The sequence below is a fragment of the Agromyces sp. P2_B3 genome, assembly GCF_056404815.1.
Genome location: NZ_JBFUDH010000005.1, coordinates 1 through 54401 on the forward strand (window position 1 = coordinate 1; position 54401 = coordinate 54401).

58 protein-coding genes and 1 pseudogene (1 of these 59 running past the window's edge) are annotated in these 54401 nt (G+C 71.9%); 18 read left to right on the plus strand and 41 right to left on the minus strand.

What is annotated here, in order from left to right:
* Window positions 1-931: pseudogene (locus AC1DZA_RS09620) on the plus strand (hypothetical protein); the annotation flags it as partial.
* 18 nt (window positions 932-949) lie between these two features.
* Here AC1DZA_RS09620 and AC1DZA_RS09625 read toward each other — a convergent pair.
* Both AC1DZA_RS09625 and AC1DZA_RS09630 read right to left on the minus strand, forming a co-directional pair.
* On the minus strand, window positions 950-1630 hold the full coding sequence (locus AC1DZA_RS09625; RefSeq protein ID WP_476761290.1) for a response regulator: 681 nt from the start codon (window positions 1628-1630) through the stop codon (window positions 950-952).
* Entirely contained in the window at window positions 1623-3725 is a 2103-nt protein-coding gene (locus tag AC1DZA_RS09630; RefSeq protein ID WP_476772577.1) for a sensor histidine kinase, read from the minus strand. Before AC1DZA_RS09630 ends, AC1DZA_RS09625 begins: the two co-directional genes overlap by 8 nt.
* A gap of 197 nt (window positions 3726-3922) precedes the next feature.
* Here AC1DZA_RS09630 and AC1DZA_RS09635 point away from each other — a divergent pair, with 197 nt between their 5' ends.
* Together AC1DZA_RS09635 and AC1DZA_RS09640 are read left to right on the plus strand one after the other, a co-directional pair.
* On the plus strand, window positions 3923-4414 hold the full coding sequence (locus AC1DZA_RS09635; protein ID WP_476772578.1) for a hypothetical protein: 492 nt from the start codon (window positions 3923-3925) through the stop codon (window positions 4412-4414).
* Window positions 4398-5936 (plus strand): multicopper oxidase family protein, encoded by a 1539-nt coding sequence (locus AC1DZA_RS09640; protein WP_476772579.1) that lies wholly within the window; start codon window positions 4398-4400, stop codon window positions 5934-5936. The genes AC1DZA_RS09635 and AC1DZA_RS09640 overlap by 17 nt, the downstream gene beginning before the upstream one ends.
* A 5-nt stretch (window positions 5937-5941) precedes the next feature.
* Here AC1DZA_RS09640 and AC1DZA_RS09645 read toward each other — a convergent pair whose 3' ends face one another.
* Genes AC1DZA_RS09645 through AC1DZA_RS09655 form a run of 3 tightly spaced genes read right to left on the minus strand, consistent with a single transcriptional unit; the run spans window position 5942 to window position 7513 of the window.
* On the minus strand, window positions 5942-6355 hold the full coding sequence (locus AC1DZA_RS09645) for a nuclear transport factor 2 family protein (RefSeq protein ID WP_476772580.1): 414 nt from the start codon (window positions 6353-6355) through the stop codon (window positions 5942-5944).
* 2 nt (window positions 6356-6357) lie between these two features.
* Window positions 6358-6822 (minus strand): nitroreductase/quinone reductase family protein, encoded by a 465-nt coding sequence (locus AC1DZA_RS09650; protein ID WP_476772581.1) that lies wholly within the window; start codon window positions 6820-6822, stop codon window positions 6358-6360.
* A 40-nt stretch (window positions 6823-6862) separates the two neighbouring features.
* Window positions 6863-7513: a GyrI-like domain-containing protein gene (locus AC1DZA_RS09655; RefSeq protein WP_476772582.1), complete on the minus strand. Its 651-nt coding sequence runs from the start codon at window positions 7511-7513 to the stop codon at window positions 6863-6865.
* Window positions 7514-7627: 114 nt separating this feature from the next.
* On the opposite strand from AC1DZA_RS09655, the gene AC1DZA_RS09660 reads away from it, so the two are divergent.
* The 5 genes from AC1DZA_RS09660 (at window position 7628) to AC1DZA_RS09680 (ending at window position 11685) form a co-directional block, all read left to right on the plus strand.
* Window positions 7628-8995, plus strand: coding sequence for an FAD-binding oxidoreductase (locus AC1DZA_RS09660; RefSeq protein ID WP_476772583.1), 1368 nt, complete (start codon window positions 7628-7630; stop codon window positions 8993-8995).
* Window positions 8992-9552 (plus strand): SRPBCC domain-containing protein, encoded by a 561-nt coding sequence (locus tag AC1DZA_RS09665; protein WP_476772584.1) that lies wholly within the window; start codon window positions 8992-8994, stop codon window positions 9550-9552. Before AC1DZA_RS09660 ends, AC1DZA_RS09665 begins: the two co-directional genes overlap by 4 nt.
* Before the next feature lie 43 nt (window positions 9553-9595).
* The gene (locus AC1DZA_RS09670; RefSeq protein ID WP_476761299.1) at window positions 9596-10474 is read left to right on the plus strand and encodes an RNA polymerase sigma-70 factor; all 879 of its coding nucleotides are present in this window, start codon (window positions 9596-9598) and stop codon (window positions 10472-10474) included.
* Complete coding sequence (locus AC1DZA_RS09675; RefSeq protein WP_476772585.1) at window positions 10464-10814, plus strand: sigma-70 family RNA polymerase sigma factor family protein; 351 nt, start codon at window positions 10464-10466, stop codon at window positions 10812-10814. The genes AC1DZA_RS09670 and AC1DZA_RS09675 overlap by 11 nt, the downstream gene beginning before the upstream one ends.
* A gap of 112 nt (window positions 10815-10926) precedes the next feature.
* Window positions 10927-11685, plus strand: a complete 759-nt coding sequence (locus tag AC1DZA_RS09680) for an SDR family oxidoreductase (protein ID WP_476772586.1) — start codon at window positions 10927-10929, stop codon at window positions 11683-11685.
* A gap of 34 nt (window positions 11686-11719) precedes the next feature.
* Here the strand turns inward: AC1DZA_RS09680 and AC1DZA_RS09685 are convergent, their stop codons facing one another.
* The 5 genes from AC1DZA_RS09685 to AC1DZA_RS09705 all read right to left on the minus strand — a co-directional run bounded on the left by AC1DZA_RS09685 (window position 11720) and on the right by AC1DZA_RS09705 (window position 15548).
* Window positions 11720-13087, minus strand: coding sequence for a glucose-6-phosphate dehydrogenase (locus tag AC1DZA_RS09685; protein WP_476772587.1), 1368 nt, complete (start codon window positions 13085-13087; stop codon window positions 11720-11722).
* Window positions 13088-13192: 105 nt separating this feature from the next.
* Window positions 13193-14068 (minus strand): RNA polymerase sigma-70 factor, encoded by an 876-nt coding sequence (locus tag AC1DZA_RS09690; protein WP_476772588.1) that lies wholly within the window; start codon window positions 14066-14068, stop codon window positions 13193-13195.
* Entirely contained in the window at window positions 14065-14658 is a 594-nt protein-coding gene (locus tag AC1DZA_RS09695; protein WP_476772589.1) for a carboxymuconolactone decarboxylase family protein, read from the minus strand. The genes AC1DZA_RS09690 and AC1DZA_RS09695 overlap by 4 nt, the downstream gene beginning before the upstream one ends.
* 98 nt (window positions 14659-14756) lie before the next feature.
* Window positions 14757-15104: a nitroreductase family deazaflavin-dependent oxidoreductase gene (locus AC1DZA_RS09700; protein ID WP_476772590.1), complete on the minus strand. Its 348-nt coding sequence runs from the start codon at window positions 15102-15104 to the stop codon at window positions 14757-14759.
* Between the two features lie 81 nt (window positions 15105-15185).
* Window positions 15186-15548: a nuclear transport factor 2 family protein gene (locus AC1DZA_RS09705; RefSeq protein ID WP_309974145.1), complete on the minus strand. Its 363-nt coding sequence runs from the start codon at window positions 15546-15548 to the stop codon at window positions 15186-15188.
* 138 nt (window positions 15549-15686) lie between these two features.
* Here AC1DZA_RS09705 and AC1DZA_RS09710 point away from each other — a divergent pair, with 138 nt between their 5' ends.
* Window positions 15687-16715: an NADPH:quinone reductase gene (locus AC1DZA_RS09710; protein WP_476772591.1), complete on the plus strand. Its 1029-nt coding sequence runs from the start codon at window positions 15687-15689 to the stop codon at window positions 16713-16715.
* Window positions 16716-16752: 37 nt separating this feature from the next.
* Complete coding sequence (locus tag AC1DZA_RS09715; RefSeq protein ID WP_476761306.1) at window positions 16753-17124, plus strand: hypothetical protein; 372 nt, start codon at window positions 16753-16755, stop codon at window positions 17122-17124.
* A gap of 51 nt (window positions 17125-17175) precedes the next feature.
* Here the strand turns inward: AC1DZA_RS09715 and AC1DZA_RS09720 are convergent, their stop codons facing one another.
* From AC1DZA_RS09720 to AC1DZA_RS09750, 7 genes are all read right to left on the minus strand, one after another.
* Window positions 17176-17652: a cupin domain-containing protein gene (locus AC1DZA_RS09720; RefSeq protein ID WP_476772592.1), complete on the minus strand. Its 477-nt coding sequence runs from the start codon at window positions 17650-17652 to the stop codon at window positions 17176-17178.
* A gap of 143 nt (window positions 17653-17795) precedes the next feature.
* Window positions 17796-18257: an SRPBCC family protein gene (locus tag AC1DZA_RS09725; RefSeq protein WP_476763692.1), complete on the minus strand. Its 462-nt coding sequence runs from the start codon at window positions 18255-18257 to the stop codon at window positions 17796-17798.
* Complete coding sequence (locus AC1DZA_RS09730; RefSeq protein ID WP_476763693.1) at window positions 18254-18613, minus strand: ArsR/SmtB family transcription factor; 360 nt, start codon at window positions 18611-18613, stop codon at window positions 18254-18256. Before AC1DZA_RS09730 ends, AC1DZA_RS09725 begins: the two co-directional genes overlap by 4 nt.
* Window positions 18614-18697: 84 nt before the next feature.
* Window positions 18698-19426 (minus strand): MBL fold metallo-hydrolase, encoded by a 729-nt coding sequence (locus tag AC1DZA_RS09735; RefSeq protein WP_476763694.1) that lies wholly within the window; start codon window positions 19424-19426, stop codon window positions 18698-18700.
* Between the two features lie 11 nt (window positions 19427-19437).
* Window positions 19438-20538, minus strand: a complete 1101-nt coding sequence (locus tag AC1DZA_RS09740; RefSeq protein WP_476772593.1) for a hypothetical protein — start codon at window positions 20536-20538, stop codon at window positions 19438-19440.
* A 109-nt stretch (window positions 20539-20647) separates the two neighbouring features.
* Window positions 20648-21118 carry an NUDIX hydrolase gene (locus tag AC1DZA_RS09745; protein WP_476772594.1) on the minus strand — a complete coding sequence of 157 codons (471 nt, stop codon included), beginning with the start codon at window positions 21116-21118 and terminating at the stop codon, window positions 20648-20650.
* 10 nt (window positions 21119-21128) lie between these two features.
* Entirely contained in the window at window positions 21129-21764 is a 636-nt protein-coding gene (locus tag AC1DZA_RS09750; RefSeq protein WP_476772595.1) for a LysE family translocator, read from the minus strand.
* 106 nt (window positions 21765-21870) lie between these two features.
* On the opposite strand from AC1DZA_RS09750, the gene AC1DZA_RS09755 reads away from it, so the two are divergent.
* The gene (locus tag AC1DZA_RS09755; protein ID WP_476761669.1) at window positions 21871-22323 is read left to right on the plus strand and encodes an Lrp/AsnC family transcriptional regulator; all 453 of its coding nucleotides are present in this window, start codon (window positions 21871-21873) and stop codon (window positions 22321-22323) included.
* Window positions 22324-22351: 28 nt separating this feature from the next.
* On the opposite strand, the gene AC1DZA_RS09760 is transcribed toward AC1DZA_RS09755, so the two are convergent.
* The 6 genes from AC1DZA_RS09760 to AC1DZA_RS09785 form a co-directional block, all read right to left on the minus strand.
* Window positions 22352-22729 (minus strand): DUF805 domain-containing protein, encoded by a 378-nt coding sequence (locus AC1DZA_RS09760; RefSeq protein ID WP_476772596.1) that lies wholly within the window; start codon window positions 22727-22729, stop codon window positions 22352-22354.
* A 36-nt stretch (window positions 22730-22765) separates the two neighbouring features.
* Complete coding sequence (locus AC1DZA_RS09765; protein WP_476772597.1) at window positions 22766-24781, minus strand: beta-galactosidase; 2016 nt, start codon at window positions 24779-24781, stop codon at window positions 22766-22768.
* Between the two features lie 61 nt (window positions 24782-24842).
* A complete protein-coding gene (locus AC1DZA_RS09770) occupies window positions 24843-25769 on the minus strand; it encodes a carbohydrate ABC transporter permease (RefSeq protein WP_476761666.1) in 927 nt (308 codons plus the stop codon).
* On the minus strand, window positions 25766-26722 hold the full coding sequence (locus AC1DZA_RS09775; protein WP_476772598.1) for a carbohydrate ABC transporter permease: 957 nt from the start codon (window positions 26720-26722) through the stop codon (window positions 25766-25768). The genes AC1DZA_RS09770 and AC1DZA_RS09775 overlap by 4 nt, the downstream gene beginning before the upstream one ends.
* 99 nt (window positions 26723-26821) lie before the next feature.
* A complete protein-coding gene (locus AC1DZA_RS09780) occupies window positions 26822-28171 on the minus strand; it encodes an ABC transporter substrate-binding protein (RefSeq protein WP_476772599.1) in 1350 nt (449 codons plus the stop codon).
* A gap of 46 nt (window positions 28172-28217) precedes the next feature.
* Window positions 28218-30323, minus strand: a complete 2106-nt coding sequence (locus AC1DZA_RS09785; RefSeq protein WP_476772600.1) for a beta-galactosidase — start codon at window positions 30321-30323, stop codon at window positions 28218-28220.
* Between the two features lie 168 nt (window positions 30324-30491).
* Here AC1DZA_RS09785 and AC1DZA_RS09790 point away from each other — a divergent pair, with 168 nt between their 5' ends.
* Window positions 30492-31508, plus strand: a complete 1017-nt coding sequence (locus AC1DZA_RS09790) for a LacI family DNA-binding transcriptional regulator (protein ID WP_476772601.1) — start codon at window positions 30492-30494, stop codon at window positions 31506-31508.
* Window positions 31509-31564: 56 nt separating this feature from the next.
* Here AC1DZA_RS09790 and AC1DZA_RS09795 read toward each other — a convergent pair whose 3' ends face one another.
* The 6 genes from AC1DZA_RS09795 to AC1DZA_RS09820 form a co-directional block, all read right to left on the minus strand.
* On the minus strand, window positions 31565-32656 hold the full coding sequence (locus AC1DZA_RS09795) for an alpha/beta hydrolase (RefSeq protein ID WP_476772602.1): 1092 nt from the start codon (window positions 32654-32656) through the stop codon (window positions 31565-31567).
* A 65-nt stretch (window positions 32657-32721) separates the two neighbouring features.
* Window positions 32722-33516, minus strand: coding sequence for an SDR family NAD(P)-dependent oxidoreductase (locus AC1DZA_RS09800; RefSeq protein ID WP_476772729.1), 795 nt, complete (start codon window positions 33514-33516; stop codon window positions 32722-32724).
* Entirely contained in the window at window positions 33516-33950 is a 435-nt protein-coding gene (locus tag AC1DZA_RS09805; RefSeq protein ID WP_476772603.1) for an SRPBCC family protein, read from the minus strand. The genes AC1DZA_RS09800 and AC1DZA_RS09805 overlap by 1 nt, the downstream gene beginning before the upstream one ends.
* Window positions 33947-34339 carry an ArsR/SmtB family transcription factor gene (locus AC1DZA_RS09810; protein WP_476772604.1) on the minus strand — a complete coding sequence of 131 codons (393 nt, stop codon included), beginning with the start codon at window positions 34337-34339 and terminating at the stop codon, window positions 33947-33949. The genes AC1DZA_RS09805 and AC1DZA_RS09810 overlap by 4 nt, the downstream gene beginning before the upstream one ends.
* 156 nt (window positions 34340-34495) lie before the next feature.
* Window positions 34496-38995, minus strand: a complete 4500-nt coding sequence (locus AC1DZA_RS09815) for a S8 family serine peptidase (protein WP_476772605.1) — start codon at window positions 38993-38995, stop codon at window positions 34496-34498.
* Between the two features lie 161 nt (window positions 38996-39156).
* Window positions 39157-40167 (minus strand): helix-turn-helix transcriptional regulator, encoded by a 1011-nt coding sequence (locus tag AC1DZA_RS09820; protein ID WP_476772606.1) that lies wholly within the window; start codon window positions 40165-40167, stop codon window positions 39157-39159.
* A gap of 62 nt (window positions 40168-40229) precedes the next feature.
* Between AC1DZA_RS09820 and AC1DZA_RS09825 the strand changes: the two genes are divergently transcribed.
* Entirely contained in the window at window positions 40230-40805 is a 576-nt protein-coding gene (locus AC1DZA_RS09825; RefSeq protein WP_476772607.1) for a GNAT family N-acetyltransferase, read from the plus strand.
* A gap of 51 nt (window positions 40806-40856) precedes the next feature.
* Here AC1DZA_RS09825 and AC1DZA_RS09830 read toward each other — a convergent pair whose 3' ends face one another.
* The 4 genes from AC1DZA_RS09830 to AC1DZA_RS09845 all read right to left on the minus strand — a co-directional run bounded on the left by AC1DZA_RS09830 (window position 40857) and on the right by AC1DZA_RS09845 (window position 43657).
* Window positions 40857-41324 carry a DUF3237 domain-containing protein gene (locus AC1DZA_RS09830; RefSeq protein WP_476772608.1) on the minus strand — a complete coding sequence of 156 codons (468 nt, stop codon included), beginning with the start codon at window positions 41322-41324 and terminating at the stop codon, window positions 40857-40859.
* On the minus strand, window positions 41321-41806 hold the full coding sequence (locus AC1DZA_RS09835) for a MarR family winged helix-turn-helix transcriptional regulator (RefSeq protein WP_476772609.1): 486 nt from the start codon (window positions 41804-41806) through the stop codon (window positions 41321-41323). Before AC1DZA_RS09835 ends, AC1DZA_RS09830 begins: the two co-directional genes overlap by 4 nt.
* On the minus strand, window positions 41803-43065 hold the full coding sequence (locus AC1DZA_RS09840; protein ID WP_476772610.1) for a flavin-dependent oxidoreductase: 1263 nt from the start codon (window positions 43063-43065) through the stop codon (window positions 41803-41805). Before AC1DZA_RS09840 ends, AC1DZA_RS09835 begins: the two co-directional genes overlap by 4 nt.
* 85 nt (window positions 43066-43150) lie before the next feature.
* Complete coding sequence (locus AC1DZA_RS09845; protein ID WP_476763160.1) at window positions 43151-43657, minus strand: N-acetyltransferase family protein; 507 nt, start codon at window positions 43655-43657, stop codon at window positions 43151-43153.
* 214 nt (window positions 43658-43871) lie between these two features.
* On the opposite strand from AC1DZA_RS09845, the gene AC1DZA_RS09850 reads away from it, so the two are divergent.
* Complete coding sequence (locus tag AC1DZA_RS09850; protein WP_476772611.1) at window positions 43872-45194, plus strand: MFS transporter; 1323 nt, start codon at window positions 43872-43874, stop codon at window positions 45192-45194.
* 103 nt (window positions 45195-45297) lie between these two features.
* Here AC1DZA_RS09850 and AC1DZA_RS09855 read toward each other — a convergent pair whose 3' ends face one another.
* Window positions 45298-45786: a GNAT family N-acetyltransferase gene (locus tag AC1DZA_RS09855; RefSeq protein ID WP_476772612.1), complete on the minus strand. Its 489-nt coding sequence runs from the start codon at window positions 45784-45786 to the stop codon at window positions 45298-45300.
* A gap of 106 nt (window positions 45787-45892) precedes the next feature.
* Here AC1DZA_RS09855 and AC1DZA_RS09860 point away from each other — a divergent pair, with 106 nt between their 5' ends.
* Window positions 45893-46843 carry a prenyltransferase/squalene oxidase repeat-containing protein gene (locus AC1DZA_RS09860; protein WP_476772613.1) on the plus strand — a complete coding sequence of 317 codons (951 nt, stop codon included), beginning with the start codon at window positions 45893-45895 and terminating at the stop codon, window positions 46841-46843.
* Between the two features lie 206 nt (window positions 46844-47049).
* Here the strand turns inward: AC1DZA_RS09860 and AC1DZA_RS09865 are convergent, their stop codons facing one another.
* On the minus strand, window positions 47050-48048 hold the full coding sequence (locus AC1DZA_RS09865) for an oxygenase MpaB family protein (RefSeq protein WP_476772614.1): 999 nt from the start codon (window positions 48046-48048) through the stop codon (window positions 47050-47052).
* 78 nt (window positions 48049-48126) lie between these two features.
* Here AC1DZA_RS09865 and AC1DZA_RS09870 point away from each other — a divergent pair, with 78 nt between their 5' ends.
* Complete coding sequence (locus AC1DZA_RS09870; protein ID WP_476772615.1) at window positions 48127-49014, plus strand: hypothetical protein; 888 nt, start codon at window positions 48127-48129, stop codon at window positions 49012-49014.
* An 8-nt stretch (window positions 49015-49022) separates the two neighbouring features.
* Window positions 49023-49418, plus strand: coding sequence for a CHY zinc finger protein (locus AC1DZA_RS09875; RefSeq protein ID WP_476772616.1), 396 nt, complete (start codon window positions 49023-49025; stop codon window positions 49416-49418).
* 34 nt (window positions 49419-49452) lie between these two features.
* Here the strand turns inward: AC1DZA_RS09875 and AC1DZA_RS09880 are convergent, their stop codons facing one another.
* The 4 genes from AC1DZA_RS09880 to AC1DZA_RS09895 form a co-directional block, all read right to left on the minus strand.
* The gene (locus AC1DZA_RS09880; protein ID WP_476772617.1) at window positions 49453-49938 is read right to left on the minus strand and encodes a lysostaphin resistance A-like protein; all 486 of its coding nucleotides are present in this window, start codon (window positions 49936-49938) and stop codon (window positions 49453-49455) included.
* Between the two features lie 8 nt (window positions 49939-49946).
* A complete protein-coding gene (locus AC1DZA_RS09885; RefSeq protein WP_476772618.1) occupies window positions 49947-50495 on the minus strand; it encodes a hypothetical protein in 549 nt (182 codons plus the stop codon).
* 124 nt (window positions 50496-50619) lie between these two features.
* Window positions 50620-51126, minus strand: coding sequence for a MarR family winged helix-turn-helix transcriptional regulator (locus tag AC1DZA_RS09890; protein ID WP_476761286.1), 507 nt, complete (start codon window positions 51124-51126; stop codon window positions 50620-50622).
* A 37-nt stretch (window positions 51127-51163) separates the two neighbouring features.
* Window positions 51164-51733 (minus strand): NADPH-dependent FMN reductase, encoded by a 570-nt coding sequence (locus AC1DZA_RS09895; protein ID WP_476761285.1) that lies wholly within the window; start codon window positions 51731-51733, stop codon window positions 51164-51166.
* 159 nt (window positions 51734-51892) lie between these two features.
* On the opposite strand from AC1DZA_RS09895, the gene AC1DZA_RS09900 reads away from it, so the two are divergent.
* A complete protein-coding gene (locus tag AC1DZA_RS09900) occupies window positions 51893-53305 on the plus strand; it encodes a carboxylesterase family protein (RefSeq protein ID WP_476772619.1) in 1413 nt (470 codons plus the stop codon).
* Between the two features lie 46 nt (window positions 53306-53351).
* Here AC1DZA_RS09900 and AC1DZA_RS09905 read toward each other — a convergent pair whose 3' ends face one another.
* Both AC1DZA_RS09905 and AC1DZA_RS09910 read right to left on the minus strand, forming a co-directional pair.
* Window positions 53352-54269: an aldo/keto reductase gene (locus AC1DZA_RS09905; protein WP_476772620.1), complete on the minus strand. Its 918-nt coding sequence runs from the start codon at window positions 54267-54269 to the stop codon at window positions 53352-53354.
* A gap of 43 nt (window positions 54270-54312) precedes the next feature.
* A protein-coding gene (locus AC1DZA_RS09910) for an RNA polymerase sigma factor (protein ID WP_476772730.1) crosses the window boundary here: on the minus strand, window positions 54313-54401 show its final stretch. 1153 nt of this gene lie beyond the right edge of the window; the window shows 89 of its 1242 coding nt (coding positions 1154-1242); its start codon lies off the right edge, out of view; the stop codon is at window positions 54313-54315.

Sequence of the window (54401 nt, forward strand, 5' to 3'; positions counted from 1 at the left end):
GGGCGCGGCCGCCGCCGCGGGCGCAGGCGCGGCCGCGGGCGCCCGGCCGGCGGATGCCGCGACCTCCGTCGAGTCCACGACGGAACGGCTCGACGACGCATCCGAGCCGGACCCACCCACGGTGGCCGCGCCGACCGAGCGGCTGGGCGAGGCATCCGGCGCGGCGCCCGACGCGGTCGAGGCGACCGGACCGCCCACCGCCACGACCGAGCGTCTGCAGCCGACCCCTCCTCCCCCGGCACTGGCGTGGCTCCTGCAGCCGTCGGCCCCATCGGAGGCGGTCGACGCCGACCCGGTGGCGCCGTCGCCCGACGCTCCGCCCGCGCACGCCGGACGCCCACCGCGCCGCCGCGGCCTCGTGGTCTCGACCGTCGTGGTGCTCGGCCTGCTCGTCGCCGGCGGCGCGGTCGTGCTCGGCGCCCTGTTCTCGAACGCCGGCGGCGTGGGGGCGGCGCCCGAAGCGGGCGAGTCGCCCACGGCCGCGCCCGCGACCTCCTCCGCTTCGACGCCGTCAGCCGAGCCCGAGCCGCAACCCGCGCCCGCGCCGAGCCCCAGCGCGTCCGCCGAGCCGACGCCGACGCCGACGCCGCAGCCCCAGCCCGCGACCCCCGAGGAGCGGGTCGTCGACACCCTGACCGGCTACTACGCCCTCGTGCCCGGCGACCTCGACACCGCCTGGACGATGATGACGGCCGACTACCAGGAGAACCACGTCGGCGGCAGGGGCGCCTACGAGGACTTCTGGAACGACGTCGCCGCCCTGCAGATCACCGACGTGACGGCCACCGCCCCCGACCAGGGCCAGGCGACGCTCACCTACACGTTCACCGACGGCTCCATGGTGCAGGAGGTGACGGCGTATCGGCTCGTGGACGAGGGCGGCGTGCTGAAGATCGCCGCGACCGAGGTGCTCAGCAGCGTCGCGCTGTGAGCCGTCCGCGCCGGCGAGTCAGGCGCTCGTGCTCTGCAGGAACGCGAGCACCGCCGCGACCCGCCGGTGCACGCCCGACTCGGGCAGCCGCAGCTTGGTGAAGATGGCGTTCACGTGCTTCTCGACCGTCGACGACGACAGGAACAGCGCCTGTTCGATGCCCGCGTTGGTCTTGCCCGCGGCCATCTCGCGCAGCACCTCGAGCTCGCGCGGCGACAGCGCCGCCAAGGGGCTCGCCGCACCGGCGGCGCTGCGCCGCCGCACGAGCGTGTCGACGATCTGGGGGTCGATCACCGAGCCGCCGGCGCATACCTCGCGGAGCGCGTGCACGAGGTCCTCGAGGTCGCCGATGCGATCCTTCAACAGGTAGCCGAGGCCGGCCGAGCCGTCGTCGAAGAGCGCCAGCGCATAGCTCTCGTCGGCATGCTGCGACAGCACGACCACGCCGGTCGTCGCCGATGCGGCGCGGATCGCGTGCGCGGCCTCGATGCCCTCCATGTGGTGGCCCGGCGGCATCCGGATGTCGGTGAGCACCGCGTCGGGCGCAAGCCGCCGCACGGCGTCGAGCAGCTCGATGCCGTTGCCGACCGACGCGACCACGTCGATCTCGCCGGAGTCCTCGAGCAGGCGCCGGAGGCCCTCGCGCACGAGGTAGTTGTCCTCGGCGATCACGACGCGCAGCACGCCCGGGTCATCCACCGCGTCCGCCTCCCGGACCGGCTGCCTCGGCCCCCGCCGATGTCGCGACGGGCAGGTCCACCGAGACGGTCGTGCCCGACGGCTCGGCCGCCGACACGCGCACGGTCCCCCGCAGGGCCGCCACCCGGTCGCGGATGTTCGCGAGCCCGCCGCCCGACGCCGACGCCGGCGACACCGCGCCCATGCCGCAGCCGTCGTCGCTGATCGAGATGCGCAGATGGCCGTTCGAACGCGCCAGCCCGACCGACGCGTGCGTCGCGTTGGCGTGCTTGGCAGTGTTCGCGAGGGCCTCCCGCACCACGTAGTACGCGGTGGTCTCCACGTCGTCGGGATACCGCTCGGCGCGCACCGCGGCATCCGCCTCGACCGAGAGCGGGATGGGATAGCGGGCCACGCCCGACTCGACCGCAGCGACCAGCCCGTTGTCGCTCAGCACCGGCGGGTGGATGCCCTGCGCCAGCTCCCGCAGGTCGGTGAGCGTCTCCCGGGCCTGGTCCTGCAGCTCGGCGAGCTCCGCAGGGGCGAGCTCGCCGCGCTCCAGACGATTGCGGGCGAGCCGGAGGCCGGCGATCTGCGCGACCACGTTCTGCTGGATGCCGTCGTGCAGGTCGCGCTCCAGGCGCCGGCGCTCGTCGTCCTGCGCGGCCACGAGCCGCTCCCGTGAGGCGGTGAGCTCGTCGAGCTGCTCGGCGAGCTGGGCGGTGAGACGCACGTTGGCGACGGATGCCGCGGCCTGGCCCGCGACGGTGCGCAGCAGCACCCGCTCGGCGTCGCTGTACTCACCGTGATGCCGGGGTCCCACCTCGATGCGCCCGAGCACCTCGTCGAGGCGCAGGAGGTCGGCGGCGAGCGTCGGCTCGGCGGTGTCGGCGGCCGAGGTCGCACCCGGCACGTCACCCGCCGCCCCGACCGGCGACGCGGCGAGCGCCCCATCGGTCGACACCAACCGGATCCGCACCCACGACGCATCGAGTCCGTCGTACACCGCGTGCGCGAGACGGGTGAGCAGGTCGCGCGGCTCGCCAGCGCCCTCGAGTCGCGAACCGAGCTCGCTGAGCATGTTGAACTGGCGCTCGCGATCGCCGAAGAGCGTGCGGTGCAGGCGCCGCTGCGCCCACCCGCGAACCGGCAGCAGCACCATCGCGACGAGCACGGTGATGAGCACCGCAGGCAGCACGTCGAGCTGCGGCGTGAGCAGCACCGCGGGCGTCGCGACGGCGATGCCGTAGAGGATCGTGATGAGCAGGTCCGACGAACGCCCGACGACGCGACCGCGATCCCCGGGGGCGATGTCGAAGGCGCCGTAGCGGAGGATGCCGTGGATCGCCGAGATGGGCAGGGCGAACAGCGAGACGAGCACGAGCACCTGCACGACCCAGCTGGCCGGGAAGAACGTCCAGGCCCAGAACATCACCATGGCGACGCCGATCGTCAACGCCGTCACTCGGGTGCGCGCCCGCACCGGCGGCGAGCCGAACAGGGCACGCGTCGCGAGCACCGCGAGGCTGACGGCGACCGCAGGCCACGGCTGCACGAAGAGGTACTCCACCGCGGGCGCCGCCCATTCCAGCCACGGGACGACGTACGGGTTCGCGACGGTGTCGCCGCTGACGCCGAGGTACGGCGACGTCACGACGTGCGGGGTCGTGATCAGGGTCAGCGGCCCGACGAGCATCGGCGTCCAGAGCGCGACGACCGCGATCCGCTGCCAGCGCAGCTCGGCGACCCCGTCGGGGAACGTCGCGAACACCACGAGGAACGCCGACGTGGCCGTCGCGTCAGCGGTCAGCCCGATCACGTTGAAGAGCGGGAACCACGGCTGCGCGAGCACGTCGAGGTTCGCCTGCACGAACGTCTCGTACGCCGACCCGACGAGCATCGCCGTCGAGCCGAGGGCGATCAGCAGCGCCATGCGCGACGCCGAGACGGTGAGCAGCCACATGCCGAACACGAACAGTGGCAGCGCGCCGAGCAGCGGCCAGGCGAGCTGATGGTCGAACTCGGGATGGATGAACCCCTGCACCACGACGACGTACACCACTGACGCGACCCCGATCGGGCCGAGCGTTGCGAGGCACACCCACCTGCGGTCCACACCCCCATGGTCCTCCTTCGGCGCGGCCGCCGGGAGAGGGGCATCCGCACCAGCCCTTGGGGGCTGGCCTCCATGGCGTCTGCGGTCCCCCGCCACGCGGCGTCCGGTCTGCTGCGTTCCGGCTCGGCGACGGCTCGGCGAGGGTCGGGGGCGAGCGGATGCCACGACGGCGAGCCGCACGAACAGGGAGTCCCATCATGCGCAAGGTCTACTCGTCACTGGCCTGGATCATCGCGGGCGGCGTGGTCGTGCAAGCCGCCGCCATCGCGTTCGCGTTCGGCGGCCTGCTCAACCGGGTGTCGAACGGCGACGTCGTCGACAAGGCCCTCCTCGAGAGCCGCACGGCCGGGGGCGCCGGCGAGCTCGGCTTCTGGATCCACGGGATCGTCGGCGGGGTGGTGCTGCCGCTGCTCGCAGTCGCGCTCGTCGTCGTCTCGCTCTTCGTGCGGGTGCGCGGCGCGAAGCTCTGGGCCGCGATCACCCTCGGGCTGGTGGTGCTGCAGGTGGTGCTGGGCTTCTCCCTCGTCGGCATGCCGTACCTCGGGCTCATCCATGGCGCGAACGCGCTCGCGGTCGTGTTCGCCGCGGTCATGGGCGCGTTGCGGGTGGGTCGGGCGCCGCGGGCCGCGGCTCGATCGGGTTCGACGGCCGACGCCGAGGCGGCGACCTCCGATGCCCTCTCGGCGTGAGGTCGTGCGGTGCGCCGTCGTCGGGGTCGCGGTCGTGACCGCGCTCGGCGCCGGCGCGCTGGCGTGGAGTTCCACGCTGCTCGGCGAGTACTCGGTCATGGACATGGGCGGCGACGCGAGCGGGCACGCGCCGGCCCACGCGCACGCCGGCCACGGCGGAGACGCTGCGGGCGGTGCGGGCGGCTCCGCCGCGGCATCCGGAACCGGCGGCCGCACCGGCGAGGTCAGCGTGACCTCGTTGACGGCCGACCCCGACCGGCCCGCCGACGTGCGTGTCGAGCTGGTCGCCCGGCAGCAGACGATCGAGATCCCCGGGGGTCACGCCGTCGACGGCTACACGGTGAACGGCACGTCGCCGGGCCCCGAGATCCGCGCACGCCAGGGCGACCTCGTCGAGGTGACCTTCGTGAACGAGTCGGTCGCGGATGGCGCGACGCTGCACTGGCACGGCATCGACGTGCCCAATGCGGCCGACGGCGTCGCCGGCATCACGCAGGACGCGGTGCCGGTGGGTGGCCGCTACGTGTACCGGTTCGAGGCGACGGAGGCCGGCACGTACTGGTACCACTCGCACCAGGTGTCGCACGTGCAGGTCGAGCGCGGGCTGCTCGGTGCGATCGTCATCGAGCCGTCGGATGCCGCGGGGCCGCTCGCAACCGACGGCGACGTCACCGCACTGCTGCACGTGTACGGCGGCCAGTACACGCTGAACGGACGCGTCGAGGATGAACGCGTCGCCGCCGCCCCGGGCTCCACGGTTCGCGTACGCGTGATCAACAGCGACCAGGGCACCGCCTCGGTCTGGTCGGCGGCCCCGTTCCGGGTCGTCGCCACCGACGGGCACGACGTGCACGAACCGACGGACATCGAGGGGCAGCGTCTGCTCGTGCCGGCCGGCGGGCGGGCGGATGTCGCGGTGCAGGCGCCTGCGGCCGGTGAGGCCGTGCGCCTGCACGTCGGCGGCGCCCGCAGCGTCGTGATCGGCGATCTCGAGGCACCCGCCCCCGCTCCCGTTCACCAACCGGCTGCGACGCTCGACCTGCTCGCGTACGGCGCGCCCGCCGCGCTCGACTTCGACCCGACCACGCCGGACCAGGTCTTCGACTACGTGATCGCCCGCCGCTTCGGCCTCATCGACGGACGCCCCGGCAATTTCTGGACCATCAACGGGCGCATGTTCCCCGACGTGCCGATGTTCCACGTGCGCGAGGGCGACGTGGTCGTCATGCACCTCCGCAACGACTCGGGCGACGTGCACCCGATGCACCTGCACGGGCACCACGTCGTCGTGCTCTCCCGCGACGGGGTCGCGGCATCCGGAAGCCCGTGGATCGTCGACTCGCTCGACCTGCACCCGGGCGAGCGCTACGACGTCGCGTTCCTCGCCGACAACCCGGGCATCTGGAGCGACCACTGCCACACCCTGCCGCACGCGGTCGACGGGCTCATCGCCCATGTCATGTACGAGGGCGTGACGACGCCGTTCACGATCAACGGCGAGGCGGGCAACCGGCCCGAGTGAGCGCGTCAGGCGTCGCCGGGACGGGCGCCCGAGAGCCCTTCGACCGCCGATTCGATGTCGCCCGCGTCGCGCTCGAGGTCCTCGACGTACAGGGTCCCGGCCACGATGAGGCCGTCGCGGACCTCGAACAGGGTGACGCCGCGCACGTCGAACGGCTGCTCGTCGGAACGGGTGCCCGTCCACGCCCACTCGCACCATTCCAGGTCGCCGTCCTGCGTCGACCGGACGAGCTCCGCTTGGAAGTCGGGTATGCCCGAGAACATCGCGCCCCAGTTCGCGCGCACCTGCTCCCTGCCCACGAAGGTCCGCCCGGGATGCGCAGGTTGCCGGCTGTCGTACTCAGGATGGAACAGGGCGACCATGGCATCGAGGTCGTGGGCGTTGATCGCCGTCACGAGCCGGTCGATGGCGGCGTGCATGGCTATGCGCCGTTCGGGCGCGGCGTCAGCCGGATCACGGGGATCTCGCGGTCGGTGATGCGCTCGTACTTCGCGAAGCCGTGGGCCGCGGCGGTGATCTGCGCCCACGCCGCGCCGCGCTCGGCCCCGTGCAACTGCTCGGGCACGACGTCGATGCGCTGGCCGGCGAACTCGATGCGGACCCGATCGGGGTGGGAACGGATGTTCCAGTACCACGCCGGGTTCTTCGCGGCGCCCGAGGCGGAGGCGACGATGTACCTCGCCTCGCCGCCGGCGGGGAACCAGCGCACCGGGTTCATCCGCTCCTCGCCGGTCTTGCGCCCGACTGTGACGAGCACGACCTTCGTGCCGCTGCGGTCTCCCTTGCGGCGGATGCGGTCGACCATCATCCGGTTGCCCCACTGCTCGAGCCTGCTGTGGCCGGGCTGGCGGGCTCCGCGTGTTCCGTTGGGGGTGTCGAGGGCCATGGGTCGCCTCCTCGGTGTGCTCTCCCAAGTATCCCGCGGATCAGCGTGAGCGCACCGGCTGGCGCAGCACGGTGCGCAGCTTCTCGGGGGCGGTTCGGCGTGCGTCGCTGAGGTAGACCTCGTGGTGCGGGCCGTTGAAGGTGACGCCGTGCTGCGGCATCCACTCGTCGTGCAGCCGCGCGAGGGTCGGCGCCTCGTCGTCGTACGAGCCGACGTGCAGGATCTGGGCCGACGTGCCCTCGTGCAGGTGCAGCAGGCGGAGCCCGTCGAGTGCCGGGTTCGGGTCGCCGCCACCCTTCTTCGCCTTCGCGCGCGCCGCGTCGACGGCCGCGGCGACCGCCTCGTCGTCGATCCAGTCGGGCTGGGCGATGAGCATGGTCCAGTTCCACGAGGCCTTGTCGCGCGCCACGAACGCGGCGGCATCGTCGGCCCACCAGAGTCCTTCGAGCGGCGCGACGACGAGGTCGCGGCCGTGCTCGCGCCTGCTCGCGAACTTCACCGCGTACGCGACGCCGAACAGCGCCTCTACCGCCTGCCGATAGGCGACTGCCTCGTTGGGGTCGCCGTGCCCGTCGACCGCGAGGTAGCGCATGGGCGGCACCTCGACGACGGCGAATCCCTTCGCCGACGGGGCGTACAGCTCGCGATGGGCGCGCTTGACGTCGTACTTCGCCTCGGCCGGTTCGGTCATACCCGGATCGTACGGGGGCGCCCCGACAGTGACGACCGGATGCCTCGGCCGGACGTCCCCCTTCCCACTGTCGGTGCCCGGCGATACGTTGGGCGACGGACCGAAGGGATGACGATGACCGACTCCACGCACCTCGACCGACTCCGATCCGACCTGCAGGGCACGCTCGTGCTCGTGGGCGATCCCGACTACGACACGGCTCGCCTGGCGTGGAACCTCGCCGTCGACCAGCGGCCCGCAGCGATCGCCACACCGGCAGACGTCGCCGACGTGCAGGCGATCGTTCGCGCGGCGCGCGAGGGAGGCTACGGCGTCACGACGCAGCCCAACGGACACGGGGCCGACGGCGACCTCTCGGGCGTCATCCTGATCCGGCCGTCGCGCTTCGACGAGATCACGGTCGACCTCGCGTCCCCGCTGCTGCGCGTCGGCGCCGGCGTCAACTGGGGCCGAGTGCTCGAGCGCCTCGACGGCACCGGCCACGTCGCCCTGGCCGGCTCGAACCCCGAGGTGAACGTGGTGGGGCTCGCGCTGAACGGCGGGCAGTCGATGTTCAGCCGCCGCTTCGGCCTCACCGCGCGCTCGATCATCGCCGTCGAGCTGGTGGATGCCGCGGGCGAGGTGCGACGCGTCACCGACGCCGACGACGCCGACCTCATCTGGGCGCTCCGCGGCGGAGGCGGGCTGTTCGGCGTGGTCACCGCCATCGAGCTGTCGCTGTATCCCGGCGAGTCGCTCTTCGGCGGCAGCCTCGCCTTCCCGGCGCGCAACGCCGTCGACGTGCTCACCGCCGCGTTCGAGCTGGCACGCGACATCCCCGAGCTCGGCCTCGACATCGGCATGGCCAGGTTCCCCGACCTGCCCATGCTGCCGCCGCCGCTGCGCGGCCAGACCCTCGCCACCGTGGCCCTCGTGCACATCGGCGACGAGGACACCGCCCGCTCCTACGCCGACCGGCTCATCGCAGTCGCCGAGCCGGTCGCGAACACGCTCACGCCGTTCACGATCGGCTCCCTCGCCGCCGTGGCCGCCGAGCCCGTCGACCCCATGCCGAGTGCCGACTTCGGCGGCTCGATCGACCGGCTCGACGAGGCGTTCGCGCGCGAGTTCGTCGACGCGTTCCTCGCCGGCGCCGACCTCGGCCTCATGCGGTGCAGCGTGCGTGCGCTCGGCGGTGCCATCGCGGATGACCTCGGCGCCGAGTCCTCGGCGGTGGGCGCGGTGCATGCGGGCGGGTTCCTGAACTCGGGCGTGGTGCTGTTCGACGCGACCCTCGACCCCGGCCCCGCGCTGCAGCCGCTGCGCGACCTCGTCGAGCGGCATCCGGGCGACCGCACCGTGCCGACCTTCCTCGGGCTCGGGTCGACGCTCGCCGACGCCTACCCGGCCGAGGTCGTCGACCGGCTCGCGGCGGTGAAGCAGCGAGTCGATCCCGACGGGATCTTCCGCAGCAACCGACCGTTGACACGCGCCGCGGCGTGAGCTCGGACGGCGCAGCCGCACCGCTGGGCGGCGCATTCACCGAGACGGCACGGCTCGACGCGCCCCCAGCACGGGTCTTCGCCGCGTTCCGGGACGAGCCCGTCCGTCGCAGGTGGTTCCGGCAGCCCGGCGACCGCGCACGTCAGACCTATCTGCTCGACTTCCGGGTGGGCGGCCGCGAGATCGCCACGACGGTCTTCGCCATGCCCGACCGGGAGGAGCACGTCGAGTACGCGTCGACCTTCATCGACCTCGTGCCCGACGAGCGCATCGTGCTGAGCTACAGCGTGCGCATCGACGACGTGCTGCGGTGGGCGGCGCTTCGCACCATCGGGCTCTCTGCCGATGGTGCCGGCACGCAGCTCGAGTGGACGGAGCAGTACCGCTTCTTCGCGCTCACCGACATCCCGGCTCACGACGTCGCGCACCTCGAAGGCAGCACGCGGCTGCAGCTGAACGGGCTGGCCGCCGTGCTGGCGGACACCGCGCCCGCGGCATCCGGAGCAGAATCTTCCCGGATGCCGTCACAACCGCCGGCGCCATCCGGTCTCAGCTGACAGGGGCGCATGCGGCCCCATCCGCCGACCGACAGGACACGACATGGATGCGAACCTCGACGACGCGCTCGCCGTCTTCACCGCCGTGCGACCGCGGCTGTTCGGCATCGCCTACCGCATGCTCGGCAGCGCGTCGGAGGCTGAGGACCTCGTGCAGGATGCCTGGCTGCGCTGGCAGGGCACCGACCGGTCGGTCGTGCAGGAACCGGCCGCGTTCCTCGCCACGACGACGACGCGCCTCGCCATCAACGCGCTGCAGTCGGCGCGCGCCCGCCGCGAGACCTACATCGGTCCGTGGCTGCCCGAGCCGGTCGACACGAGCGCCGATCCCACCCTCGGCGCCGAACGTGCCGAGGCACTCGGCTTCGCCGTGCTGGTGATGCTGGAACGACTCACGCCCACGGAGCGGGCCGCGTACGTGCTGCGCGAGGCGTTCGCCTACCCCTACGACCAGATCTGCGAGATCGTGCAGGTCTCCGAACCCGCCGCCCGACAACTCGTGAGCCGCGCCCGCAAGCACCTCGCCGGCGAACGACGGCGCGAAGTGACCCAGGCCGAGCAGCGCCGGCTGCTCGACGCGTTCCTCGCGGCCGCGCGGACCGGCGACCTCGAGGAGCTCGAGCACCTGTTCGCAGAGGACGTCGTGTCCTACTCCGACGGCGGAGGCGTCGTGCGCGCCTCGAGGTTCCCGGTGGTCGGGCGCGAACGGGTGGCGAAGTTCGTGCGCGCGTTCCACACCCATTTCTGGGAGGGCGTGACCGTCACCGCCGCCGAGACCAACGGCCAGCCCTCGGTGCTGCTCTCGAAGGAGGGCGTGACGTTCGCGGTGGTCAGCGTCGTCGCCGCGGCGCAGGGCATCGAGCAGGTGCTCTGGATGATGAACCCCGAGAAGCTCGCCGCGGTGAGCCCCCGTGCGTCATGACGTCTGCGCCGCCCGCCTCCGCTCCGCACTGCAGCAGGGCGACGACCTGGCGCTGGCGAGCGTGCTGAACCCCGAGATCCACCTGTGCATCGACGCCGGCGACGAGACCGGGGGCGAGGTGCGCGGCCGAGCCCGCGTCATCCGCGTGCTCAGGGAACGACTGGCGAACCGGCCGGATGCCGCGATCGAGGCCGCCCACGTGAACGGCGTCCCCGGGCTCGCGCTGCGGGGCGCCGACGGGCAGGTGCTCGGCGTGCTCTCCTTCGACCTCGGCGGGGCCACCATCGACCGGCTGTGGCTGACGACGTCGGCCGGCAAGCTCGCGCACTGGAACCGATGAACCCGAGGGCTCGAGCCCTCTTCGGCTCATCCCGTCACAAATCGACAGGCCGGCCGGTCAGAGCTTGATGACGGCAGCGGAGACGCCGCAGCCCTGACGGAAGGCACCACTCATGAAGATCGTCGTCATCGGAGGCACCGGCCTCATCGGCTCCAAGGTCGTCGAGCACCTCGCCGAGCATGGTCACGAAGCCGTTCCGGCGTCGCCGAACTCGGGCGTGAACACCATCACGGGCGAGGGCCTCGCCGAGGTGCTCGCCGGCGCGAACGTCGTCGTCGACGTGTCGAACTCGCCGTCGTTCGCCGACGACGACGTGCTCGCGTTCTTCACCACGTCGACGAACAACCTGCTCGCCGCCGAGCGCGAGGCGGGCGTCAGTCACCATGTCGCCCTCTCGGTCGTCGGCGCCGAGCGGCTGCCGAGCAGCGGCTACCTGCGCGCGAAGGTCGCCCAGGAGCGGCTCATCGAGGAGTCGGGCCTGCCCTACTCGATCGTGCGGGCGACGCAGTTCTACGAGTTCGTCGGGCGCATCGCCGACGAGGCCACCGTCGACGGCACGGCGCGCCTCAGCACGGGGCTGATGCAGCCGATCGCGGCAGCAGATGTCTCGGCCGCCGTCGCCCGCGTCGCCGCGGGCGACCCCGTCAACGGCACCGTCGAGATCGGCGGCCCCGAGCGCGTCGCGCAGGACGAACTCGTGCGCATCGCGCTCGCGGCGAAGGAAGACCCGCGCACGGTCATCGGCGACCCCGAGGCGCACTACTTCGGCACCCGGCTGGAGGGCACCGAGCTCGTTCCCGGCCCCGACGCGCAGCTGTCGACGACGACGTTCGCCGAGTGGCTGGCGGCGCAGCCGGCCGCGGTGCGGTAGGCCGCGAGGCAGTAGGGCCCCGTTGCAGTAGCCGTCAGCTGGGTTCGGGCTGCCGCCACCCGTCGGGTCCGTCGGAGCCCGCCGGGTACTCGTCGAGCGGCACCCGGCCCGCACGCCACGCGGCGAGCACGGGCTCGACGATGCGCCAGCACTCCTCGGCGACGTCGCCCCTGATCGAGAGGGTGGGGTCGTCGCCGAGGATGCCCTTCAGCACCTCGCCGTAGGGCAGGAGCGCCCCCGGCACCTGCTGGGCGACGAGCGTGGTCTGCTCGAGGGCGAACGGATCGCCGCCGCCGTTCATGGTCAGGCCGATCTCGACCTCGCCGGAGCTCAGGTCGAGCTCGATCCAGTCGGAGCGGGGCGTGCCCTCGAGCCCCTCGATCGGGGCAGCGGGACGGAACACCGCACGCGCGATCTTGCGCGCGCGCCCGAGGGCCTTCCCGGAACGCAACAGGAACGGCACCCCGCGCCACCGGTCGGTGTCGATCCCGACGACGACCTGGGCGAGTGTCTCCGTGCCGCGCTGCGGATCGACGCCGGGCTCATCGGCGTACGCAGGCAGGGAGCGTCCCTCGATCTCCCCGGCGCCGTAGCGGGCCCGCCGGCTGGAGGCCACCGGATCGTCGTCCCAGACGGCGGTCCGGCGCAGCACCGCCGCGATCGCATCGCGGAGCTCCACCTCGTCGATCCGGTCGATCGGCTCCATGGCCACGAGCGCCAGCACCGCGAGCAGGTGGCTCTGGATCATGTCGACGAGCGCGCCGGAGCCGTCGTAGTACCCGGCGCGCCCCTCGAGGCCGAGCGTCTCGTCGTAGACGATCTCGACGCGCTCGATCGCGCCCCGGTGCCACACCGGCTCGATCATGCGGTTCGCGAAGCGCGTGCCGAGCAGGTTCAGCACGGTCGCCCGGCCGAGGAAGTGGTCGATGCGGAACACCTGGCGCTCGGGCACGATGCGGGTGAGCAGCTCGTTGAGTTCGTGGGCGCTCTCGCGATCCGAGCCGAAGGGCTTCTCGAGCGCGAGTCGTAGGCCGTCGGGCACGTCGAGGTGCTCGAGCACCCGGCAGACCCGCGCGGTCACCGCGGGCGGGAGGGCGAAGTACACGACGGGCGCGTCCGAGCACGCGGCGAGCAGGCCGGCGAGCGCGTCCGCGTCGGTCGCGTCGGCCCGGACGTACCGCGTCGACTCGAGCAGCCGCGTGCGGCGAGGCTCGGGCACCGACTCGAGGGCACTGGCGACGAGGTCCCGCCACTCCTGCTCGGTGCGCTCGGTCAGCCCTGAGCCGATCACCTCGAGGTCCACCTCATGCGCCGCGAGGAGCGTGCCGAGCCCTGGCAGCAGCAGGCGCTTCGTGAGGTCGCCGTCGGCCCCGAGGATGAGCAGCGTCGCCGAATCCGTCATGCGTGCCTCCCGTGGGATGCGCGTCACACGAGGGCGCGCCTGCAGCAACGCTAAGCGTGATGCGGCCCGGCGCGCCACGCCGGCGGCGGGGTTGACACGGGCTCGTCAGCGGGTGATCGCCGCCTCCTCGTCGAGCCAGCCCAGCTTCTCGGGGTTCGCGACGGAGTAGAGGCGCGCGATCCGCCCGCCCTCGATGTCCATGCTGACCGCCCCGACCAGCTCCCCGGCGACCTCGACGCGCACGCCGGGCTGGCCGTTGACCCAGATCAGCCGCGCCGTGAACGGCTGGCCGAGCTTCGAGAGCCCGCCGACGAGGTACCGCGCCATCTTGTCAGCCCCGACGATCGGCCGGCGTGCGGCCCCGCGCACGAGTCCGCCGCCGTCGGCGACGGAGACCACGTCGGGAGCGAGCACGTCCATGAGCCCCTGCACGTCGCCCGAGCTGGCTGCCGCGATGAATCGCGCCACGACGGCCTCCTGCTCGGCGCGGTCCACGGTGACCCGTGGCCGGCGCGCGGCCACGTGGTCCTTCGCGCGGTGCGCGATCTGCCGCACCGCGGCGGGCGTCTTGTCGACCGCCCTGGCGATCTCGTCGTAGGGCACGTCGAAGACCTCGCGCAGCACGAACACCGCGCGTTCGGTGGGCGCGAGCGTCTCGAGCACGGTCAGCATCGCCATCGACACGCTCTCGGCGAGCTCGACGTCGTCGGCGACATCCGGACTCGTGAGCAATGGCTCGGGCAGCCACTCGCCGACGTACTCCTCCCGGCGCCGCGACACGGTGCGCAGGTGGTTCAGGGCCTGGCGCGTCACGATCCGTACGAGGTAGGCGCGCGGTTCGCGCACCTCGGACCGGTCGACGTCCTTCCATCGCAGCCAGGACTCCTGCAGGACGTCCTCGGCGTCGGCCGCGGAACCGAGCAGCTCGTAGGCGACGGTGAAGAGCAGGCCGCGATGCGTCACGAACGGGTCTTCGCTCATGCGGGCGAGCCTACTTCGGCCGAACGAGGGGCGATCGGGGGCAGGCCGCAGGTCGCGGCCAGCCCATCGGAGTGGATGCCGAGCGTGACGTTCATGCGGGTGGCCGTGTTCATGAGTCCAACCTTGGCGGTGAGCTCGATCAGCGCCGGGGCGCCCAGCTCCTCGAGCAGTTCGGCCGACATCGCGTCGGTGACGGCCGGCGGCGTCTGGCTCATGGCCTCGGCGTACGCCATGACCCGCCGCTCCGTCGGCGTGAACACGTCGGACTCGCGCCACCGCGGCACCTCCCGCGCCTTCGCCTCATCGAGGCCCTCGTCGTGCGCCTTGAAGTAATTGATATCGAGGCAGGCGTCGCAGCCGACCGCCGCCGCCGTGGCCATGCGCGCATACGACGACAGCTCGGGGCCGAGCTCGTGCCACGTGTCGGCCGTGCGGTTGAAGCCCATGAGGTCCTTGAGCACGGTGGGGTGGTTCCACATCACGCCGAGCGAGTCGGGGGTGCGACCGAACTTCCGGCGGGTCATCCGCTTCACCAGGGCGCCGAAGAGGCCGGTGATCTCGGCGGGCGGTACGCGCGTTGCGCTGGTCATGTCTCCTCCAGAGGTTCGTGCACGCGGTTCGTGCCGTCGACATGGAGACACCGGCCGCCCGCCGAATGTGACATCTCGGTCGGAAGTGGGAGACGCCGCTAGCCCCGCCGCAGCACGATGGCCGCCGGGAACCGGGCGACCACGGGCCGGAACCGCGGCTCCGCCAGGGCGGCGGCCTCGTCGGCGCCGACGATGCGAGGAGTCGTCGCCCGGTGGATCGTCCCCTTCCACTGCAGTACCGCGCCATCGTCGGCGACCACGTTGCGCGCCCAGTTCGTGCCGGTGCCCCACGGCAGCCCGATGAGGAACATGTCGTCGGCCACGGTGGGCACGAGGGCGATCGGGGTCGCATAGTACGTGCCGCTGCGTCGTCCGCGATGGTGGATGATGCCCCAGAGCGGCATCCATCGGCGTCCGGCGAGCGCCATCGCGAACGGCGCCGACATCCGCAGCGCCCATCGTGGCGGACCACCCGCCCGCCGCATCGGCTCGGCCATCATGTCGCCGCTGCCCGAGTCCGCCCGCCGTCAGCTCGGCAGCTCGACGGTGTACGACACGATCTCGGTGACGCGCCCGTCGACGAAGTCGTAGATGTCGCACGAGGCCACGACCGAGACGTCGCCGTCGGCCTCGGTGTAGCGGGCGAGCGTGTCGACGACGACGCTGTCCTCGCCGACGACGCTCCGGAACCGCTGGAACTCCGTCGTCACGTCGGCGAGGTACTCGGCCGTCTTCTCGCACGTCTTCTTCACCGCCTTCCGGCCCATCACGGGGTCGGTGCCGACCAGCGTCCACACGATGTCATCGGCGAGGTGCGGCAGTGCGACCTCGAAGCGATGGCTGGAGAATGCGCGGGCGATCTGCTCGGTGGTGAGGTCGGTGTGCTCCATGTGCCGTGCCCTTTCGCGCGGCCTCCCGCGCCTCGCCGGTTTGCGGATGCGATCAGGCTCCTCCGGGCGACCGCCGTCGTCAAGGGCGCATCCGGGACCGACCGGAAGAATGGCGCGATCGGCGGCGTTGCCCTCAGCATGAGAGCGATCGCATATTCGCAGACCGGTGACTCGTCCGTCCTCGCCCTCGTGGAGCGAGAGCTCCCCGAGCCGGGCTCAGGCGAGGTGCGCGTCCGCATCGTCGTGTCGGGCGTGAACCCCACCGACTGGAAGGCCCGTGCCGGTGGCCGGCCCGGCACGCCGACCCCGTTCCCCGAGGTGGTGCCGAACCAGGACGGCGCTGGCGTCGTCGACGCGGTCGGCGCCGACGTGACCGGCCTCGAGGTGGGCGACCGGGTGTGGGTGCTCCTCGCGGCGCACGCCCGACCGACCGGCACCGCACAGGAGTACGCGGTGCTTCCCGCCGAGCGGGTCGTCAGGCTCCCGGATGCCGCGAGCTTCGACATCGGGGCCTCGCTCGGCGTTCCCGCCATCACCGCGCACCGCGCGCTGACCGTCGCCGACGGCGGCCCGACCCGGCTCGCACCGGGCGCCCTCGACGGACGCACGGTGCTCGTCGCCGGCGGAGCCGGTGCCGTCGGACACGCGGCGATCCAGCTCGCCCGCTGGGCGGGGGCGCGCGTGATCACCACCGTGAGCTCGCCCGAGAAGGCCGCGCTCGCCACCGCGGCCGGCGCCCACCACGTCGTGAACTACCGCGTGGGCAATGCCGCCGAGGCGATCCGCGCCATCGCGCCCGACGGGGTCGACCAGGTCGTCGAGGTCTCCCCCGCGCGCAATGCCGAGCTCAACGCACGGGTGCTCGCGAACCACGGCACCGTCGCCGTCTACGCGACCGACGGCGGCGCCGAGATGACGCTCGACGTGCGTCACCACTTCGCGCTCAACGTGCGCTACCAGTTCCTGCTGCTCTACACGGTGGGCGACGCGGCTCTGGCGGCGGCCGCCGAGGACCTCGACCGGGCGCTCGCCGACGGTGCGCTCGAGGTGGGCGAGGCGGCGGGCCTTCCGCTCACGAGGTTCCCGCTCGAGCGCACCGCCGACGCGCACGACGCGGTCGAGGCCGGCACCGTCGGCAAGGTGCTCATCGACGTCACCGATGCCTGACCTCGGCCGGCGGTGAGCCCGCGATAGGCTCGCCGCCGTGCCCGCCGCGATCGCCCTGACTGTCATCCTCGCCCTGCTCGCCGTCTTCCAGCTCGCGCTCGTGCTCGGCGCGCCGCTCGGACGCTTCGCCTGGGGCGGCACCCATCGGGTGCTCCCCGCACGACTCCGCATCGGCAGCGCCGTGTCGATCGTGGTCTATGCGGTGATCGCCGTGCTCGCCCTCGACCGCGCGGGCGCGATCGACCTCGTGCCCGACATCGTGTCGACGGTCGGCATGTGGGTCGTCTTCGCCTACTTCGTGCTCGGCATCCCGCTCAACGCGATGTCGCGAAGCCGCCCCGAGCGGTACACGATGACGCCGGTCGTCGCGGTGCTCGCGGTGCTGAGCCTCATCGTGGCCCTGACCTGAGCGCTTCGTCGGTGGGTGCCGGAGGGTGATGCCGCCTGCGGCGACCGCCGCTCAGGCGTGCTGGTCGGGCTCGCCCTCCTCGGGCTCCACGGCCCACGACGGCGGCTCATCCTTGCCCGACTTCTCGGCCTTCTCCGCATCATCGGAGGTCGGCTGCACGGCGCCGGCCGCGTGGTGCACGGGCGCGTACACGGTGTAGAGCCGCAGCGGCACATCGCCCGTGTTCTCGACGTCGTGCCACGTGCCGGCGGGAACCTGGATGCTCCAGCCGTCGCTGACATCCTGCTGGAAGCTGAGGTCGTCCTTGGACGGGCCCATCTTGGCGCGCCCCCGCCCCGCGTCGACCCGCAGGAACTGGTCGGTCTCGGGGTGGGACTCGAGGCCGATCGACTCGCCGACCGGGATCGACATGAGCGTGACCTGCAGGTACTTGCCGGTCCAGGCGACGGTGCGATAGTTGGCGTTCTGCCTCGTCGCGGTCTCGATGTCGAAGGCGTTCGGCTCCGGCCCGTTGTCGGTGATGTCCATGGTGTCGCTTCCCTTTCCACGATGGTCGGTCGACGGATGCCGCGTGGCGGCGCTCCTCCTCGAGGCTAGCCACGGCGGGTGCGCACCCCCTAGGGGTTGCGCACCCGCCGATCGACCCTGCATCTGCTGCGCGAGACCGGGGACTACGTGAGCGCGCCCTCCAGCTTCGCGAAGCACCCGCGCCAGCCCTCGGCGTTCTGGTCCCGCAGGGAGGCGTCGGCGTGGCCCGTCTGCCGGAACCGCATGCGCGTGCGCGGGGCATCCGGCGTGCCGACGTCGTCGAGCTCGACCGTCACGAGGGTCTCGGGGCCGGCCTCTCCGCCGTGGACCTGGGTCAGCGTCAGCTGGATGCGCCTGGGTGGATCGAGCTCGAGGAAGGACCCGCGCTCGGAGTACGCGCGGCCGTCGCCGGCGCGGAACTCGAGGCTCCACGCGCCGCCCGGCCTGGCGTCGGCGTCCGCCGCCACGGTGGCGTAGTCGCCTGGGGCGAACCAGCGGGCGAGGGCGTCGGCGTCGGTCCAGTAGGCGAACACCCGCTCGGATGCCGCGTCGAACTCCTGCTCGATCTCGACCGCGAGTCCGCGGTCGGCCTGGGTCGTGCTCATGATGTCTTCCCCTCATCGGTGTGGTGCGATTCGGCGATCGCGTCGCGCTCGAGCTCGCGCCCGAGAGCGGCGAACCGCTCGTCCCAGATACCGCGATACTCCTCGAGCCACCGATCGACCTCGGTGAGCGGTTCGACCCGCAGCCGGCTCGGCCGGCGTTGGGCGTCGCGGCTGCGAGACACGAGGCCGGCCTCCTCGAGCACGCCGACGTGCTTCGAGATGGCGCGCTGCGTCAGGTCGAAGGGCTCGGCGAGCTCGGCGACGGATGCCTCTCCGACGACCTTGAGGCGAGCGAGGATCGATCGCCTCGTCGGGTCGGCGAGTGCCTGGAACGTGCGACTGAGTGCATCGGTCATTTCGTACCAATCGGTTCTGGAACTACTTGGTTCCATTAACGCGCTCGAAGCACCATCTGTCAAGGGCCACGTCGCCGGCGTCGGTCAGCGAAGGCGGAGCGACGGTCCGTGGCCGGGCAGGATGACCTCGAACGGCCGCCCGTCGAGCACCGTGTCCATCGACGCGCGCGCGAGCGCGTCGTCGTGGTTGAACATCGGCGCCAGCACGCCCGGCCCGTGATCCCTCGACGTCGGATGCCCCGTGACGATGCCATCGCCGCTGACGAGCACGCCGTGCTCGGGCAGCCAGTACATGAGGTGACCCGGCGTGTGGCCGGGCGTCAGGAGCGGAACGACCCGGTGACCGCTGAAGCGGTGCTCGCGATCGGGCTCGATCGGGCGCGGGTCGGGCACCCCCACGTCGGCGAGACCGCCCGCCGCGATGGCGCGGGCCGTCCACGCGATGACCGACGGCCGCCAGAGGCTCGGCAACAGGTCCCGCACGCCCACCTGGTGCGTCACCTCGCGGGTGACGTTCGGCAGCTCCTCGGCCGACGCGAGCACCGCGGCATCCGGCCACTCGACGAGCAGCCAGCGGATCCCGCCGATGTGGTCACTGTGCCCGTGGGTGACGAGCACGGCGGTGAGCTCGCCCCCGAGGTCGCCGAGCACGCGGGACACACGTTGCCGGTCGCTCGGGTAGCCGGCGTCGATGAGCGTGAGCGTGCCGTCGCCCGACAGCACGGTCCAGTTCACGAGCGGCGTCTGCACGAAGTGGATGCCGGGTGCGATGACCTCGACGTTCGGCTGCGTTCGCCCCGCGGTGCGCATCATGGTCGTGACGGTCAGGAGGTCTGGGCCACGATGGCCTGGGCGACCGCCGGCGCGCCCGCCCCCTCGATGGCGTAGAGGGAGTCGCCGATGGCGAGGTAGGCGATCGCGGCCCGGTTCTCCGCCCCGTTTCCCACGGCACGCGCGTCGGCCGGGGCATCCGCCAACTCGAACGGCGTGAACGCCAGGTTCACGTCGGCCGCCGACCAGCGGTCGAAGAGGGACGCGAAGCCCCGGGCGGTCGTGATCGCGAGCACCGGCTGCCCGTCGACGTGGACGTCGCAGGTGAAGGTGCGGGCGGCGTCGGCGACCGCCTCCTCGAAGGACCCGGGTGCGGCGGCATCCGGCTCGCTCGCGACGATCTCCGCGGCCGAACCCTCGGGCACCCCGAGGGCGTCCAGGATGCCCGTCGCGTCCAGGTCGCCGGTGCAGAGCGCGTCACCCTGCCGCACGGCGACTGCCGGCCAGGTGAGGCGCGTGGCATCCGCCTCCTGCAGCACCGGGAACGCCGTCTCGCCGACCTGTGCGAGTCGGTCCATCATCGTGTCGGCGCCGAGCCCCGCGAACCGGCCGCCGGTCGAGGTGAGCGCGGCGGCACTGAGCGTGGCCTGCACCCATCCGCCGGCCACCGGTGCCGAGAGGCGCCATCCCGCGTCGCCTCCGGCAATGGACGCCTCGGTGCCGGCGATCGGGCGCGTCATGGTCGACGGCCCGTCGCCCATCACGAGCGGAACCCACTGCGCGCCCGCGCCGGGCAGCACCTCGACGGTCAGGTAGGCCCAGTCGCTCGGCGCGTTGTACTCGGGCATGCCGGCGCCCACCCGCCACGAGCAGGCGCGTCCGCCGGCCCCGGTGAGCAGCGCCTGGTCGAAGGCGACCGACTCCTTCACCGCCGCGACAGGCTCGACGGCGACCCCGTCAGCGCCCTCGAGGGCGGCGGCGACCACCTCGGCCGGCACGAGCTCGTCACAGGTGAGCGGGCCGGATGCCACGGGCTCGGGCGACGGTGACGCCGACGGGCTCGACGTGGGAGTCGCCACCGGGGTGGCGAGGCATCCGGTGAGGGCGAAGAGAACCAGGCAGGCCGTGGCGGCGACGGCGGCGTTCAGGCGCACGGCACGAACCTAGCGCCTCGGTCGCGTCGGCGGCCGGCGAACGACGCGCGACGCGCCGCACCACGCCGCGGCGCGGCGGTCGCGCCCCGCGCCGGTGGTCACACTCGGGTCAGGCGCCACCCTCGAAACGGGCGTCGCCCTCGGCCAGGGCGACGGCGACACGGGTCCGCTGCTCCTCCGACAGGTCGCCCAGGTCATCGAGACGTCGCCATCCCACCTCGGTCATCTCGCCGTCGGCCGGATAGGGCTCGCCCTCGAGCCACGTGCACCGGAAGGTGAGGTCGAGGTAGTCCGCCTGGTCGCCGTTGTCGTAGGTGATCCGCGGGATCTGGTGCACCCACGCCAGGCGGTCCGCCCGGATGCGCACGCCCGCCTCCTCGAGCGCCTCGCGGCACGCGGCATCCGCCGGCTCCTCACCCGGATCCACGATGCCGGTGATGGGGGTCAGCGCGCCATTGTCGGAGCGGCGACCCAGCAGCACCTCGTCGCCACGGACGATGACCGCGGTCACGCCGACGAACGAGAGGGGGCGGGTGCCGAGGTGCCGGCGCAGTTCGAGCACGAAGTCGGGAGTGGCCATGCAGGCCACGCTACCGAGTGAGGTGCATCAGCTGCTCGGCCACGAGCACGACCGCGAGCAGCACCATCGCCGCGCCCGAGACGCGCGAGACCACGCGCATGGCCGACGGCCGTGCACGGATCACGGCCTTGGCGCCGACGCCCACGACGGAGTAGACCAGTGCGCAACTGCCCACGAAGATGAGCCCGAGCACCGCGAGCTGCACCGGGATCGGCCAGTCGCCCGCGGCATCCGTGAACTGCGGCAGCAGCACGACGAGCACGAGCAGTCCCTTGGGGTTGAGCCCGCTCACGCCGACCCCCTGGGCCAGCCGAAGCCACGCCCTCGACTCACGCTGCGGGCCCGACTCCCCGGCCGTCGCCACGGCGGGCGGGTGCAGCAAAATGCGCACGCCGAGGTACGACAGGTAGCCCGCCGCTGCCAGGGTGAGGATCACGAGTGCCCACGGCAGCGCCGCCAGCGTCGCGCCCACGCCCACCGCCACCGCGGCCACCGCGACGAGATAGCCGATGAGGATGCCGCCGAGCGCGGGCATGATCGTGCGATCCCTGGTGCCCGCGGCGATGATGTAGGCCCAGTCGGGCCCCGGCACGAGCACCATGAACGTCATCATCGCCCAGCAGGCGAGCAGCAGTTGCACGTCCATCGCATTCCCCGATCGTCGTTCCGATACGACGAACGTACGGAAGATCGGCTGGAAGGTGGTTCCAACTTCCTCCCCTCCGGCGCCCTGCTGTGGAAGAATCCACCCCATGGACGCCATCGACCGGAGAATCCTTGCCGAGTTGCAGCACGACGGCCGACTGAGTCTCACCGACCTCGCCGAGCGGGTGCAGCTCAGCATGTCGCCGACGCACCGGCGCCTGCGAGCGCTCGAGGAGTCGGGCGCGATCACCGGCTACCGTGCGGTGATCGACCCCGAGGTCGTCGGGCTCGGCTTCGGCGCGCTCGTGTTCGTCACCATGGACCAGGCGAACCGCGCGACCATCCCCGCGTTCGATGCCGCCGTCGCCGAGGTCCCCGAGGTGATCCAGGCCCTGCGGCTGTTCGGCGATCCCGACTACCTCCTGCGCGTGGCCGTGCCCGACCTGCCCGCCTACCAGCGGCTCTGGGACGAACGCCTCTCCGCGCTGCCAGGCGTGCGGCGCGTCGAGTCGACCCTCGTCATGAAGACGATCGTCGACGACCGCTCGCTGCCGATCTGACGGGCGTGCGCCGCAGCCGCCGTCGGGCTCAGGCGGCGGCCGGTCCCGGTACGGCGTCCGGCGCCGCGAGCCCGTCCTTCGCCGGCTGGGACAGGAAGACGGCCAGCACGATCAGTCCGCCGATCGGCACGAGTACCCAGAACACGTGCCCCCAGCCGTACCCGGCGTCACGCAGGCGCCGCACGGTGACGGCGAGGTACGGCAGCAGCACGGCAACGCCCCAGAGTCCCGCGAGCACCGACCCCAGGTAGGCGTTCTCGCCGACCGGGAACACGTTGAGCACGTTCAGCGCCGACAGCACGAGCACGTTGAACAGCGCCCACCACCAGAACTCGGGCCGCCCCGCGCGACCGGTGAACTCGGCGTACTTGCCGAAGACGGTGCGGATGGATTCGACGAAGGACATGCTCGAAGTGTAGGGCGCGGCCGGCGCCCCGGCGGCTCAGACCGGACGGACGACGGCCACCCCCTGCGACGGCAGCACGAGGCCCGAGGCATCCGACCCCGTGAGCAGGTCGGTGCCCTCGACGACGAGCTCGGTGTCCTCGGCACCGTGGTTGATGGCGAACACGAATCCGCCACGTCGCACGACCTCGACCCGACCGCCGTTCGCGACGGGTGCGGGCACCTCGATGCCGGCCTCCTCGGCGATCCGGGCGACCAGCCGGCCGAGCGCTTCGGGTTCGGGCAGCGTCGCGACGTACCAGGCCGCGCCTCCCCGGCCGTCGGCGCCGCGACGCGTGACGGCAGGCCACCCGGCGAGCGCGCCCTCGGCGAACGTCGCCTCCGTCGCGGCATCCTCGACCCGCACGTACTCGGCCCAGACGGCACCGGATGCCGCCCCGCCGAGCACGTCGCCGTCGAGGGCGACCGGCGGCGCCGCTCCCCCGCCGACGGCCCGGAGGTCGGGCGCGGCCGGCGGTGCGAACTCCTCGATCCACACGCCGAGCGTGCTCCGCAGCGGCTCGCCGAGGTAGCCGCCGAGCCGCACGTGCAGGTGCTCGTCGGTGATGCCCGTGCCGAAGCCGACGACGAGCGTGCCCCCGGCCTCCGCGAACGCCGCCAGGTTCTCGAGCTGCGCGTCGGTCGCGACGAAGTGGGTCGGTGCGACGACGAGCCGGTAGCCCGACAGGTCGGCGTCGGCTCGCACGAAGTCGACCGTGAGCCCGAGCGACGTGAGCGCGTGGTGCCAGGCGAACAGGGTCTCGAGGTAGGAGACCGTCGTGGGCGAGGCCGGCTGCTCGACCGCCCACCAGCTGTCCCAGTCGAGGGCGATCGCGACCTGGGTGGGGACGCGGCTGCCCTCGAGGCCGACCTCGGGCCCCGACAGCCGCTGCAGCTCCCCGCCGAGCTGCTCGATCTCGCGCCACACCCTCGTGTCGGTGCCGCCGTGCGGAACCATTCCCGAGTGGAACTTCTCCGAGCCCGCGGCCGACTGCCGCCACTGGAAGAAGAGGATGCCGTCGGCGCCGCGTCCGATCGACTGATAGGACCACGCGCGCATCTGCCCGGGCACCTTCGCCGCGTTCTGCGGCCGCCAGTTCACCGCTCCCGGCGACTGCTCCATGAGGAGCCATGGCGCTCCGTCGCCGAGCGAGCGCATCAGGTCGCGCACCATCGCGGCATACGGCACCGAGATCGGGTCGGCGGGATCGGGGTAGGTGTCGTCCGAGACGATGTCGACCTCACGCGCCCACTTCCAGTAGTCGACGGGCTTGAAGAACCCCATGAAGTTCGTGGTGATCGGCACCTCGGATGCCGCGCGGATCACCTCGACCTCGGACCGGTAGCAGGCCAGCAGCTCGTCGCTCGAGAACCGGTCGAAGTCGAGAAGTTGCGTCGGGTTGCGGAACGTCGGGGCCGCGCGCGGCGGCTCCACCTCGTCGAACCCGTCGTAGCGCTGCGACCAGAACGCCGTGCCCCAGGCGCGGTTCAGCTCGTCGATCGATCCGTACTTCGCCTCGAGCCAGGTGCGGAACGCCGCGGCCGACACCTCGCAGTAGCAGTGGCTGACGTGGCATCCGTACTCGTTGTTCACGTGCCAGAGCTCGAGGGCCGGATGCTGCGCGTACCGCTCCACCAGTCGCGTCACGAGCTGTCGCGCTCGCTCGCGGTAGACAGGCGAGCTCGGGCAGTACTGCTGCCGGCTGCCGACCGCGAGCCGCACCCCCTGCTCGGTGACGGGCAGGGTCTCGGGATGCCGCTTCGCGAGCCACGGCGGCGGGGATGCGGTGGCCGTGGCCAGGTCGACGCGGATGCCCCCGGCGTGCAGGGTGTCGAGCACGTCGTCGAGCCAGGCGAAGTCGTACTCTCCGGGGCGCGGTTCGAGCCGGGCCCACGAGAACACGCCCACCGTCGCGAGGCTGATGCCGCCGCGCTGCATGAGCGTGACGTCCTCATCCCACACCTCGCGCGGCCATTGCTCGGGGTTGTAGTCGCCGCCGTACCAGATCGTCACGATCGCGCCCTCTCCGTCGGAGTCATCCGTCCATCATCCCTGCGGCGCGCTGGCGATGCGCTCATTCCTTCACGCTCCCCGTCGCGAGCCCCGACTGCCAGTAGCGCTGCAGGAAGAGGAACGCGAGCACCAGCGGCACGATCGACACGAGCGAACCGGTGATGACCGTGGAGAACAGCGCTTGGGAGCCACCGCCCTGACTCGCCGCCGCCTGGAGCTGCGCGAGGCCGACCGTGATCGGATACAGATCGGAGCTGTTCAGCATGATCAGTGGAAGGAAGTAGTTGTTCCACGTCGCCACGAGCGAGAACAGGAACACGGTGACGAGGCCGGGGCCGAGCAGCCGCAGTCCCACCTGCCAGAAGATCCGGAACTCGCCGGCGCCGTCGACCCGCGCCGCCTCGATCAGGCCGTCGGGGATGGCATCGGCGGCGTACACCCGCATGAGGTACACCCCGAACGGGCTGACCAGCGACGGGATGATGACCGCCCACGGGGTATCCGTCAGGCCGGCCGAGGAGAACAGGAGGTAGGTGGGCAGCGCCAGCGCAGTGAGCGGGATCATGATCGCGCCGAGCGTCGCGCTGAAGAGCGCCTTCTTGAAGGGGAACTCGTACTTCGCGAACGCGTAGCCCGCCATGGTGGAGAGCAGCGTCGCTCCCACCGCAGCGCTGATCGAGTAGACGAAGGTGTTGACGAGCCACCGTGTGAAGATGCCGTCGCGCACGCTGAACAGGGTCTGCAGGTTCTCCCAGAGGGAGAAGTCGCCGCCGAACCACAGACCGAACGTCGAGAACAGGGCGGCGTTGTCCTTGGTCGAGGAGACGAGCAGCCACCACAGCGGGAGCACGAAGTACAGCACGAGGAGCCAGAGCAGCACGGTGAGCAGCACGCTCCGGCGCCGCTCGGGTGCGTAGTGGCGGGCCGATCGGCGCGAACCGGTCGCATCGCCGACGGTCACGGCCGCGCGGGTCTCGGTGGAGGTCATGCCGGCCTCCGTTCGCGCCGCTCGCGACGTTGCGCTCCGAGCTGGACGAGGTACGACAGGACGGCGATCACGATTCCGAGGAGGAACGCGATGGATGCCGCGTAGTTCAGCTCCTGGTTCACGAACGCGAGGTTGTAGGCGTAGAAGTTCGGGGTGTACGAGTTGATCACCACGTTCGGGGCGATGATGGACAGCAGGCTCGGCTCGGAGAAGAGCTGGAACGACCCGATGACCGAGAAGATGATCGTCAGCAGGATCGCCGGCCGGATCGCCGGGATCTTGATGCTCCACGCGAGGCGGAACTGCCCGGCGCCGTCGATCTCGGCTGCCTCGTAGAGTTCGCCGGGGATCGACCGCAGGGCCGCGTACATGATGATCATGTTGTAGCCGACGAACTCCCACGTGACGATGTTCATCATCGAGCCGAGCATGTTCTCGGCCGACAGGAACTCGGGCGTCCCGAAGCCGAGCGCGCGTGACATCTGGGCCAGCGGGCCGAAGTCGGGGCCGTAGAGGTAGCCCCACATGAGCGTCGCGACCACGGCGGGCACGGCGTAGGGCATGTAGATGAGCAGGCGGACCGCCTTCGAACCCCTCGCCCGGAAGCTGTCCAGCGCGAGGGCGAGGAAGAGCGCGAGGCCGAGCATGATCGGCACCTGCACGACGAAGAACAGGCCCACGCGTCCGAGTCCCTCCAGGAACAGCGGATCGGTCAGCGCCCGGACATAGTTGCCGAGGCCGTTGAAGACCTCGCCGCCGATGAGCTTGCTCTCGAAGAGGCTCAGGTAACCGGAGTAGATGAGCGGCACGACCAGCATCGTGATGAACACGATGAAGAAGGGCAGGAGGAACAGGTAGGCGGCACGGTACTGCTTGCGCTTCGCGGTGCTCGTGCGGCGCTTCGGCGGTGGCGCGGTCGGGCGCTCTGCGGTGAGCGCCGGGGAGGTCGACATGACGGCTCCTTCTCGTGGTGGATGGACGATGGGGTGGGGCGCCCGCCTGCAGGGCGGCGAGCGGTGGCAGGCCGGCCGGCCGGCGGGCGCCCCGCGGACTCACTCGACGGTGAAGCCCTGGTCCTCCGCATACTTGACGAGCTGGTCCTGCCAGGCGTCGAGGGCAGCGGCGATGTCACCCTTGTCGGCGATCACCGTGCCCATCGTCTCCTCGTAGGTGGAGTACACGTAGTCCATGAACGGCAGCCACTCGAAGTCCGTGTCGACGGTCGTCGAGATGTCGGCGAACAGCTTGTTGACCTCCTGGCCGCCGTAGAACTCCGACTGCTGGTCGACGAACGCGGGGTCCTCGAGCACCGACACCTGCGGCGGGAAGAGGAACTGCTCGGTCGCCAGCTTCATCGCCGACTCCTCGTCGTTGTTGATGAACTTCGCGAGCTCGTAGGCGGCGATGGGGTTCTTCGTCGACGCGAGCACCGCGTCGGACGAGCCGCCCCAGTTGCCGGAGACCTCGGTGCCCGCATCCCACTGCGGCAGCGGCGCGGCACGCCAGAGCCCTGACGTGTCCTCGGCCGTGCCCTGCAGGAAGATCGGTCCCCAGGCCGCGGTGAGCCAGCCGGCGTACTTTCCGCTCGCCAGGCCCTGGTACCACGTGTCGTTGAAGTCGACGTCGGTCGAGATGAGGTCGGCCTGGATCAGCTGCGTCCAGTAGTCGGCGACCTGCTTGGCCTCGTCGCTGTTGACGTCGATCTTCACGGTGTCCTCGCCGTTGTACCCGAACGGCTTGACGCCCGCCTGCCAGAAGAAGCCGATCATCTGGCCGGCCTGGGTGGCGCCGAGGTTCGAGATGTACGAGCCCGTGGCATCCTTCACGGCCTTCGCCGCCGTCGCGTACTCGTCCCATGTGGCGGGCGGCTCGGTGATGCCGGCCGCAGCCAGGATGTCCTCCCGGTAGAGGTTGCCCATCGGGCCGACGTCCTGCGGGATCGCCCACACCTCGTCGGCGGGCGAGACCTGGTTCCACGCCCAGTCGACGTAGCCGTCGGCGAGGTCGTCGGCGCCGTACGGCGTGAGGTCGAGCAGCGACTCGGGCAGCACGAACGAGGGGATGTACTGGTACTCGATCTGTGCGACATCCGGTGCGCCCTCGCCTGCCTCGATGGCGCTGCGCAGCTTCTGGTAGTGCGGCAGGCCCTGGCCGACGTTCTCGACCTTGACGTCGATCGCGGGGTACTTCTCCTCGAAGAGCTTGACCTCGTTCTCGATGTCGGGCACCCACGTCCAGAAGGTGAGCTTCGTGGGCGTCTCCATCGCCTTGTCGATGTCGTCCTGGCTGACCGGGCCCTGGTCGGACCCGCCTCCGCCGCTGGGGCTGCATCCCGACATGACGAGTGCGATCGAGGCGGCGCCGGTCACCAGCGCCAGTGCTGTCTTGCGTGCCTTCTTCATGATGACTCTTTCTGTGGTTGGGTCGGATCAGGCGATCCCTTGGTGCTCACTCGCCGACGAAGGTCCGCGTCGACCAGGCCGGCAGTGAGACATCGGTGCCCGTCGGGAGCTGGTCTCCGGTGACGGGGTCGGTGACGGATGCCGCGAGCGTGACGGCCTGCGGCTCCCATCCCCAGTTGAAGACGAACCAGGCGCGGCGGCCGTCGGGCAGCGAGCCCGATGCCACGGTCACCGGCAGCGCGCGACCGGACGCGAGTCCGTCGGCGATCGGCGACGGCACCGCCCAGCGCACGAGGTCGGCGGCCAGCGCGGGCGAGGGCACCGTGCCGACGACCGTGATGCGACCGGACCCGTGCTCGTTCGTCGTGACCGCCGGGAAGTCGCCGAAACGCGGGTGGTCGTAGCGTGCAAGCGTCTCGGCCCCGTCGGCGATGAGGCCGTCGGCCCATCGGGTCGCGGCGGCGTCGACGGATGCCGCGAGCGGCCCGCTCCCGGCGACCGGCACGTCGTGGCGCAGGTTGGAGAACTCCTCGTACCGCACGCCCGCCGCCTCGTGGAGCCGCGCCGGGGCGACCTCGACCCGGGCCCGGGCCTCCTCGTCGCCGTAGCCGGTGCGGATGCCGACGACGAGGTGCCCGCCGGCGGCGGCGTAGTCGCGCAGCAGGTCGAGCTCCGCGTCGGATGCCACGTACAGGGCCGGCGCGACGAGCACCGGGAACCGGGCGGCGAGCTCCTCGGCGCCGAGGGCGAGCGCCTGCGACACGTGCAGGATGCGCGACTGCGCGCCCGCGTCGATGACGCCGCGGTGGAACGCGTCGACGATGTGCTGATACGACGCCCGGTCGGGCTGCCCGTCGTCGGTCGCGAGCGGCGGGAAGAACTCGAGCGCGAAGCGGCTGTCGTTCGACCAGAGGATCGCGACGTCCGCGTCGGGCTCGAAGCCGTCGAGCGCCGTGCCGATGGCCTGCAGGTCGGCACCGACCTCGGCGACCTCGCGGTAGACGCGGCCGGGTTCGAGGCTGTGCGGCAGCACGCCGCCCCAGTACGTCTCGGTGCCGTAGGGCAGCGTGTGCCAGTGCCAGTACTCGATCATCGACGCGCCGCGGGAGATGAACGCGAAGGCGGCCTGCTTGAGCTGCCCGGGATACGGCGGCAGGTTGAAGTCCGAACCGCCGATCGATTGCGCGTCGGTCTCGGTCACGAGGAACCGTGCTTGCTTCGACGAGTACATGCGGTCGGCCTGGCGCAGCATCGCGGCGACGCCGGACGTGGTCCACGGGGTGACCGGCTCGAGGTCGACGGTGGCGTCGAGGTGGTCCTGCATGGCGTAGTAGGGGTTGCCGGCGGTCACGTCGAGCGCCTCGACGAGCTCCTCGTCGGCGAGGGCCGGCCGCGGGTAGGCGATGCACGTGGTCACGAACTGCCCGGGCTCGGCGTACTCCCGCACGATGTCCGCCTGCCAGGCGATGAACTCGGTCGTGAGGTCGGCCTGATAGCGCCGCCAGGCCAGGTCGTACTGGGGCAGGGTGTTCCCGTCGGGCGTCCACAGGTCCGACCAGTCCGAGAGCCGGTGCGACCAGTAGGTGAGGCCCCACTCGCGGTTGAGCGTCTCGACGTCGCCGTACTGCGCCTTCAGCCGGCGCACGAAGCGCTGGAAGGAGCCGCGGTTGTGGAACAGCAGCATGCCCGGCTCGTTGTCGACCTGGTAGCCGATCACGGCGGGGTGGTCGGCGTACCGCGCGATCACCGCACGGATCACTCGCTCGGCGTGGAAGCGGAAGGCCGGGTGCGAGTAGTCGACCTCCTGACGGGCCCCCCACGGCATCGGCTCTCCGGTTCGCGGCTCGCCGGCGATCTCGGGGTAGGCGGTCTGCAGCCACGGCGGCACGGCGTAGGTGGGCGTGCCGAGGATGACGCGGATGCCGCGGGCGTGCGCTCCGTCGAGCACGGGCTGCAGCCAGTCGAGGTCGAACTCGCCGTCGCGCGGCTCCCACGTCGACCACACGGACTCGCCGACGCGGATGACGGTGAAGCCGGCCGCCTGCATCAGGTCGAGGTCCACCTCGGTGCGCTCGTCGCGGTGGTACTCGGCGTAGTAGGCGGCACCGAAGAGGATTCCGCTGGGGAGGTGGGCGGGGTTCGAGGGATCCATCGAGTCGTACTCCGTTGTCGGCCGAGCAGGGTGGTGAGTGTCAGAATGTTTTCGACAACATCGTGTCGAGACCAGAATGTTGCCGATAACATCAGATGTCAAGAGCAGATCGCCGATTTCAATCGACGACGCATCGTGGGAGCGCGACCACCCGAGAGGAGCCCGCGTATGGACCCCACCGCCAGGCCGGCGACCATCTACGACGTCGCGCAGGCGGCTGGCGTGTCGCACCAGACGGTCAGCCGGTTCCTCAAGGGGTTCGCCGGCATCCGGCCCGAGACTCGCGTCCGCGTCGAGCGAGCCCTCGACGAACTGGGGTACCGGCCCAACCTCACCGCCAGAAGCCTCAAGTCGGGCCGTTCGCACCGCATCGGGGCGATCACGCACGAGGTGTCGCACGTCGGCCCGAGCCGCATCGCGCAGGGCGCGAGCGTCGCCGCCCGCGAGGCCGGCTACGTCCTCGACCTCGTGTCGCTCGACGTGGAGGATCCGGCCGCGATCGAGGACTCGCTCGAGCTCATGGCGCAGCTCAACCTGGCGGGTGTCCTCGCCCTCTCCTCGACCGACGCCATGACGAAGGCGTTCGAGGCGACTCGGTTCCGCGTGCCCGTGCTCATCGCGGTCGCCTCCGACGAGGACGGCCGCCGCACCGACCCCGCCGCAGTGCACCTGCACGAACTCGTGGGTCACCTCGCAGACCTCGGGCATCGTCGCCTGGTGCACATCGCCGGGCCGGCCGAGTGGCCCGCCTCGCGGCTGCGTGCCCGCGCCTACGAGGACGCCGTGCGCGACCTGGGCCTCACCTCGCTGGGGGTGCTGTCGGGCGACTGGTCGGCCCGCTCGGGCTACGACGCGATCATGGCCCTGCCGCGGCTGCCCGAGGCCACCGCCTACGTGGCCGCCAACGACCAGACCGCGCTCGGCGTGATGCTCGCGCTCAAGGAGCGCGGCCTCCGTATCCCCGACGACGTCAGCGTCGTCGGCATCGACGACGTGGCCGATGCCGCGTTCTTCGACCCGCCGCTCACGACCCTCCACCTCGAGTTCGAGGCGCAGGGCCGGGCGTCGGTGCTGCAGCTCATCGCCAGCATCGAGGGCGTCGACGGCTCGCGGCCCGACCTCCCGACGCCGCACCTGGTCGTGCGACGGTCGTCAGGGCCGGCCCCGGCATCCATGCGCCCCTGACCGCTCGCCATCGAGCCACCACGCGGCCGCCGGCCGGCGGCCTCGTGGTGGCTCGATCACGGCTGCGTCGTGTGCGCGGCGAGGAAGGCGAGCGTCTCGTCGAGTGCCACGTGCGCCTCCTCGAAGTCGAGGTGGAACTGGTACTCGTGCGGCAGCGCCGGCTGGTGGTCGGCCGCCCAGAACAGCTCCGCCGTCTCCACGCCGGCGTCGGCGAGCGCGTCGCTCATCGGCACCGACTGGATCCAGGTGAGCGCGTCGCCGTTGCCGCCGCTGATGAAGGTGGGCGGGAAGTCCTCGGTCACGAACTCGATGGTCGACATGGTGGTGCCGGCATAGCTGCTCGACCAGTCCTTCGTGCCGGTATACGCCCAGAGGGCCACCTTGAACCCCCACTGGCCGATGCCGTTCAGCTCCGCCATCGCCCGCAGGTCGTACACGCCGCAGTTCAGGATGGCGCCCACGAGCTGCTCCGGTTCGAGGGCGGGGTCGAGGCCGAGCAGGTGCGCGTACTTGTCGTTCGTGGTGAGCACCGCCAGCTGGCTGGCGAGCTGCGCCCCTGCGGAGTCGCCGGCGAGCACGAGCTGGTCGGGGTCGACGCCGAGCTCCTCGGCGTGCTCGACGACGTAGGCGAGGGAGTCGTTGAGCTCGCGCAGGGCGGTGGGATAGGTCGCCTCGGGGGCGATGGTGTAGTCCAGTCCGATCGTCGTGTAGCCGTGGCTCGCGAGGATCCGCAGGTACGGGTCGACGTTCTCCTTCGCGCCCGAGATCCAGGCGCCGCCGTGCACCCAGACGACCGTGGGGTGCGGTCCCGGGTCCTCCGCGGGCGTGAAGACGTCGAGACGGGTGTCGGCGCCACCGGCGCCACCTGCGGCATCCGTGGCCACGTCGAGCCGCGCGTCCACACCGGTCTCGGGTACGAACGGCTCCATCTCGGCCACCGTGTCCGCAGCACCGCGCTCGAAGACGGCCCGGATCGCGAGCGACGCGGGCCACGGCGTGCTCGAGACGATGAGCGAGACCGCCACGAGCACGAACGCCGTGATCAGCGCGGCGAGCGTCCACCTGCGAGCCCTCGCCGAGAGCCCGGATCGGCGGTCGAGCAGCGGGTCGGATGCCGCGGCGCGCGGGCTTCGGCGATCGGTGGTCACGCCTCATCGTGGCAGCGCCCCGTGCCCGTCGGGACGGGACGCGCCGCCGCGGCATCCGTCGCCCGTCAGTCGACGAGCGCCCCGGCCGTCACGTTCACGATCACGCCGGTCATCGACCGAGCCCGGTCGGATGCCACGAAGGCGAAGTACTCGCCGACCTCGTCGAGCGTCGGCAGGCGCCCGAGGAGCGTGGTGCTCGCGAGGGCCGCGAACCACTCGTCGCGGGTGACCCCGCCCGCGTCGGCCATGCGGCCGAACATCTCCCCCGTGTACGAGAGGTCGTACGCGTCGGCCATCGCGTGCGGCCGCACGCACACGACGCGCACGCCGGCCGGGCCGAGCTCGCCGGCCAGGGCCCGCGAGAACCCCTCGAGGCCGGCGCTCTGCGCGGCGTTGCCGATCAGGCCGTTGCCCGTGAGCCGCGCCCCCGGGGTCGAGATCGTGAGGATCACGCCGCTCCCCTGCGCCACCATGTGCCGCGCCGCCGCCTTCGCGGTCACGAAGTTGGTGCGCAGGTACCCCGTCACGGGATGCAGGTAGGCGTCGAGGCTCGTGTCGGCGATCGGGAGGCCCTGCACGTGGTCGAAGCCGACCGTGTTGAGGGCGATGTCGATGCGGCCCGCGGCATCCGCCACCTCGTCGGCATGCCGGTCGACGGCGTCCTGGTCCATGGCGTCGACCACCGCGATGTCGACGGATGCCCCCTCGGCACGTGCCGCGGATGCCGCCGCCTCGAGCCGGGGCAGGCTGCGCCCGGCGAGGAACAGCCGCGCGCCCTCCCGGGCGAACGCCTTCGCCGTCGACGCACCGATCGATCCGCCACCGCCGTGGATCACGGCCACCTTGTCCTCGAGCAGCATCACGCCGCCTCCTCTGCTTCCATGGTCTGTTCGTACCGGCCGAGGATCTCGGTCCAGCCGGCTTCGTGCTTGGCCGCCGCCTCGGCGTCGGTCAGCCTCGTGTGGTGCACCTGCACGACGGTCGCCTCGCCGTCGGGCTCGAACGTCACGTGCACGACCGAGTCCACGTGGTGCGTGTGCTCCGATCGCCAGGTGAACTCGAGCTTCCGCGGCCGGTCGATCAGCCGGTAGACGCCCGAGTGCGTGATGGTGCCGAACCGGTCGCGCATCGTGATCGAGAACGCGCCGCCCTCGCGCGGGTCGGCGACGATGACCGACGGCTCGCCGGTGTCGTCGCGGCGCATCCACACCGCGAGGCTCGCGGGGTCGAGCCAGGCGTCGAAGAGCCGGTCGGCGGATGCCGCGATGCGGCGTCGTACGGTCACGGCCGTCATCGCGGGCCGCCGTCGTCGGTGCGCGCGGCGCTGCCGTCGTCGGTGGCGGCTCTGCCGTCGTCGGTGCCCGCGTCGTCCTGCAGCACGAACGCCTCGAGGGCGGCGAGCCGCTGCTCCCAGAACTCGCGGTAGCGCTGCATCCACGCGACGGCCTCGGCGAGCCCCTCACCCCGGAGGGAGAGCACGTGGTCGCGACCCCGCACCGTGCGCTGCACCAGTTCGGCGCGCTCGAGCACCTTGATGTGCTTGCTCGTCGAGTTGAGCGAGATCGGGAAGGCGCTGGCGACCTCGGTGACCCGCGCGTCGGAGACGAGCAGCCGGTCGAGGATCGCCCGCCTCGTCGGGTCGGCCACCGCGCTCAGCACGGCGTCCATCTGATATTCACCCATGAGGGTGAATGTACGCCGACCGGGGCGACTCGTCAACCCTGCGGCCCGCGCGCCTTGGCCGCCCGGCCGTCCCCGCGCACCGGAATCCCGTTTCCGCGGTGGAATCCCGAGCGCTCGGTACTCTGGTGCGGGAACGGGATTCCGGCGGACGACGGGCTAGGCGCGGCCTCCGCGACGACGCCGGATCCCTGATGCCAGCAGCATGCCGCCGAGCACCACGACGAGCGCCGCGAGCGCGAGTGCACCTCCCAGTTGCACGCCGGTGTGCGCGAGGTCCGAGCCACCGCCGGCTGCAGGCGCAGAGGGCGATCCCGATCCCGGCGCTCCGCCGTCGGACCCGTCGTCGCCGGGACCGGTCGGCCCACCCGGCTCCTCATCCTCGACCGGGGCCAGCTGCGCCAGCGAGACCGGCGTCGTGAAGATCACGCGGTGCGCCGAGATGTGGATGTCGGGCGAGAGCACCTCGTACTTCGCGCGAACCCAGAACGCGGCATCCTCCTCGACCTGGATGGTCCGCGACGCGACGGGCCCGGGCTCGAGCACCTGGTCGTGCGGCACCTGCTCCCAGTGGAACCTCCCCTGGTAGATGTCCCAGCCGTAGCCCACCGAGAAGTCGAACCCGCGGCTGTACGCCGGGTACCGGTTGCTGAACGTCAGCGTGATCGGCGTCTCTGCGGCTTCTGCGGCCTCTGCCGCGTGAGCGGCTCGCGCCGACGTGGCATCCGTCGCCGACATGGTCGCCCAGAAGTCGTTCGAGATCTTCGGCTCACTGGCGCACCGTTCCGACCCGTGGTTCGCGTAGGCGCCGAGCACCTCACCGTCGAGCAGGAACTCGACGCCCGTCATGGCGGTCAGGTCGAACGTGCCGGTGATGACCGGCTTGTCGATCCAGACGGTGGCGAAGACGAGCGGACCGTTGCACATCTTGTAGCGCAGGGTCGCCTGCGTGACCTGGCCGGTCGAGTTCTCGTACACGAGGTCCATCGCGTTCTCGTTCTCGGGATTCTGGGTCATGGTCACCGCGGACGGGGCGGTCTCGGCGACCGTGAAGGCGTACTCGCGCTGCTGGGTCTGCGAGCCGTCACCCGCGATCGCCCAGACCCTCGCCGTGTAGTCGCCGGGCACGACCGGTACCGCCGACGACCGGCGGCTGTCGGCGTCGAACATCGGATCGACCGACAGTTCGAGGGTCTCGTCGAGCGCGATCGCCCCGCCGTCGCTTTCGATGACGACCCGAACCGGGCCGATGCCGCCGAACGTGATCTCGGCTCCGGCGGTCGCCGTGCCGTCGGCGGCGTAGTCCACGAACTCCCACAGGTCGTGGATGACGAGGCTCGCGACGTGCAGTTCCGCCTCGGCGTGCTCCCCGTCGGACTCGATCCGCACGACGTGCGGGCCCTCGGCGGCATCCGCCGGCACGTTCAGGTACCGGGCCACCTCGCCGCCGTTCCCGGCACGGCCGACCGCCACGGGCTCGCCGTCGAGCGAGATCGAGTACTCCGCTGCCGGTGCGAGCCCGACCGCCTCGACGCTGAACCCCTTGCCGGGGCGCACCCACTCGGGCGCCACCGTGACGGCGAGGTCTTCGTCGCCCGCGGCCGGCTCGCCGGGCGTCGAGACGACGAGGTTCGTCACCCGGTTGGTCTCACCGAAGTGCACCCGGCCGAGATACCGCGATCCGGGGGCGAGCCCCGACCACGACACGTCGACGGATGCCGGTTCACCGAGCTTCATCGGCAACACGGCCGGATCCGCGGAGAGGTCGCCGACGTGCGCGTCGCCACCGAGGAAGTAGCTCGTCAGCTCGTAGTCGAGGTCGCCCTCGCCGGCGAAGAAGTCGACCTCCAGCAGGTAGCGACCGCTCGAGGCGAGGGGCACGACGATCTGCTCGTCGGCCTTCGGCGTCGTGGCCTCGCGACTGAGCCAGCTGCTGCCGAACGGGTCGAGCTGGTAGAGGCGCAGGTCGAGGTCGGCGGTGTCGTCGGCCGCGTCGAGATCGAACCGGGCGTAGGTCGTGCCCTCGGGGATCTCGATCAGGTGGCGATCCCGTGCGCCGCCCTGGGTGCCCTGACCCCGCAGGACGTGACCCTGGACGAGGCCGTCGACCGCGATCGGCACGTCGAGCGTGTCGCCCGCCGAGACCGGGATCTCGAGCGAGCCGTCGATCCCGGCCCCCTCGGCCTCGGAGGGAACGCTGAGGACGACGGGCCGCACGGCGAGCGGCGTCGTCACGACCCCGCCGTCGCCGACCCATCGAAGCGTGCCGGTGGTGAACGCGTCGAGCGGGGCATCCGAGCGCCGGAACGTCACGGTGTACGACACCTCGTCGCCCGCCGCCGCGAAGTCCAGCACCGACGGCGACACGGTGACCTCGACCCCCGGCACGTCCACGGGCTGCGCCTCGTAGTGACCCGGCGCGGTCGCCGTGACCGTGCGGGTCACCGTCTCGACCCCGGCGAGGGCGCCGACGGAGATCGACGCGAGGTTGAGGTTCGAGGGATCGATCGGTTCGACGCCCACATCCACCTGGCCGAGGCCCTGGACGTATCCGTACCAGTCGTCGACGTCGTTGAGGTAGAGGAACCCGGGTTCGAAGTACCGCGTGGGGTCGACGTGGCCGGCGCCCTGGAGGAACGGGTCATCGACCGGCTGGCCGGCGCGGTCGACGGTGTCGTACGCGGTCGTCATGAGGGCAGACTTCACCTCCGCGGGCGATGCGTTCGGCCGTTCGCCGAGGTACAGCGCCGCGAGCCCGGCGAGGTGCGGCGAGGCCATCGACGTGCCCGACAGGAGCTGGAATCGGGGGTCCTCGCCCTCGGCGTTCGCCGCATCCGCAAGGATCGCGACGCCGGGCGCCGCCACGTCGGGCTTCAGCACGTCCCCGCCGTCGGCGAGGATCGGCCCGCGCGACGAGAAGCCCGCCACCTGTGGCGCCGGAGCGGAGGGCCCGCCGGTCGTGTTGCCGTCTTCGAGCGTGACACTCGCGCCGGCCGTCGCGGCGTAGCCGCTGACCGCGTCGTACGCCTCCGCGTCGAGGTGCACCGTCGGCACCGAGTGGGTGTCGAGGTCGATCGAGTTGGGCCCGGCGTTCACGAGCACCATGCCGATGCCGCCCACACGGGCCACCTCGGCGGACTTCGCCACGCGGTCGACCACGCCTCGCTCGCAGAGCACGATGGCGCCGGCCGTGCGCGCGGGGTCGAGGGTGCCCGGTCCGCAGAGCCGCGGCTCGTCGGCGCCCTCGACGCCGCTGACGGATGCCGCGACGAGCGGCCCGGCGAGCGACCCGCCGGCCGGCACCGTGATCGACCCGCCCAGGAAGGCTCGTCCGTCACCGAGCCGAACGCTGGCCTCATAACTCGGGATCGTGGATGCCGCGACCGTCGTGATCCACGGTGCGGCGTTGTCGGCCGTGGAGGCCTCGGGCCCGTCGTTGCCGGCCGAGGCGGCCACGAAGATGCCCGCAGCCGCGGCGCGCAGGAACGCCTGGTCGGTGAGCGAGACGGTCGTGATCGCGGCACCGCCGCCGATCGAGTAGTTGATCACGTCGACGCCATCGAAGACCGCGGCGTCGATCGCGGCGAGGAGGTCGCCGGTGGCGCATCCGTCGTCCTGCGGCGTGGGACCCGACCAGCAGGCCTTGTACACCGCGAGCCTGGCGGCGGGCGCGACGCCCGAGATCTCGCCGAGCTCGCGCCCGGCGACCTCGGCCGGCACGCCGTGGTCGCCGACGGCCGTGCTCGCCGTGTGCGAGCCGTGGCCGTTGCCGTCGCGGGGCGAGACGTATTCGGCGCGGTCGGCGCCGATCGAGGCCTCCTCGAAGTTGTCGAGGAAGTAGCGTGCGCCGATGAGCTTCGTCGAGCAGTCGTCGGCGGTGAACTGCTCACCCGTGACGCAGGCGCCGCGGAACCGCGTGCCGTCGGCCTTGTCGAAGACGATCGACTCGCCATCGCGATACGGCTCGGCGCCTGGTGCATCACCGAGCGGCTCGCCAGCGAACGACGGGTTCTCGGGTGCGACGCCCGAGTCGATGATGCCGACCACGACCCCCTCGCCGGCCGACTCGACGCCGCCCGTGGCGTCCCACACGCCGCCCTCGCCGCCGAGGCCGAGGAAGTCGGTCGAGGGCACGGCCGCCTGCAGGTGCAGGAGCTCGTCCTTCCCGACCGCGAGGACCCGGGAATCGGCGGCGAGCGCGGCGGCCTGGTCGGCGGTCAGCGTGCTGCTGAAGCCGTTGGTCGCGAGGGTGTACGAGCTGGTGATGTCTGCGCCGACGGATTCCGCCACCGCCGCCTGCTCGTCGCTGAGGTAGTCGGCATAGGCGACCGCTCGCTTCGAGCGGGCGGCGAGCTCCTCCCCCTCGGGCGCGCGCGTCGCCGAGAACGAGCCGGTGCCTCCGGCGTACGTGGCGACCGCCTCGTCGCGGAGGGTGACGATGTAACGCCCGTCCTCGAACGGGGCACCGTCCTTCGCCGTCGCCTCGACCGCGGTCGACGATGCGGTGACGGGTGCGATCGGAGTGGGTGTGTCGTCGGCCGCGGCGGCCGACGCAGGCCAGAAGGCGGTGCCGAGCGTGAGGAACAGGGCGGCGGCGGTGAGGGTCGCGGTCGAGCGACGCCGTCCCGTCACGATGGCGGAGCGGGTACGTGTGGTCACGAGGATCCTTGCTGGGAACGGATACCGGGGCGTCGTGCCATTCGACGGCCGACGATCGTCCAATTGTGTGCGAGCCGGCCCTCGCCTCGTTGGCCGATATCGGCCAAAGACCGGAGGTGGCCACGGCACGAAACGTGACCGTTACACGAGCGGTCGGAATGTCAGAGCCAGCCCCGCCTCGCGGCTTCGACGCCCGCTTGGAACCGGTTGCCCGCACCGAGTTCCGCGAGCAGTTCCTGGCTGCGCCGACGAAGCGTGCGGGGCGACATCCCGAGCTGCCTGGCGATCGCGTCGTCCTTCATCCCGACCGCCATGAGCGTGAGGATCGACCGTTCCTCGAGCGAGGGACGCCGGCCGAGCTCCTCGACGATCGCGGGGTCGGATGCTCCGCCCGCGACTCGCTCCTTCGCCTCGGGCAACGGCATCGCACGAGACCAGTGGAACTCGAAGAGCTCTCGGAGGGCGTGCACGAGCGGCGGCGCGTGCGTGATGAGGGCGTCGACGCGTCCCGGCTCGAGGCTCAGCGACACGAGCGCGATCTCATCGTCGACGATCGCGAGCTTCACCGGAAGGTCGTCGGTGATGCGCGCCTGCTCGCCCTGCTCGGCGAGCCGTTCGACCTCGTCCCACGTCGTGGCCTCGTCGAAGCTCTCGATCGTGTAGACCGCGCGCCAGTCGACCCCGCGAGCGAGCACGGCTGCCTCGAACGGATCGAGCGATGCCGAGACGTACGGCGGCCGGTCGAACGAGAGGAACTCACGTCTCGCCTGATGCTGCAGCCTCGCGTACCAGCCGGCGACCGTGTCGGGATCGGTCAGGACCACCGCGTGGTGCGAGGCCGCATCGCCGGGTGCCGCCGCGTCGAAGTACTCGACGAGCATGGGGATGGCCTCGCGGATGCGGAGGGCCTGATCGCTGAGTCGATCGATGATCGCCCGCAAGGCGTACCGCGGATCGACGGCCGCGTACTCCGGCGGCTCGCCCTCGAGGCGCGACACGAGGCCGAGCTGCCGGAGGTTCTCGAGCCGCTCGAAGGCGGTCGACTCGTCGAGCTCGAACTGGCCGGCGATCGCGGCGACGCTCGCTCGCCCGGTCATGAGCACGTGCACGTAGAGTCGCTCGCTCGCGGCACTCATTCCGGCGAGGTCGAGGAACGGCAGGTCGTCGGCCACGTGGTCAGCGTACCGAGCGCATCCCCGGTGCCGTTGTCGGAGGCCGATGGCACGCTTACGGCATGGCGATCGAGGTGCGCCCGGCGACGGCGTTCGACGACGTGAAGACGATGGTGGGTCCGAAGCGGCCCGACGCCAACGTGTGCTGGTGCCTGAGCTACCGACTGACGTCCTCGAAGGAGAACCTGTCCCTGAGCGGCCCGGCGCGCGGCGAGCGCGTCCGCGAGCTGTGCCGACAGGATCCGCCGCCGGGGGTGCTCGCCTACGACGGCGACGACGTCGTGGGGTGGGCGGGCGTGCACCCGCGCGCCGACACGAGCTTCGCGCGCAATCGGAAGATCCCGCACGTCGACGACCTCGATGTGTGGACGGTCTGGTGCATCCGCGTGCGCCCGGGCCACCGAGGCAGCGGCATCTCGCATGCCCTGCTGGCGGGCGCGGTCGAGTTCGCCCGCGACCACGGTGCACCCGCCATCGAGGGCTACCCGCTCGACAATCGGGGCAAGAAGATCGACCTCACGATGGCGTACGCCGGCACGCAGGCGCTCTTCGAGCGGGCCGGGTTCACGAAGGCGTCCGACACCGAGTCGGTGCTCAACGGATTCCCCCGGGTGCTCATGCGGCTCGACCTGCGCTGAACGCGGCGCCTTCATGCGCTGGGTCGGTAGGCTCCGACCGATCCTCCGCGGTCAGGTCATCCGGTAGGCGTCGTACACGACCACCCCAGCGCCGCGAGCCGCCGCGGCCACGATGAGCGAGCGCTCCAGGTGCGCATGCGCGGTCGAGGACGTCTCCACGACCACGTGCAGGCGGAACGAGTACTCGGTGGCCGGCACCTCCTCACCACGGCCGAGGGCCGCCAGCACCTCGACGCTGCCGGTCCGGATGCCGTGGGTCCGCAGGTGCAGCAGCGCCCCGTCGGCAGTGCGAGCCGAGTACCGCGTGTCGATCTCGATCGTGCCGTCGGGGCGCACGACCTGCCAGTCGGCGCCGCCGGGCAGCACGTCCGCGTCGAGGCCGTCGAAGAGCCGACCGCCGAGGATCGGCACGACCCGGCGATGGCCCGCGCTCGTCGATCCATGGTCCTCGATGCCGGCGACCAGCACCTCGACCCGGAATATCCGCTCGAGTCCCGTCGGCGGCGGCTGCACGCTCACGACGGCCGCCCCGAGTCGCGGGCGTTCCGCGCGATCGCCTGCATCTCGTCGCGCAGCCGCTCGAGCGCGGGCAGTGCGGCGCCGAGCACGATGCGATCGTGGTCGGGGAGCGCGGCGATGGCCTCGGCGAGAAGGGCCGCGCTCGCCTGGTCGAAGCGGCCGAGCAGGCTCACCGCTCGCGCCGACGCCCGCACGGCGACGCGACGCCGATCGAGCGAGTCGGTCTCGCGCGTGATCAGTCCCGCAGTCTCCATCGTGCCCAGCAGGTTGCTGACGGTCGTTCGGCTCAGCGTCAGCTCCTCGGCGATCTCGGCGGGACTGCGCACGGTTCCGGCGGGAAGGGAGCGGAGCACCTCGACCTGGGCATCGGGGATGTCGGGCAGGTGCTCGGCCGTGCGGGCCGCACGCAGCAGGCTCCGGCGCAGCGGCGAGATGATCGCGCTGAGCCGGCGGACCTCGAATCGATCCGTCGGCGCGCTCACGGTCGCCCCGGCGGGGTGAGCGAGGCCCGTTCGTTGAGCTCTTCGGGGTGGAATCCGGCGGCGCGCTTGTAGGAGTCGGCGATCTCGCGCAGCTCCTGCTCGGGGATCACGTCGTGGATGTCGACGAACCCGCCCGGCGCGCGATCCCGGGCCAGCTGCATGACGCGCTCGGGCCCGAGCTGCCGGGTCAGGCCCGACAGGCGGGTCGTGGCCGGACGGCGATCCTCCTCGTACGCCCGGAGGGCATCCTCGACGTCCGGCACGGTCGCGACGTGGAAGGCCAGCGATCGTGCATCGAGGATCGCCTGCGATGCCCCGTTCGAGCCGTTCGGGTAGAGCGCGTGCGCGGCGTCGCCCAGCAGCGTGGTGCGACCGAACGTCCAGCGCGGAAGCGGGTCGCGGTCGACCATCGGGTACTCGAGGATCCGCTCCGCGGCGGCGATGACGCCCGGCACGTCGAGCCAGTCGAACCGCCAGTCGGCGAACAGCTCGACGATCGGCGCGGCGTCGACGGGATGGTTCCAGTCGGCCGTCTCGGACATGCCGTCGGGTGCGCGACGTTCGGCGATGAAGTTCACCCGGGTCTGGCCGCGCTCCGCGCCCGGGGCCACGAGCGGATAGGCGACGAACTTCTGCTCGCCGTCGCCGGCCATGACCATGGTGCGGCCGTCGAGGAAGGTCGGGGCGAGCGCCGTTCCGCGCCAGAGCACCAGCCGGTTCCACGGCGGCGTGCCCTCGTCGGGGTAGGCCTGCGCCCGCAGGGCCGAGTGGATGCCGTCGGCGCCCACCACCACGTCGGCCTGGAGCGCGAGCTCGGCGCCTGCGGCATCCGCGAACCGCACCGTGTCGGTGGAGTCGGCGTGCTCGACGCCCGTGGCTCGCCAGCCGAGCCGGATCGCGTCGGGTCCGAGGCGACGGCGCACCTCGTCGGCGAGGAGGAGCTGGAACTCGCCGCGATGCACCGCCAGTTGCGGCCAGTGGTAGCCGGCCGCGGTGCCGCGCGGCTCGCTCCAGATGAGCTGGCCGAGGCGATTGACGTACGTCAGCCGGCTGGGCGCCACGCCGATCGCGGCCACGGCGTCGCCGAGCCCGAGTTCGGTCAGCTCCCGCACCGCATGCGGGAGGAGGTTGATGCCGACGCCCAGCGGGCGGAGCTCCTGTGCGCGCTCGACCACGACGACGTCGGGGATTCCCGCGCGTTCGAGGCTCAGGGCGGTCGCGAGACCGCCGATTCCCGCACCGACGATGACGACCTTCACACGGCCTCCTTGCTCATGTGGATGTAATTTTGAAGCAAACATATCGCTCGGTCAAGGGCGAGATCGCACACGCGGCCGGCGCGGGTCAGAGGAACAGCTTGAGGCCCACGTGCGACGCGGCGAAGCCGAGCCGATCGTAGAACCGGTGGGCGTCCTCGCGGCGCGAGTCCGAGGTGAGCTGCACCAGCGCGGCACCCCGTGCGCGGGCGTCCTCGATCGCCCACCGCATCATGGCGCTTCCGAGCCCGTGGCCACGCACGGATTCCGCGACCCGCACCGCCTCGACCTGCATCCTGGTCGCACCGCCGCGCGCGAGCCCCGGGATGAGCGTGAGCTGCATCGTGCCGACGACCTCGCCCGCGGCATCCTCGACCGTGACGAGCGTCTGCGCCGGATCGCCGTCGATCGCATCGAACGCGGCCTCGTAGGCGCCCCGCCGCTCGGGCGACGTGCTGTCGTCGTTCGCCCGCAGCGCGTCGGCCGCGAGGAGCCCGATCAGGGCGGGGAGGTCGTCGCGGCGCGCACGTCGGACCGTGAACGGCGCGCCGGCGGCGTCGAGCATGACGGGAGTGGTGAGGGTGGCAGCGGGCATGCCCTCCAACCTGCCACAACCGCCGCGTCGCCGACGATCCCTCCGCGACCGCTCATCGCATGATCCGGGCCGCTCGCCGCAGGGGGCTTCCCCAGGTCGACATCCATGCGCTACCGTCGAGAACCCGACCGAACGATCGGTCAGGAACTACAGCGCTCCCACCCCTTGCGCTCCCTCCCCTACTGAGACCCCACGCCAGAACAACGGAGTTCGCATGACGTCAACCGTCCCCGAAGAAGCCCAGCGCACCGGCCGCACGCCGGCCGAGGAGCGCAAGGTCCTCGCCGGCACGCTGGTCGGCACCTCGATCGAGTGGTACGACTTCTTCATCTACGCGCAGGCAGCGGGCCTCGTGCTCGCCCCGCTCTTCCTCGCCCCCGTCGCCGAGACGAGCCCGGGCCTCGCCCAGGTGCTCGCCTTCGCGACGATCGGCATCTCGTTCCTCTTCCGGCCGCTCGGCGCGATCGTCGCCGGTTACCTCGGCGACCGGCTCGGCCGCAAGAAGATGCTCGTCTTCACCCTCGTGCTGATGGGCCTCTCGACCGCCCTGATCGGCCTCCTGCCGACGTATGCCGCGATCGGCATCGCCGCCCCGATCCTGCTGATCCTGCTCCGCATCCTGCAGGGATTCTCCGCGGGCGGCGAGTGGGGTGGCGCCGCGCTCATGGCGGTCGAGCACGCCCCGACCGCGCGCCGCGGCTACTTCGGCGCGTTCCCGCAGATCGGCGTGCCCGTCGGCATGATCCTCGCCACGTCGACCCTGTTCGTGATCACGTCGCTGCTCACGCCCGAGCAATTCACCACGTGGGGCTGGCGCATCCCGTTCCTGCTGTCGATCGTCCTGATCGCCGTCGGCTACGTCATCCGCCGCGCGGTCGAGGAGAGCCCGATCTTCCAGGACCTGCAGCGCCGCAAGAAGGAGTCCGCGACGCCGCTGCGCCAGCTGTTCCGCCACAACACGAAGTCCGTCATCCTCACCGCCGTCATCTTCATCGGCAACAACGCCGCGGGCTACCTGCTGATCGCGTTCTTCGCCACCTACGCGGTCACGGTGCTCGGCATGGACCGACCGACCGTGCTCCTCGCGACCACGCTCGCGTCGTTCGGCTGGCTGGTCTTCACCCTGTGGGGCGGCCATGTCTCCGACCGGCTCGGGCGCGTGCGCACCTTCCAGATCGGCTATGCGTTCCTCGCACTGTGGGCGGTGCCCATGTGGTTCCTCATCGACACCGGCGACATCGTCTGGTACTTCGTCGCGCTGTTCGTGATGACGTTCGGCCTCGGCCTCTCGTACGGACCGCAGGCGTCGCTCTACGCCGAGATGTTCCCAGCGAACGTCCGCTACTCGGGCGTCTCGATCGGCTACGCGCTCGGCGCGATCCTCGGCGGCGCGTTCGCTCCGATGATCGCCGAGGCGCTCATGAGTTCGACGGGCCAGTCGTGGACGATCGGCGTGTACATCGCCCTCGCCGCCCTGATCTCGCTCGTCGGCGTCTCCCTCGTGAAGGAGCCGAAGGGCATCGACCTGCACGCGTAGGTCGCGGTCGCCCGGCGGGGTCCACGCGATGAAGGGGGCGGATGCCGCATCCGCCCCCTTCACGTGCGCCCGCACGCCGGCCGGCGAGCGGTGCGATCAGAGGTCAGGTCGCGCGCGCGTCACGGCGATACCGGATGCCGCCGTCGCCGTGCCGCTCCACCGAGAACCCGCCCTTCTCCAGCACGCGCTGCGACGCACGATTGTCGTCCGTCGTCTCGGCGACGACCGCCGAGGCGCCGTGCCGGAGGGCCAGGCCGACGGCCGCCCGAAGCGCCTCGGTCGCGTAGCCCCGTCCGCGAGCCGCCGGCACGAGTCCGTAGCCGAGCTCGGCGACGCCGTCGTCGGGGACGCCGAGGAAGCCGATGCCGCCGACCGCGAGGCCGTCGGCACGACGACGGATCAGGTACAGCCTGAACACCGGGTCGAGGAGCGCGGGGTCCGCGTTCGCGATCGCCGGCAGTACGTCGAGCTCGTCGGCGAGCGGATACTCGGGATGCCAGTCGTCGCCCGGCGCAGCCACGCCGGCGACGATCCGCGCGGCCTCCGCGGGGGTGATCGGGTGCAGCACGAGCCGAGGGGTCACGAGGTCCATCGCCGCCAGTCTGACAGAGGACAGCGGCGGCCAGGTGGCGGCGGGGTGCCCATGCTGCCCACGTCAACGGGTGGCCGCTGTCGGCGGCATCCGGGACCATGGGGCCATGGATGTCACCGACTGGCTGCTCGACGCCGACCCCTCCATCCGCTGGCAGGTCATGCGCGACCTGCTCGACGAACCGGCCGACCAGGTCGCCGCCGAGCGGGCACGCGTGGCTCGCGAAGGCTGGGGCCGGGCGCTGCTCGACCTGCAGGACGAGCGCGGCTACTGGGGCGGCGACGAATACGGCGAAGACGGCGACCGCCGAGGCACGCACTGGACCCTCTTCAACCTGCTGCGGCTCGGCGCACCGGCCGACGACCCCGCGGTGCGCTCGGCGATCGAGCGGGTTCGTGACGGCGTGGTGTGGAAGTACCACGACGGCCTGCCCTACTTCCACGGCGAGGTCGAGGAGTGCGTGAACGGCGGCGTGCTCGCCCTCGCGGCCTATTTCGGCGAGCTGGGGGCCGGCAGCGACCGCATCGTGGCGCGGCTGCTCGAGGAGCAGCTCGACGACGGCGGCTGGAACTGCGATCGCGCCGAGGGCTCGGTGCGCTCCTCGTTCGACTCCACCATCTGCGTGCTCGAAGGCCTGCTCGGCTATCAGCGCGCCGTGGCCGACCCGCCACCGGCCATCGCCGAGGCCCGGCGCCGCGGCGAGGAGTACCTGCTCGAGCGGAGCCTGTTCCGCCGGCGGTCCACCGGCGAGGTCGTGAAGCAGCGCTACCTCAACTTCGCGTTTCCGCCCTACTGGACCTACGACGTGCTGCGCGCGCTCGACTACTTCCGCGACGCCGGCGGCCGCCCCGACGCCCGCCTCGGCGAGGCGATCGACGTGGTGCGCGCGCAACGCCGCGACGACGGGCGCTGGCCGGCGGGCCGGCCGTGGCGGGGCGAGGTGTTCTTCGCGCTCGACGCACCCGAGGGCGACCCCAGCCGGTGGAACACACTCAGGGCGCGGCGCGTGCTGCGCTGGGTCGAGGGCGACGCCTCGCCGGGCGCTGCGGCGGGCTAGGCGGGAAGGCCCTCGAGTTCGCCCATCGCGGTCGCGAACTCGCCGCCGAACGGGTCGTCGTCGACGAATTCCAGCTCATTGCGATCCATGATGTGTACCCCGATCCGCACCTTCGGCATGACTCGATTTGTTCGAGACGCCACGTTATGCCTGAAGGCAGGCGACCGCCAGCCCCCCGAACCGGGGGAAAGCGTCGCTCGCGGCGGTCACGACGCGGTTCGGCCCTCGAGCCGCGCGAGGCGGGCCCTGGCGTTCTGCTCGCTCGGCGACATCCGGCCCAGCACTCGCGTGCCCACGGCGAGGAACACCCGCGTCAACGTGATCGCCGGCCACCACGGCCGGCGCAGCCCGAGCAGCTCGCGGTAGCGCGGGTCGAGTGAGGCGACGGCCCCGCCGAAGAGGATCGGGTAGAGCCGCCCGGTGAGCCCGGGCAGGCCCGGCCGGCGGATGAATCGCACCGCCGCGGCAACCCGCTCGTCGGGTTTCGCGTCGGCGAGGAACGCCGTGAGCTCGGCGTGCAGCTGCGCCACGCTCGTGGGCGGGTCGGTCACGCCCATGAGCCGGCCGGCCTGCGCCCACTCGCGCACGTAGGCGTCGAGCCCGCCGGGCACCGGCCGACCCCAGATGCGGTGCGCGCCGATGAACGCCTCGGTGAAGGCGTCATGCACCCAGCGCAGCAGGTCCTCGTCGTTGGCCGAGTACTCGCGCTCCACCCCTCGAGCGTCGACGTACGTGCCGGTCACGCGCTCGTGCAGCCTGCTCACCCGAGCGGATGCCGCGGTCGCCGCACGCCGGTCGCCGAAGGTCGTCATGGCGACCCACCGCACGGTGCCGTCGAGTCGTCCGAGCGGGTCCTCGCCGTAGCGCGAGTGGTCGTGGACGCCGGCCATCGCCCCCGGATGCAGGGTCTGCAGCAGCAGGGCGCGGATGCCGGCGACGAGGGTCGGCAGGGCCCCGTTCACGGCCCAGACGGCGCTGCCCGGCCCGAAGAACCCGGCGTCGTCGCCCTCAGCGAGTGAGCGGGTCCACGCCGGCCCCTCCGCGCGGCGCCGTCGCACCAGCTTCCAGCGCGGCGCGCCCGGCCGGTGGTCGGCCGCGTTCGGTGGGACGACGGTGTCCGCGGCACGGGACCCGCCGATCGCGCCGATCACGCCGGCCGCCCGCTCGGCGCCCGGCGAGCGCGACGTGTCCGCCCCATGGTCCATGATCGACGGTAACCCGCCCGGACTCCGACGATCCTGCGGATCTGCCGCGAAACCCCCGGGGCGAGCCATCATGGAGCGATGAGCGAGCCACCGCGACGAACCCGCCGCGAATCCCCCAGCGATCGCCGCGGCGAGCTGTTGGCCGCCGCGCGCGACGAGGCGGCCGGACGCCGACCCGCCGACCTGCTGCACCAGTGGTCGACGGATGCCACGGTCGGCCCGAGCCCCGTCGACCTCCGCACGACCGTGGCCTACGACACGCTGGCGCTCGACGCTGCCCGCGACTACGAGGCGCTGCTGCTCTCGCCGGTGGCCCCGCTCGGCGCGGCATCCGTCGTCGCGCCGACCTCCCAGGACCGCACGCTCTCGACCATCCGCGCATCCGAGGTGGTGTCCGACCCCACGAACGTGCTGGCGCTCGAGGCCGCGCACCGGCTCCGGGCCGATCCGCGGGCGCACGTGCGGCTCTGCGCGTCGCACCAGGTCCTCCGCATGCAGCCCGTCGCCGGCGGCGCGGGCCGCACGCGCCACTTCCGCCTGTTCGTGCTCGCCGACGCCGGCGGCGGGCTCGCCGACGACGGCTTCGAGGTCGCCGCCGTCGCCGCGCAGCTCGGCGTCCACCGCCGCATGCTCGACGCCGCGGCATCCGCCCACGGCCTCGACTGGGAGCATCCGCTCGCCATCGTGCGCACCGACGGAACCCACCCGGCGCTCGGCGAGCGCGTCGCCGCCGCGATCGCCGCGTCGCAGCCCGACGTCGAGGTGCGCGCTGAGACACTGGCGTCGACCTACTACCAAGGGCTTCGCCTCGGCTTCGGCGTGCACGACCGGACCGGTGCCTTCCGCGAGGTGGTCGACCTCGGCGTCTTCGACTGGGTGGCGCAGCTCACCAGCAACCGCCGCCACCGCTACGTCGCGAGCGCGATCGGCATCCAGCTGCTGCCGCTGCTGTTCGGCGGGAGATGATGGATGGCGTGCCCCAGCCCGAACGCCACCACGCCGACGACGCTCGCGGCCGCGCTGGCGCCGCAGCTCGCGCACGTCCGGCCGTGCTCGGTCACGTGGTCGATGACATGACCCGCTGCGTGCACTACCGCACCGAGGTCGACATCGTGGCGATCCGGTTCGCGTGCTGCGGCACGTACTACCCGTGCCACCGCTGCCACGAGGAGACCGCCGACCACGAGGCGACGCAGTGGCCGATCGACAAGCGCGACCGCGAGGCGGTGCTGTGCGGCGCCTGCGGCACCGAGCTCACGATCGACGCCTACCTCGGCACGACCGAGTGCCCGAGCTGCCACGCGCCGTTCAACGAGCGCTGCCGGCTGCACACCCACCTGTACTTCGAGACGGAACCGCTCGAGCGCTGATCGAGAGGGCCGACGCTGAGGGATGCCGCCAGCCTCAGCCGAGCCGAGCGTCCACCCGATCCGCGCGGAACTGCCCGGCCAGCACGAGTGCGGCGATCACGACCGCGAAGACGCCGCACGCGATGAGCCCGACGGGACCCGCCAGCCACGCCGGCGGGATCGGCGAGCCGGCGGCGACGAACAGCGCCGCCAGACCCGCCGAAGCGTTGAACGCGCCGTGCCCGAAGACCGCCGGCCACACCGATCCGGTGCGCAGTCGCGTCCACCCGAGGAGGACGCCGAACAGCATGCCCGCGAGGATCATGAGCAGCACGCCCCACGCATCGGTCAGGCCGTAGTTGTAGCCGAGCAGGATGAGCGGGGTGTGCCAGAACCCCCAGAAGGCGCCCGAGAGCAGCAGCGCCGGCCGCACGCCGAGCGGTCGCAGCGCGGGCAGCAGCCAGCCGCGCCAGCCCACTTCCTCGCCGAACGCGAGCGGCGCGTTGAGCACCGCGCCGAGCGGGATCATGACCAGCTGCATCGCGACGATCACGCCGACCGGCGGCAACGGGGAACCGGCCGGCAGGGTCGCCTCGAGCTGCTCGGCGAAGCCCGAGAACCCGACGAGGTCGAACTGCGCGAACCCCGCAGACCCACCACGGCCAGACCCGCAGCAACGAGGAGCGGCATCACGAGGATCGTCACCACGGTGAAGGCGACGGTGCGACCGACCGGCCGCAGCGGCCACATGCCGAGCTCGCGCAGGATGCCGCGGGCGCCCCGCCTGCCGCGCCGGCGGCGCTCGACGCGCAGCGCCGCGACCGTGCCAGCCGCGGGCGTCAACATCATGGCCGCCGCGATCAGGGGCAGCAGCGGGTCGGCCATGCCCTCGCCCCGGAGCCAGAGCGGCAGCGCGACGAGCCAGGCCAGCCCGCACGCGGTGACCGCGAAGACGATGACCGCCACCCAGTCCACGCGCGAGGGAAGGTCGTCGGGCTCCGCGCTCGGACGCGTCGCGATCGGCGCCGGCGTCGGGGCCGGCACGAGGTGCGCCTCGGGGTCGGGTCGGATCGCGGTGTCGTGGGTGTCATCGGTCACGAGCAGCACGCTACCGAGCCGACGACCCGGTGGGATCCGCCGCACGACGGAGGTCGATCCTCCATGCGGTGGGAACCTGTGGCAGCATCGGCCCGCGCCCCGCAGCATCCCGCGAGCGCGCCCGTCAACCGCCGTCGCGCACGAGGCGGCGCAGCAGCCCGGCGAGTGTCGCCTGCTCGTCACGACTCAGGCCGCGCAGCGCCTCGCCCTCGCGACCGGCGAGCTCGCGCATGGCCTCGTCGACGTGGGTGGCACCGTCATCGGTGAGGCGCACGAGCACGCTCCGGGCGTCATTGGGGTTGGGGCGGCGCTCGACGAGCCCGCGCCGGGTGAGGTTGTCGAGCCGGTTCGTCATGGCCGCGCTGCCGATCATCGTCGCGGCGATGAGCTGGCGGGGGCTGAGCTCGTGTGGCGGCTCCTCGCGCCGCAGCGCGGCGAGCACGTCGAACTCCCATGCCGCGAGCCCGGCCGCGCTGAACGCGTCGGCGCGCAGGTGCGCCAGCCGGTTGGCCGCCCGTCGCAGTCGTGACATGACGTCGAGCGGCGTGAGATCGACCCCGGGAAGCCGGCGCGACCACGCGTCGATGATCAGGTCGACGTCGTCGTCGCGATCGCTCGGCGTGGGGGCCATACCTTCGAACGTACCTCGATCGCGAGCCGGGCCGGCCCTATTGCCGCGGCAGCACGGTCAGCACGCGCTGGATGTGCTCGCGGAACTCCGCCATGAATCCCGTCAGGAACTCCTCCGTGCCGGCGTTGCGGATCTCGCCGTCGTCGCCGAAGGTCTCGGGCGAGTACTGGATGTACGCCTCGGGCGCCGTCATCTGGCGGGCGTTGCAGAAGCTCAGCACCGCACGCAGGCTCTGCTGCGCGAGCGCCGTGCCGATCGACCCGACCGACGCCCCGACCACCGCGGCCGGGATGTGGTCGAACGAGTTCTGGCCCCATGGCCGCGATGCCCAGTCGATCGCGTTCTTCAGTGCGCCCGGGATCGACCGGTTGTACTCCGGCGTCACGAAGAGCACCGCGTCGGATGCCGCGATCGCCTCCTTGAGCGCCAGGGCCTGCGGCGGGTAGTCGTGGTCGTAGTCCTGGCTGTACAGCGGCAGGTTCCCGATCGGGATCTCGGTGAAGGCGAGGTCGTCGGGTGCGACCCGGATCAACGCCTTCGAGAGGATCCGATTGACGGACGTCGACGACAGGCTGCCGACGAAATAGCCGACCTGGTATGCGGGCATGATGCACTCCTCACTCGAGCGCCTCACGCTACGCTCGCGATCTCCGCGGCACGAGGGGTTGCGGAGTCCCCACCCGGGCGTCGAGGCTCGGTGCGGGTGCCGGGTACCGAGTTTCGGGTGTCGGCACCCGAACCTACGATGGACCGCGGAGGCAGACCCATGAGCGAGCAGGCCCTGAACGCGCATCCCGTCGGTGACGGCGCCGACGGCATGCGCCCGGGCGAGCACTCGTGGCCCGGCGACCTCACCACCGTCGACACTCGCCTCGGCGTGTTCGCGGCCGTCGACGACGGCGAGGTCACCCGCATCCGCAACATCCGCTACGCCGTCGCCGAGCGCTTCGCGCCGCCGGTGCCGGTCGAGCCCGACCCGCGCGAGGCATCCGCCCGACAGTACCAGCGGCTCGGGTGCCCGCAGCCGCCCGCCTCGAGCGACGGCCTCTTCGGCGGCACGATGCGCGGCGTCGAGTTCGACGAGGACTGCCTGCGGCTCTCGATCACGCGCCCGGCCGACTGGGCCGGCGAGGCCCTGCCCGTCATGGTGTGGGTGCACGGAGGCTCCTACGTCTCGGGCGCGGGCGACGTCGGCGGCTACGATCCCGCCGCGCTCGTGCGCGAGCAGCGCGTCGTCGTGGTCACGATCACGTACCGGCTCGGCGTGCTGGGCTTCCTCGGCGGCGGCGAGCCGGGCGGGCGGCCGGCCAACCTCGGCCTGCTCGACCTCGTCGAAGCCCTGCGCTGGGTTCGTTCACGCATCGACGCGTTCGGCGGCGACCCGGGGCGGGTGACGGTCTTCGGCCAGTCGGCGGGCGCCGATGCGATCGCGCACCTGCTCGTGGCATCCGGAGCCGAGGGCCTCGTGAACCGGGCGATCGTGCAGAGCGCGCCGTTCGGCATCCGGCAGCGACGGCGTCGCCTGCAGGAGCGGATGCGGCGGGCGGCGGGTCCGCTGGCGCCGGATGCCGCGCTCGACGAGCTCTTCGCCGCACAGGACCGGGCGGCGCGCGCGGCGGCGGGGTTCGGACTGCGCTCGGGCATGCCGTTCAGCCCCCAGTACGGGCACGCGCCGCTGCCGCTGGAGCGCGCGGTGGCAGCCGGCTGGCGGTCACGAGCCCCCGAGCTCGAGGTGCTCGTGACCTCGACCACCGAGGAGGCCGCGTTCTTCCTGGAGCTCGCGCCGAAGCTGAAGTCGCTCACGTCGAGGCGGGTGATCGGGCCGCCGATCCGGTTCGCGCTCGTGCGCGTCGTGACGAGCGCCGTGTACACGCGGGGTGCCCGGCGCTTCGCGCGGCTGCTCGCCCGCGGTGGTGGCCGGGTGCAGGTCGCCCGATTCGACGGGCGGCCCGAGGGCAGTCGCATCGGCTCGGCCCACGCCATCGAGCTCGCGCTGCTGTTCCCCAATGCGGTCGCGTGGGCGCCGGCGAGGCTGCTCGCGCCGCACGGCGCCGAGTCGCTCGTCGAGGCGGGCGCACCGCTGCGTGCCGCGTGGGGCGAGTTCGCTCGCACGGGGCGCATCGTCGAGCGGCACGTGCGACTCGGTCGAGGCTGGCGCGGCGGACTGAAGGTGCGCTGACCTCGGCGAGGGTGCGCTGACCCACGAGGGTGCGCCGACCCGACGATCAGCTGCCTGCGGTCAGCTCGGCCACCTCGGCCCACAGTTCGTCGGGAATCACGGCCTCGCGATTGGCGACGAGCTCGCGCACCCGGTCGGGATGCGAGACCCCGACGAGGGTCGACGTGATTCGCGCGTCGCGTGTCGAGAACTGCAGGGCGACGGCGGCCAGGTCGACCCCGTACGAGTCGCAGAGCGCCCGGAGCCGGTCGGTGCGCGCCATGATCTCGGGGTCGGGCTCGCGGTACTGGTACCGGGGCTTCTGCTCGAGCGGCTTGGCGAGCAGGCCGCTGGCATAGGGGGCGGCGTTGAGATAGGTCATGCCCAGCTCGACCACCTTGGTGATGAGCGGGCTCGCCGACTGGTCGAGCAGCGTGAACCGGTTGTGGTTGAGCAGCACGTCGAAGACACCCAGGTCGACGTACTGTTCCATCGCCTCGAGGTCACCGCCGGCGACGCCGATAACGGCGACCAGCCCTTCCTCCTTGAGCTGGCGCATGCCCTCGAGCGCGCCGCCCGGGGCCGTGATCTCCTCGAACGCGAACCGCTCGGGGTCGTGCAGGTGGAACAGGTCGAATCGCTCCACGCCGAGCCGCTCGCAGCTCTCCTCGAACGACCGGCGCACGCGCGCGGCCGAGAAGTCCCGGCCGTCGGGGTCGGCCTTGGTGGCCAGCACGAACCCGTCGGGAAGTCCGCCGGCCCGCTCGATCGCGACGCCGATGCGCCGCTCGCTCTCCCCCTTGCCGTACTCGTTCGACGTGTCGAGGAAGTTGATCGGGGTGTTGAAGACGGCCTCGACCGTGGCGATCGCGCGATCCTCGTCGACCCCGTAGCCGTACGTCTGCGGCATGCCGCCGAGGGGACTCGTGCCGACGCAGAGATCGGACACGATGATGCCGGTCGTGCCGACGGGGTTGAACTCCATGGTTCCTCCTGGCGAGAAGTCCTCGAGCAGTGCTGGGTCCTCCTCATTCTCGACCGGACGACCCCAGTTCGTCGCGTCGGCGTGACAGGTGGGCCCGTTCGGCAGTGTTGCCGGCGAGCGCGATCGCCCGGT

What these genes read in the sequence shown, in the direction of transcription:
- AC1DZA_RS09635 (WP_476772578.1), top strand. Translation starts at nt 3,923, where the DNA reads ATGCGCAAGGTCTACTCGTCACTGGCCTGGATCATCGCGGGCGGCGTG.
- AC1DZA_RS09640 (WP_476772579.1), top strand. Translation starts at nt 4,398, where the DNA reads ATGCCCTCTCGGCGTGAGGTCGTGCGGTGCGCCGTCGTCGGGGTCGCG.
- AC1DZA_RS09645 (WP_476772580.1), bottom strand. Translation starts at nt 6,355, where the DNA reads ATGCACGCCGCCATCGACCGGCTCGTGACGGCGATCAACGCCCACGAC.
- AC1DZA_RS09650 (WP_476772581.1), bottom strand. Translation starts at nt 6,822, where the DNA reads ATGGCCCTCGACACCCCCAACGGAACACGCGGAGCCCGCCAGCCCGGC.
- AC1DZA_RS09655 (WP_476772582.1), bottom strand. Translation starts at nt 7,513, where the DNA reads ATGACCGAACCGGCCGAGGCGAAGTACGACGTCAAGCGCGCCCATCGC.
- AC1DZA_RS09660 (WP_476772583.1), top strand. Translation starts at nt 7,628, where the DNA reads ATGACCGACTCCACGCACCTCGACCGACTCCGATCCGACCTGCAGGGC.
- AC1DZA_RS09670 (WP_476761299.1), top strand. Translation starts at nt 9,596, where the DNA reads ATGGATGCGAACCTCGACGACGCGCTCGCCGTCTTCACCGCCGTGCGA.
- AC1DZA_RS09680 (WP_476772586.1), top strand. Translation starts at nt 10,927, where the DNA reads ATGAAGATCGTCGTCATCGGAGGCACCGGCCTCATCGGCTCCAAGGTC.
- AC1DZA_RS09685 (WP_476772587.1), bottom strand. Translation starts at nt 13,087, where the DNA reads ATGACGGATTCGGCGACGCTGCTCATCCTCGGGGCCGACGGCGACCTC.
- AC1DZA_RS09690 (WP_476772588.1), bottom strand. Translation starts at nt 14,068, where the DNA reads ATGAGCGAAGACCCGTTCGTGACGCATCGCGGCCTGCTCTTCACCGTC.
- AC1DZA_RS09695 (WP_476772589.1), bottom strand. Translation starts at nt 14,658, where the DNA reads ATGACCAGCGCAACGCGCGTACCGCCCGCCGAGATCACCGGCCTCTTC.
- AC1DZA_RS09700 (WP_476772590.1), bottom strand. Translation starts at nt 15,104, where the DNA reads ATGTCGGCGCCGTTCGCGATGGCGCTCGCCGGACGCCGATGGATGCCG.
- AC1DZA_RS09705 (WP_309974145.1), bottom strand. Translation starts at nt 15,548, where the DNA reads ATGGAGCACACCGACCTCACCACCGAGCAGATCGCCCGCGCATTCTCC.
- AC1DZA_RS09710 (WP_476772591.1), top strand. Translation starts at nt 15,687, where the DNA reads ATGAGAGCGATCGCATATTCGCAGACCGGTGACTCGTCCGTCCTCGCC.
- AC1DZA_RS09720 (WP_476772592.1), bottom strand. Translation starts at nt 17,652, where the DNA reads ATGGACATCACCGACAACGGGCCGGAGCCGAACGCCTTCGACATCGAG.
- AC1DZA_RS09725 (WP_476763692.1), bottom strand. Translation starts at nt 18,257, where the DNA reads ATGAGCACGACCCAGGCCGACCGCGGACTCGCGGTCGAGATCGAGCAG.
- AC1DZA_RS09730 (WP_476763693.1), bottom strand. Translation starts at nt 18,613, where the DNA reads ATGACCGATGCACTCAGTCGCACGTTCCAGGCACTCGCCGACCCGACG.
- AC1DZA_RS09735 (WP_476763694.1), bottom strand. Translation starts at nt 19,426, where the DNA reads ATGATGCGCACCGCGGGGCGAACGCAGCCGAACGTCGAGGTCATCGCA.
- AC1DZA_RS09745 (WP_476772594.1), bottom strand. Translation starts at nt 21,118, where the DNA reads ATGGCCACTCCCGACTTCGTGCTCGAACTGCGCCGGCACCTCGGCACC.
- AC1DZA_RS09750 (WP_476772595.1), bottom strand. Translation starts at nt 21,764, where the DNA reads ATGGACGTGCAACTGCTGCTCGCCTGCTGGGCGATGATGACGTTCATG.
- AC1DZA_RS09755 (WP_476761669.1), top strand. Translation starts at nt 21,871, where the DNA reads ATGGACGCCATCGACCGGAGAATCCTTGCCGAGTTGCAGCACGACGGC.
- AC1DZA_RS09760 (WP_476772596.1), bottom strand. Translation starts at nt 22,729, where the DNA reads ATGTCCTTCGTCGAATCCATCCGCACCGTCTTCGGCAAGTACGCCGAG.
- AC1DZA_RS09770 (WP_476761666.1), bottom strand. Translation starts at nt 25,769, where the DNA reads ATGACCTCCACCGAGACCCGCGCGGCCGTGACCGTCGGCGATGCGACC.
- AC1DZA_RS09775 (WP_476772598.1), bottom strand. Translation starts at nt 26,722, where the DNA reads ATGTCGACCTCCCCGGCGCTCACCGCAGAGCGCCCGACCGCGCCACCG.
- AC1DZA_RS09780 (WP_476772599.1), bottom strand. Translation starts at nt 28,171, where the DNA reads ATGAAGAAGGCACGCAAGACAGCACTGGCGCTGGTGACCGGCGCCGCC.
- AC1DZA_RS09785 (WP_476772600.1), bottom strand. Translation starts at nt 30,323, where the DNA reads ATGGATCCCTCGAACCCCGCCCACCTCCCCAGCGGAATCCTCTTCGGT.
- AC1DZA_RS09790 (WP_476772601.1), top strand. Translation starts at nt 30,492, where the DNA reads ATGGACCCCACCGCCAGGCCGGCGACCATCTACGACGTCGCGCAGGCG.
- AC1DZA_RS09800 (WP_476772729.1), bottom strand. Translation starts at nt 33,516, where the DNA reads ATGCTGCTCGAGGACAAGGTGGCCGTGATCCACGGCGGTGGCGGATCG.
- AC1DZA_RS09805 (WP_476772603.1), bottom strand. Translation starts at nt 33,950, where the DNA reads ATGACGGCCGTGACCGTACGACGCCGCATCGCGGCATCCGCCGACCGG.
- AC1DZA_RS09810 (WP_476772604.1), bottom strand. Translation starts at nt 34,339, where the DNA reads ATGGGTGAATATCAGATGGACGCCGTGCTGAGCGCGGTGGCCGACCCG.
- AC1DZA_RS09825 (WP_476772607.1), top strand. Translation starts at nt 40,230, where the DNA reads ATGGCGATCGAGGTGCGCCCGGCGACGGCGTTCGACGACGTGAAGACG.
- AC1DZA_RS09845 (WP_476763160.1), bottom strand. Translation starts at nt 43,657, where the DNA reads ATGCCCGCTGCCACCCTCACCACTCCCGTCATGCTCGACGCCGCCGGC.
- AC1DZA_RS09850 (WP_476772611.1), top strand. Translation starts at nt 43,872, where the DNA reads ATGACGTCAACCGTCCCCGAAGAAGCCCAGCGCACCGGCCGCACGCCG.
- AC1DZA_RS09855 (WP_476772612.1), bottom strand. Translation starts at nt 45,786, where the DNA reads ATGGACCTCGTGACCCCTCGGCTCGTGCTGCACCCGATCACCCCCGCG.
- AC1DZA_RS09860 (WP_476772613.1), top strand. Translation starts at nt 45,893, where the DNA reads ATGGATGTCACCGACTGGCTGCTCGACGCCGACCCCTCCATCCGCTGG.
- AC1DZA_RS09865 (WP_476772614.1), bottom strand. Translation starts at nt 48,048, where the DNA reads ATGGACCATGGGGCGGACACGTCGCGCTCGCCGGGCGCCGAGCGGGCG.
- AC1DZA_RS09870 (WP_476772615.1), top strand. Translation starts at nt 48,127, where the DNA reads ATGAGCGAGCCACCGCGACGAACCCGCCGCGAATCCCCCAGCGATCGC.
- AC1DZA_RS09880 (WP_476772617.1), bottom strand. Translation starts at nt 49,938, where the DNA reads ATGCAGCTGGTCATGATCCCGCTCGGCGCGGTGCTCAACGCGCCGCTC.
- AC1DZA_RS09890 (WP_476761286.1), bottom strand. Translation starts at nt 51,126, where the DNA reads ATGGCCCCCACGCCGAGCGATCGCGACGACGACGTCGACCTGATCATC.
- AC1DZA_RS09895 (WP_476761285.1), bottom strand. Translation starts at nt 51,733, where the DNA reads ATGCCCGCATACCAGGTCGGCTATTTCGTCGGCAGCCTGTCGTCGACG.
- AC1DZA_RS09900 (WP_476772619.1), top strand. Translation starts at nt 51,893, where the DNA reads ATGAGCGAGCAGGCCCTGAACGCGCATCCCGTCGGTGACGGCGCCGAC.
- AC1DZA_RS09905 (WP_476772620.1), bottom strand. Translation starts at nt 54,269, where the DNA reads ATGGAGTTCAACCCCGTCGGCACGACCGGCATCATCGTGTCCGATCTC.